Genomic DNA, 57,671 nt, shown 5'->3' on the forward strand with positions numbered 1-57,671 from the left:
ATATATCATAGAGACTCTGGACATGCCTTACCCATATTTCTTTCTGGCGGTTAATGGGGTGACCCTTCATGCCAGGCTCCGTGATGGTCCGGTTCATGTCCCATTTAATGAACTTAATCTCATGGTTACCAAGCAGTTCGGTCATAAAATGGATAATGTATTGCTTAACCTCAGGCTTGGAAATGTTTAGCAGCAGCTGATTGCGAAGCTCTGTACGTCCCCGGGTTTCAAAATGATATACCCAGTCTGGATGTGCTCTATAGAGATCACTATCCGGGTTGACCGACTCCGGCTCCACCCATATACCGAATTCCATCCCAAGTCCGTGAACCCGGTCAATCAGCTCCACAAGTCCGTTTGGAAATTTCTCCTGATTCACGTTCCAGTCGCCCAACCCCGCACGGTCGGAATGCCGCTGTCCAAACCAGCCGTCATCCACGACAAATAGCTCCACACCCATCCTGGCTGCCCGCTCGGCAAGCGCCATTTGGTCCTGTGAGTTCACATCGAAGTAGGTAGCTTCCCAGGAGTTGTACAGCACTTTCCCAATTTCACTGCGAGGCAGTATGTACTTGTATTGATATTGATGCAAGCGGTGGCTCATTCCACCAAAGCCCTCAGGGCTGAATCCGCCGACAAAGACAGGTGTCTCAAACGTCTCGCCCGCAGCCAGCAACCATTCATTGTCAAAATCATGGATGCCACCTGTGACCCGCACATGCGTGAATGGCGTCTTCTCAGCGACCATCTTCCAGTTACCGCTCCAGGCGAGAGCACCAAACCATACCCCGCCGCCACTTTCTGTCGAAAGACCATCATCAATGGCAAACCATGGGTTGGCATGGCCGTCTGTGAAACCTCTCCGCGATTCAAGCACCTTTTTCCCCTCTGTCAAAATGGTATTGCGCAGTTGGAATTCACCCGACCATTTCCCCGTAACATGCGTCAGACGGTAATCCTGGAGATATGGCAAAGTCCAGGCTGCGGATTGCATGCTTTCCAGCACAATATCCCCCTGTCCCCTATTGACGATATTGGCGTAACGCTCCACCAGGTCGAACTCCGGGATAACCCGATATACCAGCTGTGTTTCAAGTGCATATACCTGATCCTTCAACGTAATTATCAACGTCTGTCTGCCATCCTGTACTATGATCTCATGACGGTCATACCTTACCTGAAGATCGCGGACACCATCAGGCATACGCAGTTTCAGAGATGGCTCTGTATAAGATGCACCTCCCCAGAAGCTGTACTCCTCTACCTCTCTCTCCACTTCCGCGTCAAAAGAGCTATGGGATTGTAGTTGGAGCAACGGAGCGCTGTCCTCAATGTCAACGGGGTCACCCCAATACAGATGCTGGAGGTGGTCTCTCTCATTAATTCCGAAAATGTAGGACGATTTTTGCGTCTGTATTGCAAATATACGTAGCTGTTCATTATATTGAATCGTCAAGTTTATCATCCTTTCGAGTTCCTGTTACCCTCGTGCTGTGTGTTGTGAACATACTTATTATTGTAGGAAGCAGGAGTTACATTAGCCATATCGCATTCTTACAATCCATAGGGGATATCGTCTGTCATTTCAAAGGTATGAAAATAAGGCTGCGATGGAATTCGCAGCCTTAAAGCCTACTTCAAAATTAAGTTATAGATGACCTGAGCCGCTTCTGCACGGGATGCAATCCCTTTAGGCACAAACTGTCCCTGGCTTTGGCCTTGAACCAGTCCTAGTCGGGCTGCATCCTTTACCGAATCAGCTGCCCATGAAGAAACCTGATCCATATCGGTAAACAAGATATCTGTAGAACCAACAGGCACGTTCCCAACATTCAGTACATATGCCTTCATCAGCATCACCGTGATTTCCTCCCGGGTAATCTGCGAATCCGGCTGGAAGCTGACTGCGCTTCGTCCCTTCACAATACCGGCTTGGGTCGCAATCGAGATGGGTTCCGCGTACCAGGCATCTGTCGCAACATCTGAAAATTGTACTTCTCCTGGTACGGTCAGCCCCAGAGAATGAACGAGTATGGTGGTGAATTCAGCGCGGGTGACTGCACGTCCTGGCTCAAATTGATCCTCGTTTGTACCTTCGACATAGCCCTTTGCTGCCAACTCCTTGATTACAGAGTTGGCCCAATGACTGGCCGGAACATCGGTAAAAGTCCGATCTAGTTCCAGCACGGCATACTTGCTAAAGTGGCTCACTTTAGTCGTTAATACACCATTCGCATAATCGGATTTTAAAAATTCCAGTTCTCCATTTTCGTTAATATAATACATTCCTCCCTGTGAAGGGTCGAAGCCCTCAGCTGCTGCTAGGCTCAGCGTAATGGGGTGATCAAATACAGATAGTGTTTCGGTTGTACCTGATTTAGTTGTTGTGGAAAGACTGAATTCATAGATTTCTCCCTTAAGAGCAACGGTTGCCTGAGATGATGATTCCACAGAGGCAATGACCTCCCTGGCCTTGCTGCCAAGCGGAACCATTTTCAAGGAAATCGTACTATCTTCCCGTTGCCCAGCTGGTAGCTTGCTCAACAGTTGCTGGAACAAACTCGCGGGGATTTGCAGGGTTAGCTTGCCTGATTTCACTTCCAGTGGATGGTTGCCGAGCTGGCGTAAGACAGCCGTTGAAAGTTTTACTTCCTGAGTATCCGCTTTGATGTCTACGACGGCTTTCCCTGCCCCACTGTCCACTTTCAGCATATCGGCTGTGATGATCAGTGTTACTGTATCGTTCTCCTGAGCTGTGCTGTTGCCGGAGTTCCCACTAGTAGTATTATTGTTGCTGCCAGGATTGCTTGGATTACCTGGGTTTCCTGGGTTGCCTGGATTTTCAGGGATCGTTTTTTCGGTTAATTTAACCAACTTCGATTCAGCCGGCCCCAGCGAGATGGACCATGAACCTGTGGCTGACGAGGATTCACCTGTCCACAAGTCTTTTAAAGTATAGGTTTTGGAATCATTCAGTCCGGCGCGGCCCAAATCGATCGTTTTGTTTGCTGAACTGTTGCCGTTGTAATTAAATACAGCAAGGTAATAATCATTGCCTTCCTTCAGAACAAACGTATCTGCGGCGTTGGCGTTTGTATTCCCTTCAAGTGGTTTGAATACTTTCCCTTTCAGCGCCACCTGAAGAACATCCGTGTTATTGTACAATGCCGTCATGTACTCCTGTGCCTTCGGATCATTCACATCATCGGAATCCAGCATTACTGTACCGGCAATCACGCCGGAATTTACCCGGCTGTGGGCTTCCTCCAGGCTGGATGCTCTACTTAATGCCAAATGATCAGGGTCTGTATAGGAATAGATCGTTCCATTTTGCCAAAAGCCATAGGTCAATGAATTGAGCATATACTCCGTTTCATTGATTTTGCCGTAGGTGTCACAGGAGATCCGTCTGCTGTGAGCATATTGGCTCGGAAAGATCGGTGCGATGGACGCACTAATAAACATTTTCCCGTCCAATCGTTCTTCGACGTAATGCATTCCTTCATTGTATGCCTGGATCCCTGTCGTCACATTAGTATCATAATGTTGGCCTTCCAGCGAGCCATGGGTTAGGAAATCCAGTTTGATGAATGTGAAGCCAAGCGCTTTAAACTTATCCAGAAAATAATTCATGCGCATTTGACTCCCCGGATGTGTTACATCCAATGCATATGCTCCATCCAGTGTAGGCAGAGGTTTCCCTGCACTATCCTTGAGTACAATATCACCATACGTATATTGTCCATTGGTACCATCCACTTTTTGGCTCATATCGTTGCCCCAATATACAAATGGTCCCCAATAGATGCCCGCATGCTGACCATTGTCCTTAATGACGGATACGGCTTGGGCAAGCTCTGCATCACTCAGATTATCCCAGTAGGAATCCATATTAATGAATACGTTGCCGTTATTATTGAACTTCGCCAGGCTGTTCTTGAAATAATTGGATACATCCACTACGTTCTGATACGACAGCCCGCTGTCATAAGCTCCCCAACTATTCCATCCAACTGGAACACCTTGCGGCAATTCCGGATTCAAGGCTAGGGGAGGCGTGATGATCGCATTGGCTTTACCGTATTCTTCAAGTCCTGTACGATAATCACTGAAACCGCCTACCATAATCATAGGTGAGGATATTTCAGTACCGGTCAGGCTGCCATGTGGCTGAGTATCGCGGGTAACGTCACTGGCTGCACCACCATATACAGCAAATTCATTCAACCGATTAGCTGAGCCTTTCCAGTCAATACCTGTCTTCCAGGTGTCATGGGTTACTGAACCGATCACCAGACCATGACGAGACGGGTTATTAAATACCGTCGTCATTTCGTAGCTGGTATCCGCCCGGTTCATCGTTTGAGATTTGTAACGAATCCAGGCATCATTGTCAAAAGGCACGGTCAGTACTCGATTATCTGAGCTGACGCCGATATCTACACCGCTCGTATTTTTCACCGTTATGGGTGACATATAATTACTCTGGATCTCCGTATCACTGCTGGCTTCCAGACGGTTGAGGAAATACGAGTGATCTTCATAAAACCGGTAGATCTGCTTCAGGGTTGGTTTGCCCGTCGAAGTATGAACAAAAGTCAGCTCAATGCCTTTGCCGAATCCATCCTGAATCTCCACTGGTGCTCCACCGCTTGCATGACTCTCATACCCTTTGGTTTCAACAAGATTCTCATCAATTTTAATGCTGCTGAAAATCCCCCGCATCTTCTGTCCGTCTGCCCAGCTGTAACCGGCAAATCCGGTTTGGGTATTATAAGACACTTCGTATTGTCCGTTCGATACCAGAAGGCCATGGGTGTAATCAGTCACCGTAATATCCCCGTATCGTTGCGAGTCACCCGGTGTTCCCAGATCATCATCGCCTTCACCCGGTGTTTCGGGTTCTGTCTCTATCGCAGGCTCAACGATAATCCGGTCCAGATCGGGAGAATAGCCATTATTATCTGAAAAGGTGATCGTATTCTCGCCTTCAGTTAATGGGAGTGTAAGATCATACGTACCTACCGTATCCCAATCCGGGGTTTTGGGCAGGTCATGAAACTGCTCTTCCCCACCATTCGCATGGACATAGAAACTCCGTGGATCACCGGAAAAATAATCTACCTTAATGCGGTAATCACCTGTCATGGGGGCTATAATTTGATTGAACGTCAAGGAGCTCCCGCCATTCAGATAGCCGACCTTTTTGCCGCCGGAAGCATTCGGACTCTCTGTTACACGCGCTTCACCAGTCAGCGTATTGCCCGAATCTTCGGCTTCATAGCTAAGCGTATACGGGATGACTTCAATTCGGTCAAAATCGGGGGAGTACCAATCATGATCCGAGAACGTAATGGTATTAACTCCCTTATGGAGGGAAGCTTCTGCATCATACGTGCCTACCGTATTCCAGCTTGCCGTTTTGGGCAGATCAATCATCTCATCCGTGCCATTGTTTACCTGCATATATACAGGTCGCTGGTCACCGGAGATATAAGATATTCGGATCAAATATGTACCCTCTGCCGGTACAGTAACATTCGTAAATTGCAGTGAGCTGTTTTTGTTCAGATCCGTTACTTTTTTTCCGCCTGAACTGATACTGCTGTCCACCACCTTGGCATTGCCTTTCAAAATATTGTCGGCTGCTTCTGCCTCGATGATTGCACCATGCAGATTTTTCTTCCAATCATCTCCGCCACCTTCTCCAGGATGACCACTGTCCAAACCTCGGATCACGATCTTGTCGATGTCGGGAGAATACCAGTTGTTATCATCAATCAGGATGGTGTTGGTACCCGCGTTCAACGGAAGGGTCACATCAAACATTCCCACCGTATCCCAGTCAACTGTCTTGGGCGGTTCTTCATATTGCTTCTCCCCGCCATTCGCACTAATATTGAATGGCCGGGAATCACCTGAAATGTAGTAAACGGAAATCTTATAATTTCCTGTCTCACTTACAGTAACATTATTAAATTGCAAGGAACTGCCCTGATACATGCCTCCGACCTTCTTGCCGCCTGAAGCCGTCGGGCTATCAGAGATTGTCGCGTTACCAAGCAAAATATTCCCCTCGGCCTCAGCTTCATAGGTATTCATATCATCGGCGTGAGCTGTTCGGGCGAACTGGCCCCCGCCTATGACCAAACAAATAATGATAAAGAACACAAATCCTTTTTTCATAATTCGTCCCAACATATCATGCCTCCATTTTCTTTTGATTGAGTTAGATCTCCATATGCCTATCCTGTAGTGGTTCACAGCCATTTTCTGTAATCGCTTTCATAAAGAGCTGTTAAATCCCCTCTCTCCTCCTTTCTTTCCTATATGCCTAATTGTAAAAAGGAGGAGGGGGATGTTCCATACCACAATGTTACTATTCATACAGGAAAGCCTCTTTCATTTGCCATATCAATACCATCTTTACCTTTATGGTTATATACTTTTCCTGTATTCGTTGGGTGTTACGCCCTGTGTCTTCAGGAATAGAGAAATAAAATAGGATGTACTCTCATAGCCCACGTTCTGCGCGATATCGTGAATCTTGAGCGAGCCATCTGCCAGTAGTTCCTTGGCTTTATCCAGTCTGATGCGTGTCAGGTAATCATGAATAGTCATCCCTGTTTTGTCCTTAAAAATGGATCTCAAATAGTTCGGTGACAAATAGACCTGATCAGACAGGCTGTTGATGGTAATTGGCTGATTGTAATTCTGATCGATGAGGGTACGGACCTTATGAATCAATTTTGCATTTTTGTCCATAAACCGTTCACCCAGCATGCTCACAGCATCTTCCGCAGTACCGAGAATCAGATCTTCGATCTCATGCAGAGTCAGTGCATTATAGATGGAATGATATAGCTCAGCCCGCTTCGGAACAGGTTTATGGAGCTGCTCCAGCAGCTCATTCACGAGATCTATCGACCAGTCGCAGATGATTTTCTTCTTGACTCGCAGTGTTGCCAATCCCTCAATATACCCGTGCAGATTCTGTGCCGCCCATTCAAAATCCAGTCGGTTAATAGCCTCAAACCATCCCTTTTGTTCAAAAGGGGGCATATGCTCCGTATAAAACTGGTTCGAAAGTGACTCCGCATGAATAATCGTGCCTGTACCTTCATAGAAACGCTCGTTCAAAACGATACGCGTCTGTTCGTACAGACAGTGAATATGGGCTAACTCGGTCTCTTGTCCGCCTACAGCTGCCGTCACCGTGAAATCCAGTGCACTACGAATAGCCTCAGCCAAGTCTTCCCACGCATAGTGTCCCGGCTGCTGGGCTGCTTCCATAAATACACCAGTCTCTCCTTCCTTGTAATCCACAAAGATCGCTTTCATGTTCTTCGCCTTGAAGAAATGGTCGAGAAAAGCCACCAGCCGACCTGTACATTCCTCCAGACTTTGCTGTTCCTCTTCAGCCTCCTTGGGATCGATACTGAACAAGGCCATTGCATATCGGTCGGACTCCGGTTGTCGGGTTAGACGGCTGTAACTACAAGCAAGATCATTAGCACGAGCCTCATTTTTTTCGTAGGATAACTCCTTCAGGATATTGGCTTTGGCCGCCTCCATGGAACGGTTCTTCATTGCAACCTCTTCACAACGCTGTTTAACTTTACTGATAACGCTTTCAATTTCGTTCATATCCAAAGGTTTTAACATATACCCCACGGCCCCTACGTTGATAGCCGATTTTACATATTGAAATTCGTCGTGTCCGGTAAGAAACATCACCTGGATCGAGTCGTAGCTCTCATATATCTTTCTAGCCAGATCAATACCGTTCATTATCGGCATCTGAACATCGGTAAGAACGATATCCGGCTGGGTAGCCTCAATCTTCTCCAAGGCCTCCCTGCCGTTACTCGCTGTTCCCATGATATAGATCCCCATCTCTTCCCAACGGATATAATCCCTCATCATCTCAAGTCCCAGTTCTTCATCGTCTACCAAAAAAATACTGTACATCCATGTCCCCTCCCTTTGTCTCTTTCTGTCTCTATTATATGTTTTTCCCCCCGTGGGACCATGGCCCAGATCAATGAAAGTTATTTTCAAGTATAGATCGTTATTTTACCAACTCCAGCTGGCTATTGAAATAGTACCTTTCGCCTGCTTCGGCATGAAGGATCGTTCTTTGTTTCCCCCAACCAATGGTGAACGTTCCTGACGAGCAAGTGTGAATGTTCGCAGAGGTCAGCTTTCCATTCTCCCAGACGATGTCAACCTCAGCATTCCCTTTTGCCCGCAGACCGGAGATAGATCCTGTGCTCCATGCCTGTGGCAGCGCTGGGAGAAGGTGAATCTCGCCCGCATAACTTTGCAGCAGCATCTCCGCTAAGACAGCTGTACCGCCGAAATTTCCATCAATGACGAAAATATTACTCTCTGCTCCTGCAATTCCGGATTTGGAATAGGTGAACAGATTATCGAAGCACAAACCGCCGATCAAATGTGAGAGGTGTTTGTATGCCATCTCCCCATCGTGCAATCTGGCAAAACCCAGTCCAAACAAAGCAGCTGTAAATTCAACATCCTCCAGCTCTTCCTGGACCATGCGGTTCTCCAGCGTTACTTGTGCTGCGGCACTGAGTTCCGGTGTACGGTCAGGTGTAATCTGACTGTCCGGATACAGAGCATACATATGGGACAAATGCCGATGCTCCGGCTGCACCTCCTCATAATCCTCCAGCCACTCTTGTAACTGGCCTTTCTTGCCGATCTGTAGAGGTGGAAGCTTGCTAATTGCTTCATACAGCTTGCGTCCAAGTTCCTCGTCTTTGTTCAGAAGTTCAACTGAATGAAGACAAAACTCAAAGAGCCTGCACACCAGCATCTGGTCCATTGTCGTTCCCATGGACAGCTGTTGTGCCCCCTCTCTCGAATTACCAGGATAGAAATGATTTTCCGGCGAATTCGAAGGGCCCGTTACCAGCCAACCGTTCCGAGGATGCTCACACATATAGTCCAGATAGAAAGCCGCCGATTCTTTAAGTACGGGATAGGCCACATTCTCAAGGAAAACACGATCCTGACTGTACTCATAATGCTCAATCAGGTGTGTAGCCAGCCATAATCCGCCTGTAACATTCAATCCCCACGAGGTCTCCCATCCAGGTAACGTAAAACCCCATACATTGGAGAACACATGAGCGACCCATCCGTCGCATCCATATACGTTACGTGCCGTTTCTCTGCCCGCCAGTGCCAGATCTTCAATGTAGCGCAACAGCGGAAGATGGCTCTCTCCCAGATTCACAATCTCTGTGGGGTAATAATTCATCTGGGTATTCACGTCGAGGTGATAGTCACAGCTCCAGCCCATCCGGCACGCTTCACCATCATTCCAGATTCCCTGGAGATGGAGCGGCAGCGGAGAGTTCTTGCGAGAACCCGCAATGGTCAGATACCGTCCATATTGAAAAAATAATGCGAACAGCTGCGGATCTTCATTCTTGTCATTCTGTTCCAACAAACGAATGCGTTGGTCTGTAGAAAGACCGGCTTTCCCCTTGACCCCCAATTGAATATCAACTTTGTCATATTGCTCGCCATAATCGCGAATATGCTCCTCCCTCAGCAAGGCATACCCCTTGTCTAAAGCCTTCAACAGCGTAGACTCGCTTTCTGTTTCCCAATCCTGATCTGTACGGCGATAATCCGTACTGACAACAAAATAAATCCATGCCTCATCCGCTCCGGTCACGATCAATTGACCATCTCTACTTGCGATGGTTCCCCCGGATACAACCAACTTGACCAAACCCTTGGCCCATACGCCACAAGTCCCATCACTATGTACATTTTCCGTTGCCTGTCCTTGGAATTCAAGCGTATTGTCATCTAAAGCTACAACCTTGAATGATTTCGTGCCTGCCTGTAACCCAAGTGTAAAGGTTACCCCACCCGGAGCTTCGCTCCAGACTCTGGAGGCCACTAGATCATCGACATTGGAAGCGAAAACTTCACGTCGAATCATGCTGTCGTCATCCTTCCAGAACGCTCCGGCAAGCGCTTGAGTCAGATCCAACTCACGTTGGAAGCTTCCAGCTTCATCCGAACTCGAATTCTTCTTCTCCATATCAATAACAACTTCACATAATCCAAGATGGGTACCGAAATTACCCTTCTTTGGCTGCAAATGTTGTTTGGCAAGACGATCTCCTTCATCATAATCGCCGGAGAAGAAATAGCTACGCATCTCTTCCAGTGCGGCCTTGCCTCCTTCAGAAGGCTGTTCTTGTTCAATCCGACCCGACCAGAAGGTAACTTCGCTCATACTCCATACCTCTCGATGTGATGTAGCCATAACAACTGCCCCTATTCTTCCATTTCCCAGCGGCAGGCCTTGAGACCAATGTGCGGCAGGCGTTGAATACCACATAGTAAACTCATTCATATCATGTCCTCCGGTCCAAAATGATTATCTCTAGAAATAGACTCATTCCCAAAAATAGCAAACGCGCGATCTGTGAGATACATAAGCGCGCGTTTGACTTTGTTTTTATTCTAAAACTGAATCACGGCTTTGAATGGTCACTTCGCCTCAGATCAGTTTTCCTTCACAGTCAATCTGAAAATTTTGGATTCCGCCGGTTCCAGTGAGATAGTAAGCCCTCCAGACATTTCCCCTTGTGAGCCTTCCCACAGATCCTGCAAGCTGTATACAGCATTGGAATTTAGTCCGGCCCGCTCCAGCGAGATAGATTTAACCGCAGCTTGTTCAGCATCAAAGTTGAAGACGGCGAGATAGAGACTGTTCTCTTCCGGCGATTCCAAGACAAACACGTCAGATGACAGCTTCCCATAATCGCCTTCAACTGGACGGAAGGTTTTGCCCATACGAGCAACGCTCAAAATATCCTTGTTGCTAAGCCATTCTTTTGCTCGTTCGGCAGCTTCCTCTTTACGGAAGTCATCCCCGAGCAGGAGCACCGTACCGGCAATAACTGAAGCGGTCAGACGGCTGCGTCCTTCATGCCAACCGGTAGCTTCCTGGTTGAAGCTTTTGTACAACACCGAGTGGTCAGGATCATTGTAGCGATAGAGCGTATTGCTCATCCACCAGCCGTGTGTCAATGAGTTCAACATGTATTCCGTATCCGCAAGTGTACCGAAGACATCACAGGAGATACGGCGGCTGTGGGCAAAAGCATAAGGAAATAATGGGGCGATGGACAAGTTAATGAAAAACGGTCGTCCGATTACGTCTGGCGAGAGCTTATGCTGCAAATAAGACATGCCATAATGATAAGCCGCGATTCCTGTTGTAATATCCGGGTTGTGGTGCTGCCCTTCAAGCGCGCCATGCGCCAAGAAATCCAATTTGATATATGCGAAACCTTCCGAGATGAATTTGTCCGTGAACCAGTCAATCCTTTGCAGGTTTCCAGGATGTGTCGGGTCAATAGCCAGACCACCGTCTACATCCGGCAGGATCTCGCCCTCACCGTCACGCAGCAGGATATCAGCATAGGTATATTTGCCGTTCGTTCCTTCGACTGTCTGACCGAACTGATCAGGCCCTCCCCAGAAGGCAAATGGGGTCCAGTACGTGCCCGCTCTATGTCCGTTTTGCCGTACCTGGTCCAACGCACTCTTCATTTCTTCCGGTGTGAAATTGTCCCAGAACGCGTCAAAGTTAATATATAGAGTATCTTCATTCTGGAATCCAAGTGGTTGCACTTCTTTTTTTAGAAAATCACTGGTTGCTGTATACAGATCATAGTCCAGATCACTCATGGCCGCAGACCAACTGTTCCACCCGATCGGAACGCCGCCCTCCCAAGGTAATTGAGCCTCAATCCAGGTATTCGCCTGACCGTAGGCTTCAAGACCTTCACGGTAGTCTTCATAGAACCCGATGAATACCAGGGGAGATTCCACTCTTTTTCCCTTCACATAGCCATGAGGCTGGGAATCGCGAGTCAGTTCACTCACAGCACCACCGTACAGATCAAGTCCCTCTATCCGTCCGCTTTTTTCGCTTTGCATACGAATCCCTGTTTTCCATACTTTATGCGTAAGGGAACCCATCACAATTCCCCGGCGGCTATCGGGCGCGAACAAGGCTGTCGCTTCGTAGCTCTCCACATCAAGCGGCGGCTTGACCACCGTATATCTCACCCATTTATCGTTGTCAAACGGTACACGCAGAATGCTCGGTTCATCCTGGCCGGAATTTCCGCCGAGGGATATGGTTTTGGATTGGATGACAGCCATGCGATTCGCCTTAAGCTCTTCATCACTGACTATAGCGGTCTGCACCAGTACAAACGGTGAGGATTCATACATATAAAAATGCTGCTCCAGTTGCGGCAGCAACGAGGTTTTATGCAGCACGACCAAGCGGATACCTTTTCCAAAACCTTCTCGAACAATATCTTCCTGTGCCGTCAGCTCATGGTTCTGATAATGATCCGTGCTGTATTCCCGGCCCTGCCAGCGAAAAGCACTACGAATGCCCTTCACATGGGAAGAATGCTTGCCGATACAGGACACTTCGCCATTTTCAAGATTAATCTCCAGGCTCACGTGCCCATTTGTAACGCTTACAAGATTATCATTCTGTTGCTGCGCTTGTACGGCTGTATCGCTAGTTAGCATGATGTGCCTCCTTATTGTTGCATGATGTGCCCTGTGCGGAGCTGGTTATGTCTCTCCTGCCCAAGTCTGCCCTCATTATAAAGACCGAATAGAGCATTTTCCATGCAACAATCTTCCGATACATAACGCGATTTAACTCAACTTAACCTTGTAAGTACGTCCTGCAGATGTAGGGAAGCTTATGTGATCTAAATCGGTGCCCTCCGTTTCAATCACGTTGCCGTCAAGTGTTACCACAACTGGACCTTCACCTCTAAGAACGCAGTCCCGGCCCAGGTGTGAAGTGATATACGCTTCTGCAAGTTGTCCGTTGTCCCACCGTATACTAACCTCAAATCCGCCTCGGGCACGCAGACCGGAAACGCTGCCTTGCTGCCAAGCATCCGGCAGTGCGGGAAGCAGTTCCATATAAGGACGGTGAGATTGCAGCAGCATCTCGGCTATCCCGGCAGAGGCGGCGAAGTTGCCGTCGATCTGAAACGGAGGATGTGCTCCCAGAAGATTCGGATAAACCCCTCCATGGTTGTATTGTTCCGACGACCCATCTCTGACCAGGCGTAGCATGTTGGATAGCAGACGCAGGGAACGATTACCTTCCCTGAAACGACTCCAAAGCGCAACACGCCATCCAAGGCTCCAGCCTGTGCTTTCGTCTCCCCGTCGCTCAAGCGAGGTTCTGGCAGCGCCAAACAACTCTGGTGTCTCCTCGTCCGAAAGCTGTCGACCCGGATAAACCCCTACCAGATGTGAGGTATGCCGATGATAGATATCCTCATCCTCAAAGTCCTTCGACCACTCCTGCAATTGGCCGTATTTGCCGATTTGTAGCGGGAGAAGACGCTCACGGATGCTCACCAGTTCGTTCCTGAAATCCGGGTCTGTTCCAAGAATCTCCGAGGCTTCAATACAGTTGGTGAACAATTCCCAGATCAATGAGATATCCATGGTTGAACCCGGACTGACAGCTGCTACACCTTGCGCTGTTCTGAATTTATGCTCCGGCGATGTCGAAGGTGCAGTCACAAGACGACCGCTACCATCGTCAATCAGCCAGTCCAGTGCGAACAGGGTTGCCTCCTTCAACACAGGATAAGCGGAAGTACGCAAATACGTCTCGTCTCCACTAAAGGTATAATGCTCCCATAAATGCTGAGTCAGCCAAACACCTCCCATCGGCCAGAAGGCCCAGCTTGGATCACCGTCACCATAATTGCCCACCGGCGCCGTCTGTCCCCAGATATCCGTGTTATGATGCGCGGTCCAGCCACAAGTTCCATAATTGACCTGTGCTGTTTCAGCACCTTTTTTAGCCAGTTTGCTGATCAAGTCCAGTAAGGGCTCATGGCATTCGGCCAGATTGCATATTTCAGCAGGCCAATAGTTCATCTCCGTGTTGATGTTCAACGTATAATTGCTGCTCCAGGGAGGACGAGTTACTGCATTCCATATACCCTGAAGATTCGCGGCTTGTGTTCCCGGACGGGAGCTTGAGATCAGCAAGTAGCGCCCATAGTGAAAGAGCAGTTCCACAAGCCCCGGGTCCTCCGCTCCAAAGGTTGTAATCCGCTGTTCGGTCGACATCTCCTCCGGAGCAGGTGAATTCCCAAGCTGGAGCTTCACCCGATCAAACAACCTACGGTAATCTTCAATATGCGAGTCAAGCATGCTGTCATATGGCTTGGCTACCGCCTCATTCAGAAATGAACTTGCAGTGAAGGAAGCATCTTTTCCCTCGACTCCCGGAATGGCATCCATACCGTTAAAACTTGTAGCTGCGCTGAAATAAAAGGTTGCCGTTGTTGCACCCAATACATGAATTCCATTGGCATCCACCGTTACCTGTCCGTCCTCTGTCTTCACCGCTAGCTGTCCTTCAAAAACCATTGCCTTGTTATGTTCAGGGTCACCGTATCGAATCGGCTCATCGCTTGCAAAATAGCTCGGATCTACATGCTCCGGGGCTGTTCCTTCCAGAACAAAACGTTCTTCCCTAGCACGAGTCACATGCCGAAGCGGGCTATCCAGTGACGCATGTACATTCAGCGCACCTTCCACACTAGCAGCCAGCCGCAGCACAAGTACCTGATCCGGATGCGACGCAAACATTTCGCGGGTATAAATCACATGGCCAATCTGATATTCAAGGCTGTGCACTGCATTTTCTACATCCAGCGTCCGCTTGTAGGAATGATAGATATCCCCGTGTTCAAAACGCAGGAGTAAATCTCCGAAGGGCAGATACGATTGAGTGTACGGGCCCATCATCTCTCTAGTCAGCGTGTCTGCTTCCGTATAACGTTCCTCTTGTAACAGCGCACGGACCTTTGGCAGAGCATCCTTTGCCCCAGGATTGTTGCCGTCCTTCGGATAACCGGACCACAGGGTGTCCTCATTCAAGCTGATTTTCTCCTGCTCCACCCCACCAAAGATCATGCCGCCAAGACGGCCATTACCTATGGGAAGACCTTCCGTCCATACATTTGCAGGTTTGTCATATTGAAGTTTCATGTGCACTCTCCCTTAATTTTCTTATTTGCTAGCCAATTCTATTTGGAACATCCGTAAACGTGTTATCGACAAGGTTAACCTTGTTGCATGCGCTTACATAAACTGTTTCTTCGTAGCAGGATAACTTTCCTGTCTCTGTGGTAGACAATATTTTATTCGACTTGAAAACCAACCCACGGGTGGACTTGGCGTTCAGAATCTGGACATCACTGTAAGATGCGAAACGGTGTCCAGGTTATGTTCTCAACGACATCATGGCTGCCAATACTATCCGTTACCGGATGAGCAAGAGTCAGCAAAAGCTCACCAGCAGCCACTTTGTTGAAGGCGTAGGTCGTCAACGAACCGGAACGGACAGATTCGATCTCATCACCAGATAGATCATTCTCAAATTGGAAATGACACAATGTTTTTGCCCCGCGACACTTTTTGATTATCATCGTCTTTCTGCCCGGTAGTCGAATAAGGCCGCTGATCCTGTTGATCAGCGGCCTCCTTTGGTTTTATGGAACTATTGTTTCCCGTTAGTTTAAACGTGTTTGCAAGGCAAACATTCCTTTTAGCTTTAGGCTATCTATATATTTCCTCTTCTTTATATGCTTTCATTAATTTTGATTAGCAATTTCTTTAAGATTTGCTTCTCCTCGTCATTAAGGGTTTGAGCAATTTTATCCTCTACTTTTTGAAATGAGTTATTAAACTCTTCAATCAATTCAACCGCTTTTGGTAAAACATATATATTTTTTTGCCGTTCATTATTGACCGAGATTTTACGTTCGATGAACCCTTTTTGCTCTAGACCTTGAAGCATGCTTGTAACGCTTGCCCCACGCAGATGAAACCGATCAGCAATATCCTTTTGAATAATGTGATTATTTTGATTCGCATAAATATAATCGATTACTTTTCCTTGTTGAGAAGTTAATCCTAGCTCTTTTATACTCTCATCCGCTCTTTTCTTTAACTTAAGCCCGATAATCTGAAACAAATCCATATAAGGCGTATCTTTTCGGGAATGCATGACCATCCATCTCCCTCTCTAATTGTTAGGAGTCTAATTGTAAGTAACTAAACTATACAGCGATCCTAATATACTTGTCAAACAAATATTAGTTTGTTGACTGTTAGGTATCTAACAGTTATACTCCGAAGTGTTCAGTCAAAAACGCATTAGGAGGAATTAGGATGGAGAATGTAAAACAAAATGCTGGGTTAGAAGAAATTACGGCGATTACGAATGTACGAATCTTTGACGGATATCAAATTATTGATCCCAGACATATTATCATTAGTGGAGAGTCCATTATTTCAGTAGGCGGAGACATTCCAGTCGATGCAACAATTATCGATGGAGAAAATGCTACATTGATACCTGGTCTGATTGATGCACATGTCCATACCTCAATTGGCGGATTACGAGATGCCTTGAAATTCGGTGTTACAACAGAACTCGAAATGAACGGGGATTTTACTAAAAGAGGACGCGAAATTCAGCTGAAAAATGTGGATGACATCGCGGACGTCCGTTCTGCTGGTACAGCGATTACCGCTCCTGGTGGGCACCCCGATGAATTACTGCCAGATGGAGATGAAATACCTGAATTCGTATTAAAGGAACTAGAGAAGTTATCAGAGGCAGACCGGGAAGCCATGTTGGCCGCTTACGCTCACGATCACGACGAAATACCTCAAGTGACGACAGTTGAAGAAGCCATCAAACATGTGCATACCCAAGTGGAGAATGGATCGGACTATATTAAGATCATGATTGAAGAAGGAACGGTCATGGGGGCACCTGGCCTGCCTGTTCTAAGTGATGAGATTCTAAAAACAGCCGTTACTGAAGCCCATAAGTTCGATAAATTGGTCATCGCCCACGTCTTGACGGCTCTTTCATCGAAAGCAGCCATCGATTTTGGAGTGGACGGTTTGGGCCACTTGTTTATTGACAGACCCGAGTGGACGTCCGAATTGGTTAAATCCATAGCTGATTCTGGAGCTTTTGTTACACCGTGCTTGGTATTGAATTCATCAATTATTGGTGATCCGGCATCGGAACTCGCGAGTGATCCAAGAGTGCATTCCAAATTAAGTCCGGATTGGATCGATATTCTGAACTCAAGTTTCAATACATTCCCTCAAGGCAATATGGAGAACAGCTTTAAGAATGTGATGGATCTTCACCATGCCGGAGTTGATATTCTTGTAGGGACGGATGTAGCACCGGTTCCCGTTCCGAACCTTGGTGGACTTGCTCATGGGGCCAGTGTCCACCACGAAATGCAGCTGCTGGTGAAGGCCGGGTTCACTCCGATCGAAGCTCTTCAGTCTGCTACTGCCAAACCGGCACGTTGCTTTGGTCTACATGATCGCGGCCGGATTTCCGAAGGTGCGCGTGCTGATTTTATTCTCATAAACGGTGATCCGACCACTAATATTTCTGATACCTTGTCAATCCAATCTGTGTGGTTCAATGGTTCGCAACAACCAGGTTAAACCTAGTCAATTATGGCGTTGCTAATTGTGAAATTACCAAGAAGAGGGTCTTCAAAATGAAGTCCCTCTTCGACTTTATATCATTTCAGGAACGGCGCCCAACTGTGTGACTGAACCTTTTTTTTCGTGATTTTTCAATTTGCTTTGGTTTCTGTTTTTTGTTGTCATTCCCCACTTCATTTGTTGTGGTCTAATTAAACTAACGGGGAGGTTAACGATCAGATATATGCCTATCTGCAATAGGAACAAGTTCTTGTCCTTGGCATAAGCATCACACATTACTTCCTCATCACACTATATTCCGCACAATGCATCATAATCGGACTGCATCATTTCGTACCGTGTTAAGGGCAGTAGCACTCATGTAGGCTTACAGTTTATTCTCATTTCCATTAGGTAAAGGAAAATTAAAACCACGCGTTCGGTGAGCTGTATCTCGATTGTTGGAGACCATCTAACGATTGGAGATGAGTTCATAGCGGGTGGTTTTTGTTATGGTTTTCCTAAATGTAGTGAAGTTAAACATTCCTTATATTCACTCTGTTTACTTGGCAAGGAAGCCGTCGATTGACCTGTTCTTTGAAAGAAACTATACTATTCAGCAAAGAAGGTGAGTAGATTGAAACAAATAAGTAGTCGCTTTTCGATGGCTGTCCATATTCTTTCCATGATCTCGTTGGACCCCCTATATAGTACAGGTGATCGAATTGCGCGTAGCATCAATAGTAACCCTGTAGTCATTAGAAGGATTATGGCTCAGCTCAAAAAAGCAGGTTATATTGATACAAAACCAGGAGTTGCGGGGGCCTCTCTTCTGATATCTCCTGAAAGATTAACCCTACTGGATATCTTTCAAGCAGTCGAATCTGTGGATGGAGATCAGCTTTTCAAAATCCACAAGGATACTGACCCCAATTGTTCTGTAGGAATGAATATTGAATCCATCCTATTACCCCAATTCTCTAATGCACAGAAGGCTATGGAGGATGAACTCGCTTCTGTTACCCTAGCTCAAATTGTGGAGCAACTACGGATAAAGGCAAATACAAAATAAGCTGCTCCTCTAATGGAGTAGCTTATTATTTTGTATGTTTTGATTTTGCACCAATTCAGACAGAAGTTTCCTCAGGCTCAACATATTCAATAAAACTACCATCAGGATGTTGAACAAAAACGCTTGGACCAATAGGACCATGCTGATCTCTTACGATAAGGGTATTTTGTTTTGTTAATTCTGCCTTCAATTCGTCCATGGAATCGACATACACCACTGCTCGAAGTGATCTAGCGGGCTCCAAAGCCTCTGGACTTCCCGATACAATGACGTAAGGATATACTGTGGCTAAAGATAAGCCAGCCTCGGGAATATTCCACGTTCGATCCATAGTTCGATTAGCAAGAGATTCATAATATGCAACGGTTAACTCCAGTTGCTCGGTAAAAACGGGGATAAAATGATTTATAATTTTCATGCTTACCTCCAATTTCTATATTTTGAATATAACCACAACGGTTATAACTAAAATAGTTATATAAGAATATTTTGAACTTGTCAAGCTTTCAAAAAAGATCGACACGGTCAAAAACGTGGTCCGATAAAATAAAAAAGCCGCTAAAAAAGCGACTTCAATGAAAATATGTACTTTCTAATATATTGATGCACCAATTCGATAATCTCTTCGTGTTCCTGTACGCGAGTCGCTATTTGAAGAAACCCAAGTGCTTGAATGACCTGGGTTTCTCGAAACTCTGACGCGTGGTTGCGCTCATATTTCTATATGATCAAGATATTGTGGTTTGAGTTACTCGTCTCATGAACCTGATCGTAAAACATTCTTTGTTGGGAACGTACCCTCTCCACCCTAGAGAAGTTCAAAATGAAGTTGAGTCTCAGGTAAATCAGTAGTCCCTTTCGACTGATTTGCACCGTATCCCAATTCTAGAACCGCAGCAATACGCTCGTTATTCAGTACACCAAACACTTCAGTACGGCTCGAGTCGTACATCCAGTCATGCAATGTACAGCGCACACCCAGACTCTGCTCATATGCCAACAAGCGGAAATTTTGAATTAGGCAGCAGACAGCTGCAAAGTCCTCTTCCCGCTTATGTTGATCCGCCTCTGCATTCACCAAGACCAGAAGATACGCAGGGGCCTGCTCTTGCAATCCCTGCATGATGTCCCCATACGGGTTATCAACAAAGATAAATCGCCACGGCTCTCGGAGTCCATCATTTGGCGCCCATACGGCGTGATTGAGCAACTCAAGGATTAGCTCCTGCGATACCGGTTGATCCAAAAATTCACTCGGACCGCCCATGTCTCCTTCCAGATCTGACAATTTCATTTTTACATCCTCCTCTTCTAGGTAGACTGCCCTCGTAATACGGTCCACTTTTGCTCGGCTGGTGTTCTTTTCCGACTTCTTGGTGCTTTGTCGAAATATCCTATATGAAGAATGCCAACAAATCTTTCATCCTCACGCAGGCCAATTCCTTTGAAAAACCCTTCATGCTGGATCATGGACTCTGTATCCCATAACATTCCTAACCCATGTTCCCAACCCATCAGTTGGAAGCACTGCATCATCCCGCAGGCAGCAGCATAATTGCGGTCATTGGTGAGACGATCCGGTCCTACAGTCGACATAACAATGACGTGGGCAGGAATATCGGTAAATCTCTTTTTGAAAACATCCAGAAGTTTCCCGGGAATCAGTTTGCCAATCTTGCTCTGCGACATCTGTTCGAGCATGCAGTCCACCAACCGTTTGCGTGCTTCTGGAGTTCCGGCATATACCACACGCCACGATCCAGCCTCACCAAATGGTTGGAGCCGATTAGCCTTACGTAGCAATTCAACAACTAACTCCTGGTTCACCGGTGTAGAGTTACATTTACGAATGCTTCTGCGCGCCCTGATCAATTCCGCCAGACTCACATGTTCACTCTCCTTCGTTCGATCTGGATTCAATATTGATGCTACTGTCTTGAAGAAATTGATGGATTACTTTTAGCTCTGTTTCCGAATATTTGTCGAGCGTACGATAGAAGCGTTCAGCCTCATGTACATGCAGACGTTCATGCAGTTCAAAGATCTTTTTGCCTTGCGGTGACAACCGGAAATAACTCTCCTTCTTGTTGTCATTCATTTTTGTGCGTTTGACGAATCCTTCCTCCAGCAGTTTGTTGCCAATTTTGGTGATACTAGCTTTGGATAAATTCATCGCTTCGGCAATACCTGTGTTGTTAATAGGCTCATGCTTGCCTATGCAATCGATCATATGAACGGCGGTCAAATGCTGAGGGATTTTCTCGATGCTTTCTCGCTGGGCGATACTTAGGAAATTCTCAATTTCTGTATCCTTGTGGTTCTCATATACATGTAAAAGACGGATAAATTGGTCATGAAGCAACTGTTTTGTTCGATCTTTTGAAGTCATCTTATGATCGCTCCTTATTTACTTGTAAACAAAAATATTGTTTTAATAATAAAGTGTTTTTTTTAAAAATACTTATATTTTGTTTACTGGTTAACAATATATCATGAATGATACTGATTATCAACTGTATACTCTGACATTAGTACATCACTCTACAATCCAGGACAGAGAACTGTACTCTGTCGTCATGCTGACCATACTAAATCCATATGCTCAAGCTCTTGCAGACAAATGAACAATAAAAAACCGTTGATCATCTGAATCAGATCAACGGCTTTTTAATTATGGAAACATCTATTTTATTACTGTTCTTTATACACGCGTACATAATCCACTTGCATCGTCGCCGGGATATCAGATGCGTTCGGAGTGCGGCCACCGTCAAAGTTTCCGCCGATTGCCAGGTTCATAATGAGGTAGAACGGCTCATCGAAAGGTGCATTCGGATTATTCGGTGCAGCTGCGGAATACCACTGCTCGTTAGTGACTTTATAGTAAAACTTGCCGTCTACATACCATTTGATATTGTCCTCTTCCCAGACTACCGAGTATACATGATAATCATTGGCAAACGTTTGCCCTTCCGGGAAGTGATAATCGCCGCCCGAATATTGGTTGCCAGGCCATTGTCCACCAAAGTGTATGGTACCACTTACGGATCCGGGCAGACGGCCTCTCGCTTCCATAACATCAATTTCACCTGATGCAGCCCAAGTGCCGTATACGGAGTCTTGTGGAAGCATCCACAGTGCTGGCCATACACCGTCACCTGTAGGAAGCTTGGCACGAAAATCGACTCTGCCGTACTTCAAAGACAGTTTATCCTTGGTGTTGATCTTTCCTGAAGAATACTGTGCATACCGATTCGGATCTTGTGGGAAAGATTTGCTGTCGTTCATAGCTTTGATATTCAGCTTCCCGTCCTGTACATATACATTTTGGGTGCTGTTCGTGTAGTGCTGCAGCTCTGCATTACCCCATCCCCATGTAGCGGGATCGTTGTTGAGATAATATCCTGTTTCATAGTTCCATTTGCTTGTATCCAGCGTAGTTCCGTTAAACTCATCCTGCCAGATGAGGTTCATGCCCGCGATTGCCGGGTTGGTTGGCGTTCCGATGGAGATATCCTCTTGGTCAGATACATCCGGACGCGGAGCATTGGGATTGCCGATAAAGGTATAGTTGACGAAGTTGTTGCCAATACTTCCGCCCGCCTGACCGTTCAGTGGATAGCCGATACGAATCTGCATATTCTCTTGGATCGGCTGGAACCACAGGCCATAGACGTAATCGGCCCAGTATCCCCACTGATTCTTATCGGACATATTGTTGTACCCATTGCCGGAGTATGCAAATTTGCTCTGGCTGGAGTTACTCAAATCAACCCATTGTCCATTGATGTTAATTTGGTATACAAAATTACCCAGTTCCTTGGCGATTGGTGCCCCTCCATCAATTTTCGGTAGCGGGACCCCGATGGAACCATTAGCATCTGCTGTGAAGGTTGTTCCTTCGTATGGCGTAATGACATATGAATTTCGTGTAGGTTCATTAAACGTAATGGTATAAACAAGGTTAGCCGAAGAAGTCTTTGATTCCAATTTGACATTGATCGACTCCGTTACGTTAAACCAGTACCCACCACCGCCATCCGTGAATTGGCCAAAATTTTGATCGTAGATCCAACCGCTGGCTGCGTTATTGTCAATATCAATCCAGGTGCTGCTGTTTACAGGTTTGACATACACCTTCAAATCATCCGCAACGGCTTCATAAGTGACCGCAGGATTGTTGTTGAACGTTGGATATGTAAAGCCTGCACCGCCTGTGAAGCTTGCTGTGATCTGTGGACCTTGTGTTGCATTCATCGTTGTGATGGTTGTTTTGTTGATATTTTGGAATACCAGTTGATACTCCAGCTTCACACCATTTGCTTTGGAGTACAGTTGAATCTCGGTTGTTGCGGAGAGGGTGAACCAATAGCCATTGAAGCCGCCATCGCTCCAGTGCCCCCAGTTTTGGTTATAGATATAACCGCCTGCCTGGTCGATATCAATCCAGTTGTTTCCCACTTTTACATTAACGCCTACATCACTGTAAACATCATTCCATGTCGCGGAGCCTCCATTGAACTTAGGCATAACAAATCCGTAGCTGGCCTTGCCAACACCTGATTTTGAAATAACAGGCCCGTCTGCTGGTGAAAAGTACTCCATTGAGGTTACGGTAGTTCCCGCTGCCTGAACCTTTGACGCTGGCAGTATGCTAATACCAGCCAGCATCACAACCACAAGGAACATACCGAGTACCTTTTTCATAAATCGTTTCTCCGTAAAATGAGATGGTTTCATCATTGCCCTCCTTTAATAGAATAATAGATTCTCCCAATCCATGTGTATTAAGGTAATCGCTTACATGAGGGATATCTTTATTCTATCGAATAGGTTAAATTGCTGAAAAGGTACAATTGTTTTTGTGGTATCCCATTTTTTTGGCTTTTGATTCAATCTGCCCTCTGACGCGTCATCTGTCGGTACTCTGTGGGTTGGATCTGCATCACAAGTCGGAATGCGCGTGTAAAGCTTTTGTAGCTTTCATAGCCTACCATAGCAGCCACTTCAACAATTTTATAATCGGTTTCGGCGAGAAGACGCCGTGCTTTATCCAGACGCACATCTCGTAGGTACTCAGCAAAACCTTTCCCCATATTCTTCTTAAACAGATTTGAGAAATAAGCGTAATTAAGCGATACATGATTGGATACCATCGCGAGGTCCAGCGGTTTGTGGTAATTCTCATGAATATAACGAATGGCTTCATTTAGATCCTGCGAATGGCGATAGCTGCATTTATAGTCATAATAGAACTGATTCAGCCGAAGCAGCTGCTGTTGCAGTGCTTGTATATAATCACGCATCCCTTGATAATCAAAGAGATTACGCAATGATTCAAGGTCCAGCACTTCTTCCCCCATATAAGGGCGGATAACCCGTTCGTATTCCTCCATCATCTGAACGGTGGCGGCGCAGAGCTGTTGGGTATAGCGAATAGGATAGCGTTGCAGCACCTTTTTGTGAAATAGTGCAGAAATACCCTGAGTAATTATTCCACTGTTATCTGTTCCAACTGATTGGAAGAGTCCATACAAGTCTTCATAGGGAAGTTGCCACTGCTGCTCCATGTGCTCAATATGTGCTGGGAAGATACTGCACTGATCAGGAAACAAGTAACTGTGGCGATAGAGCTCAAGTACTTGGTTATAGCTGTCTGGTAGTTCTTTTAATCCCTGAATCGGATTAGTCATGGCCGTTATGGCATTGATATTTCCTTCCTTTAGCGCTGTAGGATAAACACTTGGATCTATGGACGCATCCACCGCAAGGATCAGGTATGGGCGATGTTGCAGGCAAATACAACCTTGTCTGCCAAACACACGATAAGCAATGGATTCCATACTATGGGTGCTGCTGGCTCCGGGCTGGTTAATGCCAACTTCTTCCCTCAGCAGGGCCAGGCGATAATTACGCCATAACGCATCATTTTGTTCCTCAATCTGAAGAATCCATGCGTCATCACTTAACGCACCTTGCATAAACATTCTTAATTCTTTACTCTCGGTCTCTTGGGCGAGACGGGATACATGCTGCATATTATGCGTAAGTGCCTGCCGTGTCTGAATCTCTTGCCATACATGCTCCAGGGAATTTTGCAGATCCTCTCGCTTCAAAGGTTTTAGCAAGTAGCCCTTTGCCCCAAGCCCGATCGCTTTTTGGGCATATGTAAAATCACTATAACCGCTGATAATGAGGTATTCCACATCCATGTATTCCTCTTTGCTTTGAGCCATGAGTGCCAACCCATCCATATCCGGCATCCTAATATCGGTAATAACGATGTGAATGCAATGCTGCCGCAATAGGCACAGCGCCTCCATCCCGCTCGCGGCACAATATATGTTGTTCAGTTCCAGAGGAAATTGATGCAGCATGGCCTGCAGGCCGTCACGAATGTGTTTTTGATCGTCCACAATCAGGATATTAATCATGCTCTACCACCCTCCAAGATTTACATTTTCCCAAGGCAAGCGTATCGTTACACAGGTATATGCACCTTGCACACTATCAATCCAAAGACCGCAATTCTTGCCATAATGAAGTTGCAACCGCTTATTCACGTTTTCCAAACCAAGTCCACTCCTGCTAGTAGCCATCGGCGTATCCGATTCGCTTCGCAGTACTGCCTGAAGACGGTGTAACATCTCAGGCTCTAACCCCTCTCCGTCATCTCTTATGTTAATGAATAGCAGACTGTCATTCTCCACAGAAAAGGTAATTTCTATAGATACGCTACCGCCTGAAGGTGTCCCGTGATGAACTACATTTTCAACGATGGGTTGCATACACATCTTGGGAATGGCGTAGCGAAGTATCTCCTGCGGAAGATCTGCCGTCATAACGATATTGCCGCCTTCCATGAAGTTGATAAATTCAATATAACTTTGGATATTGGCAAGCTCCTCACGAAAAGCAACGGTATCGCTACGCCACTGCATGCTGTAGCGCAACTGCGAGCCCAACGACACCAATGAATTGGCTATAGCAGGCTGCCTCTGTACCTCTGCCACCATCCGGATCGATTCCAGGGCGTTATATAAAAAATGGGAGTTAATCTGCGAATGCAGGGAGTGTAACTGTGCGTTTTTGGCAATTAACTGCTTATCCACGACCTGTGTCATTAGACGTTTGACCTCATGTAACATTTTATTGTAATTCACTGCCACCTCATCGATTTCATCTCCTCTTTCGTTCTCATCAAGGCCTGTATCAATTATTGCATCCAGCTCGCCTTTTCGTACCTGACGCATTGAAACTAGTACGCTGTCCAATCGCCGGAAAATACGCCGCGTTGTTTGGGATACGAGTAGCATAATCAGCAGCAATACACATAATGTAATCGTTACCACAAATGCATACCAACTGCGCGGTCCCTTCATCAATGCCTGATGTGAAGCAATATCGACCACATAAGTATTCAACGGGGCGATGTATCGATACAATACATAGTAACTCTGATCTCCCACCCTGACCTGAAGTGGGCTTTCCTGCGGCGATATATCCAGCTGGCGATGAATACTGCCAAGGATCTCCTCCAGCCCCAGCCCGTACTTCTCAGAAAACTCATGCTGGGGATTGTAAACATACTGGGGAGAATCGCTTGCGTTCATCAACACCGAAAAGAAGTCCCCCTTGTTCTCCTGTAGCAGGTCGCTGAAAAACATGGTGTGGGGAACGCGCACTTCCATAATGCTAGGGCGTTTTTGTTCCTGCCCTTGAAGGCGAACCAGACGATAGTAGGATAATGTGTGCTCACCATCCCTAAAAGAAAATAAGCGGTAAGCCGCACCACCTTCGTCCCGAAGCTTTACCCAATAATCCTGCGGCGAAAATTTCTTGTAATGATAGATTTCAGGCCAGATTTCATACAAGTTTGGGTTATCGACGTAAAAGCTAAGCTCACTGATCATCGCATTGCTTTGAATGATATTGAGCATTTGCTCATACTGGTTTTGCTTGAACTTTACCAGACGCAGTCCATCCACAATCATATTGGAATGAATAAAATCCACAAATGACTTTTGAGTGAGGGCTGTGTTGGAAGCGTTCTCAATCATGTCCATTCTTCTGCGCAATTGTTCATTCAGCCATGAAACGTGACTGTTGCCCGTTGCCATAGCGTCCTTATATAACTGGTTTTCTTGCATACGGATATACACAAAGGATATCAAAATAACAGGTATGGCAATCATCAGGCTAAATGCCAGAAAGAGCTTTTGGGATATACGGGCATTGCGATAAAGCTTCTTCAATCTCTTCAGCAGGTATTTCATTCTGATGTATTCACCACCTTTGTTATACCATATATTACTAGTTAGCTGATAGGTAACCATGTATTAGGGAATGGTTATCTGGCTATCTTGGCTTTTCGCAGTTCCAGTTCAGCCTGGCGATATTCCATCACCTGGTTAAAGCCGTAGTTCACACGACGTATTAGAAAGTTTTCGAAAATTTTGTCAAAGGCAGCTTCATCCTTCGCTGTAATCAGTTCTGGTAGCACCTCTTCCCAATTCTGAGAAATCCGTGACCAGGCTAACGCTATATCGGAATCCCCTACAGGATCGAGTCCCTTATAGATGCCGCTGTCCAGATCGGCGTGTTGGTTAGCGAACGCCTCCATTTGCTTAATGGATGGAGTATGCTCTGGTCTCCACGGGTTAACGAAAGCAGGGTTTCGCAGCATCCAGTAGGTATCCATAATGCCATATTCCTTTTCCAGCCGCTCCCGATCCGTGTCATGCAACTGGACCATTGCCGCCGTCAACCGGGGTTTGCCGTTCTCCATCGTCCAGGTTTCACCTTCTTTGCCCAAAAATAAATCCCTTTGGCCTTCTTCGCTGGCCAGATAGGTCAAAAAACGGATGGCACGTTCAGGGTTTTTCGTGGACCTGCTAATCATCGTAACCATCCAGCCATCCATGCTGCCGGGGAACAGTTTGGCGGATTCTCCCCTGCTGCTCCGGGGTCCATCTACAGCAATATAGTATGAATTCTGATTCGTAAGGACTTCCAATTTCGAATTGAGGTCCGATATGTCTGTCCATTCCCGAATCATCATAAAATATTGGGCATGGTTGGTTTTATCCTGCACCTGTGCACTGGAGTCGACCAGAAAATCAACATTAATCAGGCCCTGCTCGTAAGCGGTACGAAATGTTTTCAGCCACTCGATATAATCGGGATCTGTCATTCGGTCGTATACTTTACCGTTCTGCTCATGGGGGATTGCAAGCAGATTTTGCAAATATTCGGTCATCCCATAGGATGCATTCCCCTGTGCCCAAAATGGACTGATGAGCTGACCTTTATAAACCGAATATTGATTCTTCAGCAAGTGCAGTGCATCTAGAAAACCTTTCGGTGTGCTAAGGTCCGGTTTGCCCATCGATTCATACAGATCTTTACGTACGAGAAAGGTTTGGTTCGCTCCCGTCAAGCCGGTTGAACGCATCTGTTCGGGACTGTATGCATCATTAGGAATGACATAGGTATGCCCGTCTTCCTGCCGATACCACTGTAGAGCACCATCACCTGCTACCTTGTAAAAGTAAGGATCATACTGGTTGGCGAGCTCATCCAGGGCATAGATGAGATTACTCTCCCTCAGTTTGTTAACCGCACTCTCCCAGGAGCCGATGGTTATCAAATCCGGCAGACTACCGGTCGTCAACATCTGTGATAACATCTCGCTTGGTTCACCGGTAGGTACTTCAAATTCGATATTAACCCCTGTTTTTTGGGTGACATATTTGGAAGTCAGGCTCTCACCCCAAGTGTGCCCGTACCATTTGGCTCCAACGAACCACGTTAGATTCACGGGGGTGGTATCCAGCTTCCATGAGGGTCCTTCCATATTCAGATTAAGGCTTTGTATCTGCTCCGTGAAGTTAGCCTGTGTCGAAGCATGCCCATCTTTCGCTTGCTCTGACTCAGAACAAGCAGCCAAACCTGACATCAGACACATCATCAACACGGCTACAATAACAGGACTTCGAAACATGAACACCTAAGTGCCTCCTTTCTATACTGGCCATCCTTAATCCCATCTGCACCAGCATTCATAAGAGTAGTGGTACAACCGATTTTACTACCCTTGGATTAAAATGGAAATGGTTTCGTGGTCGATTCTCAGATCATCCGCAACATTCCCCCTAACGAAACATAACTTGTAATGAATCAATCGAAGGGAGGCCAATTCGTGTATCTAATCTGGATACTTATTGTCGGTGGGCTGATTGGCTGGTTAAGTGGAAATCTGATTGGACGGGACGTGCCGGGAGGCGTACTCGGAAATATCATTGCTGGTTTTATTGGATCATGGTTAGGATATGAACTGTTGGGTCCGAGGGGGCCGGTAGTGGGTGGATTTCATATCATACCCGCGATCGTCGGGTCAGTCATTGCTCTCTTGATTTTCTATGCGCTGGCACGCGGTGGAGCGTTCCGAAGACGTTAACAGGCGGAGAAGTAAACCTGTTGTAAAGTGGATAATCCTGATCAGAGATGCTACGACATCAGCGACTTTCATCAAAAAGGCCCGAACCGATAATCTTAGAATGATTAACGATTCGGGCCAAGCTTCTTACATATCATAATCTTTAATTATAACCACAGCAAACTCCTTCTTATACCAGCCAACATCAATAATAATATTCCTTCCTTCATTGTATCTAACTTGAAAAATATCTTCTTGATCCAAGAATTCCGTTCCATTGTAAGCAATAATTCCTGGTGAGAAATCTATGTCATCAAACATTAATTATGCTCCCCTCACGTTTGCTAGCGTATAGAATTTAAGCGCAGAAGTCGTGTTCATGATTACGGCCTCTTCTTTGGATTTCAATTGTTCGATTAATGAAGAAATCATCCGGATCGGTCTGAGTAAATTAGTCGTGAGAAAGGTTTTCCGTTCCTGAAGAGAATCATATGCGCTGCATATAGTCGGATTTTCTGGAAAAGATCCAGACGGCAATCAGCATCACACAAGCTACCAATATACCCGACTCACCCGTCCATAGGAAGGCATTTTCTCCTTTTGTTAAATCGTCAAATGAATCTTGAATAATGGCATTCCAAGAAGCGTGAAGCAGAATTGCGGGCCAAATGCTGCCTGTACTCAATCGAAGGTGACTAATTATGAAGTTAAAAGAACTGATGGTAATAAGGAACAGTACAATGGACAAGGCGAGTGACGGTCCCGAATAATAGTTCCCTAGCAGAATGGCAGGAATATGCCATGTTCCCCAGATTAAACCGCTTGTTAGAATGGGTTTAGGCACTCTCGCTTTGATGAGTCTGGTGAGCATGTATCCCCTCCATCCCAACTCTTCTCCCGCACTGCTGATTACACCGATGGCCGTGCCTACGAACATTTGGTAGATAATCGATAGGACAAGGCTGACAATGAAGACATCGCCTGACTTCACATAGTCCACCAACCCCGTAACCCAGGCGAATCCGTAAGCACATAAACCAATGACAACCGGTAATAACAACACAAATGGGATGGTCTTTAAGGTTCGCTTTCCTCCGATTCGCAGTGAAATATCCGAGAAACCTTCATGCAGTACTATACGAGCAAATATGGAGGATAGGCCAGGTGCCCACATGAGCAGCAGACCAAACACGGGTGATACATTTAACGCCAGAACATAGCTGATAACCGTTAATGGAATCAGCATAGCGAAAAAAACGAATAATCCTTTCCTTGATGATTGAATCGTGCTTCCGTCTTCGGAGTTCTTTTTTCTGTCTTTTATCATAGATGTACTCAATTCATTCCACTCCTTATTATGTATTCCGATTAGGAGTATAACAGTGTGGGAGAATTCGCGAAACAAACCTGAGCCTAGCACCCAATCGAGACTTTAGGCTAGTTAGAATAAGACTGGGGACGGATATATGGTCACTGATAAAAAGATCTGAACTAAACGTATATGTATCTATTCGGCAAATGGGAGTGCACGACAACGTAGGTTAATATCCCCTTTCGCTCTCCCTAAAAAGCAAGTAAATAGCTCAGTTAAGTCATTCCGCTGTTTGTGATGGGCTTGATGTCAGTATAATAAAAAATTTTCTCCTTTAAGATATTTCCTAAAATAGTTCTGAATAACTGATGGGAAATTTTCCGCTAAGGATGATTGTTCATTTGAATTTAGAGAGTGGAATGCAAAAGTCCTAATTATTGACCAAATAAAAAATGCTTCTAATAATTCGAAATAATTCTCTTGTAGTTGATTTACTTTGCTATACGATGAAATAAATACTTTCCTATTCTCAGATGAAAGGTGCATAAATGTTTCAGCCATATCAAATAAATAAAAGCCATAGCCACAATTTGAAAAATCTATAGGTCGAGGAATATCCTCATAAAAAACATAGTTACTCTCATGAAGATCAGAATGAATAATTCCCCAATTACTTGGCAAACGTTTATGACTTTGTATCACATTTGCTATTTTATGGGCTGACTCTTCCACATAAACAAACACTTCACTTGAGATAAGCTCTAAATTTATTAACTGTTTTAATTGATTAAGTGATGAATATAAATGATCAGAATTGTATATTGGTCTATTAAAGCCTTCAGGTGGAATCCACTGCATAGAATGTTTATGTAGAGCCGCCATTAAGAGAGCCAAATTTTCAGTTTCATTACTTGTTGGCTCTCTTTTAAGCACACTTCCATGAATCCAATGATGAATAGTCACCATGAATGTATTTTCGCTAAGATCAGTTGATATTTCAGTTACCAGATCACCTTGAACATTTCTGACAGGGGCAGGTACGACGAGATTTGTATCTTTAACCAAAGCTTCAAGCCAAATAAGCTCTGATGCGACATTCCCTTTTGAGTGAATGGAAATCGTTGAGATATGGATTTTGATAAGATACTTTTGATTATCATCGTTGGTCTGAACTTGAAATGTAACATTATCACTCATTCCGAGATACACAAGTTTTTTCCAAATGATTGGGTATTGATGTAAAGCTTCTTTCGCTACCTTCGCATAATCTTCCTCAGAAAACATAGTATCCACTCCAGTTAATGTGATTTTTACTTCACAATTCTACCAAGCAGACTTTATTTTCTGGTGATAAAAGTTGATTATAACTAAACTTTACTGCTCAGTAATCGAATAAAGCCGCTGATCCTGTTGATCGGCGGCTTTATTTGGTTTTATGAAACTATTGTTTCCCGTGCGTTAATGAACTGCCTTCCTAATTAAACCCACCTCGAGAATGGATAATTTGTCCGGTGATCCATTGGGAATCGTCGCTTGCCAGAAAAGCAATCAAACGGGATACATCTTCAGGAAGACCGATCCTCCCCATCGGAAATCCCGGTAGCAAGGCTTTTTTCACTTCTTCTGACATCCAACCCGTATCGGTAGGACCGGGATCAACCGCATTCACAGTAATGTGAAAAGGAGCTAGTTCAGCAGATAGACATTCGGTAAAGGTGGAGACGGCGCCTTTCGTTGCGGCATAAGCGAGATTGCCAGGCATCGGCCCCTTACCCTGACCGGACGTAAGGTTGATGATCAGGCCGCCGTTAAGGGCCTGATGGCCGGCCAGTTCAACCTCCAGCATACGTGCAAATTCGGCCGATAGCATGAACGTACCTCGAATGTTCATGGCACAGTGCGCATCGATCAGTGATGCAGTCAATTGACGGAAATCAGCTGATACGCTGTACGTAGCGTTGTTGACGAGAATGGTCGGCAGCCCGACAGCCGACCGGCACGCATCAAGCACTCGCGCTGGAGAACTGGGATCGGTAAGATCGACCTCCATATGCGCTGCCTTAATGCCATAAGAGCGAAGTTCTTCAGCGAAGAGATCCGGCCAGTTCTTGTCGGCATCTCCCGGATTTTCTGTCTTATCGTAATCGTACAGATGGGTATAGAACACATTAGCGCCTTCGTGTGCCAACGTGCGGCAGACGGCAGTTCCGATCCCTCCAGGGCGGCTTGTGCCTGTCACGATAGCGGTTTTTCCATGTAGTTTGGTCATTTTATTTCCTCCGTTTAATAAGGGAGGGAGAAATCCATTTTTCATTGGAGATGGAATTATCCTAGGTATAACAAAAACGGATACATCAAGTATCCGCGCCCGGGTTTGATCAAACGGTTCCTCGCGTCCCTTGAATGATTGCAGATCGGCATCACAAACGAGGCGTGTGGTAATAACCAAAACACCAAGTCGAGCGATCCAGTTTAGATCATCATTACAAGGAAGTCCACATTGTCCAGCGAGTCCCCTTTCCTACATCTCCAGTTCAAATATTACGAGTTAGACCCAATTACTGTCAAGATAAATACATGGTAGGTGCCAAATATCGCAATTCTTATTGAACTAACCTGCCCGTTAGCTTAATGGAACAGATCAAATATTCTAATCGATATCGATACCATTTTCCCATTCTTTTCAACAATGGAATTAAGTTCTTGCCTTCAGAAAGTCAATTGTGCTCTTAGCTCGTTGCATAAGTTCTGTCATGATAATATTTGATTATTGTTGGATGTGACTCCATCCGCTTACATCACATTGTCCATAATCATTATCACCCACAGTAACTAACGTACCATCAGATTTCAGTCCGATTGTATGGGCACAGCCCGCCGAAACAGCTCTAATGTCGTGCCAGCCTCTTACATCGCATTGGTGATATTTATTGGAACCCACAGCAACCATCGTACCGTCAGACTTAAGACCAACGGTATGATAACTCCCCGCTGCAACTGCGACAATATCGCGCCAACCGCTTACGTCGCATTCACCTTCATTATTTCTCCCCGTAGCCACTACTGTGCCATCCGATCTAAGCCCAACAGTATGAAGATATCCGGCCGAAACAGCCAACATGTCGCCCCAGTCGTTTACGCTACATTGGTTATATTTATTGTTACCAACTGCTGTTACCGTTCCGTCTATTTTTAGACCGATTGTATGCCAGTCACCCGTCGTGACCGATACAATATCATGCCAGCTGCTTACGTTGCATTCCCCTTCATTATTTCGCCCCACCGCAACCACGGTGCCATCTGATTTAACCCCAACAGTCCGGCACCAACCTGCCGAAACGGTTACTATATCGCGCCATTCGCTTACATTGCATTGATCATGCTTATTCCAACCTGTAGCTATTACAGTACCATCAGATTTAAGACCAACGGTATGAGCATTACCAGTGTTTGTAGCCATATGGACATTACCAGCACCAACTGCGACGATATGGGACCAATCGCTTACCTCACATTGACCGTATTTATTATCACCCACGGCTATTACTGTTCCGTCAGATTTAAGAGCAACAGTATGACGACGACCTGCCGCTATGGTACAGTTACGAAACCGTTTCGTCTCAAACACCGCTTCCTTCCGTGAATTGTAGTCCATATCTTTCCTCCCCTCCACAAATTAAAATCCTCCGTTGTTCAACGGTAAGTCATAACGTTTAGCGTTCATATCTTTCACAGAAAACAATCTCAGGAGGACACCAATATATTACTCTTATTCAACGTTGTATTGTAATAATCCTGGCTGTCAAGCTAACGGAACCACGCCGTGCTAATCCAGGTATGTTGATACCACCCGTCTGAAAGATTCATCCTTGTTTCAGTCGCAATAATATGGATAAATGTGTCTATCCGCATATATCTACTTCGTGATTTCTCTCATTTTATATGGTTTATTATGCCAATCTCAAAATTTGAGACAAAAAATACCGACCCTTCAATTTCAAAGGTCGGTTTACCCAAATCGGGAGAAGAAAACAATGGTTATAGCTGTATTATATCCACCCTATGCCGTTATATACCGTATTCTGCTCTAACTCTATGTTTATCTTGGCATATCAGTAATATCAACGCTCATATGTTCAGTGAGCATTAAGGTCACATCCACTTTCACTTTGCTCCACAATAATGTCATTTTGTGAAGGTAACCTCTTACCGAATAATTTACTGTTAAACTCAGCTCGGATCTCTCCTCTTCAATGATTTTTATATGATGTTCCTTTAAACTTTGTTTTGATTTGTACATCTCTAAAGCAATTTTCTTTTGTGTACCGTCCAGGTAATCAATATACACCGATTTCATCTTAAAGTTTGAAGCGTATATTTTATGTTTATCTACCTCCAGAGCACCTAAAAGATACGGCATCTCTACCAGCCTCTTCACAAGTGCAAGTTCCTCAGAAGTTTGTCTCACCGTACACACCTCCTCCTTCTTCAAACTTTACAGTGACCAATTGATCAAAATCGACCCATTCAAATCCATTATCCATTTCAATTTTTATTTTTTTTCCAAAGGCACTGACTGAAGTGACGATCCCGTGTATATACCGATTGCCTGACTCATGAAATACTTCAAAGGTGGCTTGCAACGTATAGTTGAGGGACATATCTATATGCTGAGCAATAATTTCCCACTCATCTTCATGAATCAGTGGTTTCGCTTGAACATGAATTTGAGTACGATGCTGTATAATTCGTTCTTTATGTTGTGGAAGCATCATGCGGCTCGATTCCCATAATCCATTGGCCTCCAGTTTTTTGCTCATTTGTAATGCCCCCCAATTTTAGATGCTCTATCAATCGCTTGACCCGCAGCCGTAATGGAGCTCGCTCGAAGAATGGCAATGTCGCCATATCGATCCTTAATGTTGTCCATCACCTGATCAATGGCTCGTTTCTGCTCTTGATCATCAAAGAAAGATAGTTGATATGTATCCGCGTTGGATAATTGAGACAGGGATACGCCTACACGGCGCACAGGTTGCCCATCCCAATGTTGATGGAATATGCGTTTGGCTATCTTGCACACATCAACGGTTATGTTTGAAGGATCAGACAGTTTAACCTGCCTGTGAAAACCCGTTGGGTGATCAAAATCTGCTCCCGATACACTCACAGATATGACACTACCCATCAACCCCTTTTTACGGGCTCTTCTGCACACTTCTGTACAGATATCGAGAATAACCACTTCGATCTCCCATGCTTCGGTGAAATCTCTAGGCAGGGTCATTCCGTTTCCGATATCCTTTTGTGTACTGTGTGTGTTGACGGTTACCGGCGAATTGTCGAGTCCATTGGCGACTCTCCAGATGACTTCTCCATTAACACCCCACTTGCTTCTTAATTTAGAAAGAGGCGTATTCGCTAGGTCTTTAATGGTTCGGATACCCATCTTCCACAGATGTTTTTCCATTCTTGATCCAATTCCCCACATATCGCGGATAGGCTTATCTCCAATGTGAAGATGCAACTCTTCTTTCTTTAAGTGAAAAATGCCACCCTCCGCTTTTTTAGCAATCATATCGCAGCACAATTTACTGATAATTTTGTTTTCACCAATGCCCGCTCTGGCGTAAACCCCTGTTTCATTATAGATTTTGTCTTGAATTTGTTTGGCTAAATCGATTGGATCATTACCAAATAGATGCATAGACCCTGTAAAATCAGCGAATAATTCGTCTATACTGTATGGCTCAACCAGATCGGTGAATTCCTCAATAATGGACATGATTTGGGTGGATACTTCGATGTATTCTTGCATGTGAGGTTTTACAATGATCAGTTCAGGGCACTTCTGAAGAGACTGCCAGAGTGGTTCTGCGGTAGATACCCCCTTAGCTTTGGCTAATGGACAAGCGGCAAGAATAATGCCAGAACGTCTTGCTGGATCGCCTGCAACGGCGAGAGGTCTATTTTTGTATTGGGGCATTTTTGCCTTTTCGACTGAAGCATAAAAACTCTGCATATCAATGAGCATGATGGTTCGCTGCTTAGTCCACACTGAAATCACTCCTGTACATTTAAGAACGTATGTTTGTATATATTATAAACCGAACACGTGTTCTTTATGCAAGAGGTAAATATTTATATTTGGCATAGGACCAAGTGAAGGATTCAGATCATACTAGGTTACGCCCGCAAAAAAAAGTCGCTAAATTAGCGACTTCAACGGGAACATTCTTATCCTTTATGAAATTTCCAGATGCAATAGCGGGAACGGATTACCAGAACCATCGAATTCGGAGCGTCCGATCTGTACAAACCCAGCAGATTTGTTAACTATAATACGGCGACAATCGGCCTCATATCGAACCGTAGCCATAAGATCGATAGCGGATTGAACATCGGTAATTAATTTTTCATCACTCGTAACGTAAGCAATAGATACTCCATTTTCGTTTATTTTTCTAATATTCATGTCTTCTTTTCCCTCATTCCTTATATTGAAGAACCCAATATCTTGATCCAGGTTCACCTTCTTCTACGATAGCCCTCCAGCCTTGCTTTTTATAAAATGTGAGTGCTTTATGATTATCAGAGACACATTTTAATGTGACAGGCGTTCCCAGTTCGGCCACGGATTGCTGGAGTAACTGCTTTCCCACCCCTTTGCCGGCAGCACTCGGGTGCACAAACAAATTATGAATAAAGCGGTCGGGTACATATAGTGACGCAAATCCAAGTACTTGATCGTTTTCCTCTGCCAAAAGAATCTGTTCTTCCGATGTATCCCGGTCAAAATCTTCTAGGCTCATCTCATCGGCATTGGCCCAGTGAAAGCTCTCCCGCCGGGAATCCAAATAAATATGTCTCAATTGTGGATAGTCTGCAATACGGGCTTCTCTAATGATCATCCGATGATCAATCCCCCATTCCTCTGTTTCATCAATGTCGTTGTTACCTGGAGCCGACCTTTACCATTTGTTTGGCCTGCACACGACCTGCCTGTAACAAGTCATCACTGAACTTCGCATCACTAACTGCCCGTGCCAGTGCAACGGTACCTACCATACTGCTTACTAACGCATAACCTTCAGCGGTATTCATCCCAGCCATAGTTGTAATAAACGCGATAAAACGTTGCAACTCCTGCGTGTAAGCTTGTCGAATATCCTCCGATAGTTGGGAAATCTCTCCCGATAAAGCTGGTAAGATACAACCGACTTCCGTCTGATCTCGATGCAGGGAGCTTAAATAAAAATCAATGACGGCTTCAATCGACGTCTGATCTTCGTTTTTGTTTTTGTCTGCAATTCTCTGCAGCATTTCAATGGTGTCACTAATGGCGAAATGACAGGTCTCCATCACAAGCTGATCTTTATTTTCAAAATGGGAGTAAAATCCCCCATGTGTCAGTCCAGCACCTTTCATAATATGTGGAAGACTAATATTCCGCACGCCGTGGGTTCGGAATGCTTTGGCCGCGCTGGTAATAATATGGTTCCGAACTTTGAGTTTGTGCCCTTTCGGATAAGGCATCCTGCTTCCTCCCCTTTGTAAAGGTCTGTATTTAATGTTTTTTAAAATATTATAGTTATCATATTATTTAATGTCAATTCATACTATCAGCATCTTCAGCAACGGGAGAGCGACTACAAATGGAGTATTGACTCCTTTAAAATATGATGACTATAATATATTACGATCATCATATTTTAAATTTGGAGGTACCAATCATGAATTCATTAGAAGTCGTAGATACTCTGGTCATTGGATCAGGACCTGGCGGTTATGTGGCTGCTTTACGTTCGTCACAACTAGGCATGAAAACAGCCATTGTAGAGCGCCAACAGATCGGAGGTGTCTGTACGCATGTAGGCTGTATTCCTTCCAAAGCGCTCATTGCTGAAGCGGAGCGTCTTCATTTACGCAGACAATGGGGAGCTGTTGACGGTGCTTCTTCTTTTCAGGAGGCTCAGGTGTTCAAGCAAGCTGTGGTGGATAAGCAGTCTGGAGGGGTTCGGTTTTTACTTAAAACGGAGGGTGTGACTGTTATCGAAGGAGAAGCAAGCTTGATTGATGCACATACCGCTGAAATATATCACACTGAACAGAATGTGCGTAGAATAGGCTTCAAGCATCTCATCCTGGCAACTGGTTCCCGTCCGATTGAAATAAGCTCTCTTCCTTACGGCGGACGGATTCTCTCTTCCACTGAGGCGCTATCGCTGCCCGACATTCCGGAGCGTCTCGTTGTGGTTGGCGGCGGTTATATTGGCGTGGAACTGGGTCAGATGTTTGCGAGATTTGGAACTGAAGTTACGATGCTGGAGGGGGGTGAACAGATTTTGCCCGGATTCGAAGCAGAGCTTGTTGCACCTGTCGTTCGTCAACTGAAAAAGGACGGGATAACCATCTTAACCGAAGCTAAGGTTACAGGGGCAGACCAATATACGAGTCACATCGATCTCCACTATATGCGTCAGAATGAACACTATGTTGTTCAAGCTGAATATGCATTAATTACGGTGGGCAGGAAACCGAACACAGATGGAACCTTGGGTCTTGAACATATAGGTCTGTCCCCTACTCCACAAGGCTTGATCGAGATTGACCAACAGTGCAGAACATCCATCCCGCATATCTATGCCATTGGAGATATTGTTCAAGGCCCTGCTTTGGCTCATAAAGCTTCCTATGAAGCAAAAATTGCAGCAGAAGCTATCGCGGGCAAACCCTCTGTCATCGACTACAAAGCTATTCCGCTCGTTGTGTTTTCTCACCCGGAGATTGCGAGCGTTGGTCTTAGCGAAACGGCGTGTAAGCAAAAATCAATTCCTGTTGTCGTTGGCAAATCTGTATTCTCTATTAACGGCCGTGCACTGGCTCTGAAGGAAACCGAAGGATATGTCAAAATTGTTGCTCACGCTGAGTCTGGCCTTGTATTGGGTGCACAGATTGTCGGGGTTGAAGCATCTACTCTTATATCTGAGCTTTCCCTTGCGATTGAAATGGGAGCAACAGTAGAAGATATAACCATGACCATTCATCCGCATCCAACGCTAGGCGAAATCATCATGGAGGCCGCAGAACAGGCCCATCAGAGAATGGAACAAAGGAAACCGGATGTTGTTTGATTACGCTTGGAAAATTGTATATCAACCAACTCATATCATAAAGAGAGTAATAAGATAGGGAGAGATCATCTTGAAGTCTAAATGGAGTTTGTATATCGTCATAACTTTGATCATTATTTTGGCAGGCGGTTTGTTGATCGCGAAAGGTACAGACGCCGTGAGTCAGGCTGAAAGTAAAAAGCAGGGAATATTGAATACTGAACCTAACACTGAAGGATTTTATGTTGATCTGTATATTCCGGAATCGCAGATTAACCAGATTCAGGCAGATCAAAAGGTAAACGTTCGTTTTCCATATCTGGAGAATCTTCTTGTAAAGGAAGGTGTGGTTACGTCGATCGCCCCCTCTCCTCAATTCGCCAATCTGCGTATGACGCGGGAAAAAGGCCAAGCAGATCTAAGTATGTTTCTGATCCGGATCTCTATTCCAACAAGTACAGATTTGCTTCCGGGAATGACTGCGGAGGTGCAGCTTGATGAAATCACTGGCTGATGAATGGAAGCACATACGCGGGAGTAAGTGGATCATTATTATTTTTGCTGCCCCTCTAATTGCCGCTGTATTTTTTGGACTTATGTTCTCCCAAAATCAGTTGAGCGAAACACCGGTTGTGGTTGTGGATGAGGATCACTCTTCCTATTCAAGGCAACTCATTGAAGAAATCAATGCTTCTCAATATATGAAAGTCACGAATGTGTTTCCCAATCGCCTCTCTCCGGATACGCTGCTGGCGAACGAGAAGGCAGTGGCAGTCATTTTCTTGCCGGACGGATTAGAGCAACGTAAAGACAAGGGACTGCCCTCAAGTATCGGGATATGGATGGACAATACGATGCCTTCTAGCCTCAGTGGTATCCGTCCTGCAATTCAAGAAATAATAACAACCGAAAATATGACGCTTGCTGTATCACGTCTTACTCAAACCGGCATGGACATCGAATCAGCAAAAGCTCTGGTGTCCCCGCTATCTCAAGTGCAGCGCATGTTATATAATCCGAATTCAAGTTATATCGGTACCATGGTGATTGGATTTGTAAATATCATCATACTGATGCTCACGACGGGTGCGGCTGGCGCGATCGCTCCCCGCCTTCGGCAAGAGGGTAAGCTTTTGTCTGCTGGGACTTCTCCCTTCCTGCTATGGATTCGGGCCTTGCCTTATGTAATATTAAGCACCTGCTCTTCCCTGCTCAGTTATGGGATGTTAAAACAAGTGGGAAATATGCGATTCGAAGCGGCACCGTATATCTTTATCGTTCCTTTATTGCTGTATTCGATGGCATTATGTTTGCTCGCGATGTTGCTTGGTTATTCTGTTCGAAATGTGTCTAGGGTTGGTGCCAGGATGAGCTTGATCCTATATCCATCATTCCTATTAACAGGTATTCAACTGACGCCGCTTGCATTTCCAACATTTTTTCAAGTTACGGCATGGGCTATGCCTATGAATTGGCTGAATCGTATGATTCGTGGAATGGCCTTTAGACACGGTGAGTTGACTTTTTATAGCGTAGAGCTAGGAGCTTGTATACTGATTATTGGTTTGGCTTCATTAGGTATAGGATTATTCCTGCGAAGAGAATCACAGGTGCCAACGTCAACACTTGAAGCAAAAGCAGTTTAGAATGGACAATCGCCGTAAGCCTGTGAGAATGATAGGCTGCGGCGATTTATGCTAGAATCATAACCAGAGAAATGATGCCACCTTCACCTGCAAGCGAACATTACACAGAAAAAGTGAGGTTTATGATATGAAGAAATCAAACGAAGTATATTGCTTTTCCGAGCGTCTTGTTATTCGAAAGTTCGATTTGCAGGATGTACATTCGTTCTATCAATACCGGGCTAATCCAGATGTTTCCCGTTTTCAATCCTGGGAAAACTATACGCTCCAAGAAGCTGAAACATTTATCAGCAAACAAATAGTACATTCCCCTAACCAGCCAGGGACCTGGTTCCAATACGCAATTGCCCTAACGGAGTCGGATCAACTAATCGGCGATTGTGCCATTCATACACGTGCAGATGAACCTCAGATTGTCGAGCTCGGATTCACTCTTGCACCTGAGTTTCAAGGCAAAGGATACATGAATGAGGCACTTTGTGCCCTGATGGACTATGTATTTGGCGCTCTAAATAAACATAAGATGATTGCTTTTGCCAATGTAAGTAACACAAAATCGATTCAAGTGCTAGAGCGATTGGGCATGAGACGTGAAGGACACCTGCTCGAAAATTACATGTCCAAAGGCTTCTGGATAGATGAGTTTCAATATGCAATGCTGCAATCGGAGTGGTTGAACAAACAACAATAAAGCTAGAGATGATCGTTCTTTTTCTACAGGAGGAAATGATATGTTGAAGGAAAAGTATGCCACAGAGAACGGCTCTATTTTTCGAAAGCTGGCACTCGGTCTAGTTTTGATGTTTATGCTGATCGTACTGATCTTCTGGTGGATCTATCGATTAAATGTGGAAGATATTCAACGAGAGTTGGAAAAGAATAAATTGAGCGAAGTGCGATTCATGTCATCCCAGCTATCGAATCAATTTGAACAGGTATTAATGAATACGCTAACATTATCAGAGGATCAATCCGTCAGAGGTTATACATATGTTCTTCATTACGGAAATGATTTTGCTAAATACAAGGCCAAGCTGGAGCTCATTGAGAAGCTGGCTTTGAACAGTGCTTCCACCTCATGGAACAATACCATTATTTTATATTATCCGGATCAAAAGGACACGGTATCTTCTGATCCCCAGTTTTCGTTCCGATCATTCTCCATGTCCAAAGATCCGCTCGATCAATGGATACTACATATGAACAAGGATGGCACAGGTTATTATTCACATCTCACCAAGGGACATCGAGGGCCGATGTATATCGAGATCAGGATCTCATTAGACGTATTGCAGAAAATGATGTCTGATTAACAGGAATTGGAAATTCTCCAATCCGATCCAAGAAGACTTGGCAAACCCGAGCCAGGGCTTGTAATCCTGAAAAGCAATGACCAATCCGCCCATCGGTATGTACGCAAATATGAACGTCAAGATAACTGCTGGCAATAACATCAGATCCAGTGCCAGCGTTCGCCTGGAGCCTTTATTGCGTCTGGTACGCCGGGGACTCGGACGAATCACATCGACTTGGGTGGGTGTGTTGGCTTTTGCATTACTCATTCGTGTGCTCCCCCTCTTCTCTATTGGTTTCAGAGACATCAGCCAAGATTCTGTATGATCTCTGTAGGTTCAAGTATAGATTGGCTCCATCCAAGTCAACATGATAAAACCATAGCTTCGATAACAAATTGTTAATTATGACTTGTCGTTTACACGAAAAGAACCCCCATACCTATGGATGGTTCTCTCCACAAGTACGAGGGTTCTGACTTTACAGTGATAACTAACGAGGAATTAATGTTTGTCTTTTCCTACAAAAGAGAGAATGCCATACTGGGACGTGTTTCTCCAACTTTCATTCGTTGTATCATTCCACTTCGCTACGTTTTGCTTGCCCTCGCCCTGGTTATCATTAATTTGAAGATCGAAACCGATCACATCTCCTGCTTTGGGCGTCAGGGACTGCAACTTGATTCTGGCTTCGACCAGATATCCTTTTTTGGTTTTCTTCACTGCACTTGCTAACCGTCCAGGCGAGGCGCTGCCTGCGAAGGTCCCCACGTTGTCTGCGCTGACTCTGAATTGGGCGTCATCATATTGAAAATACGGTGTTCGCTGGTGATTTTCGTCCAGGAAAATCTCAACCGAGTCCTGATCCCATGGGTTAATACTATCCGTAATGATGTTTGGGTCTGTAACGTCGATCAGCAGATACAGATACTCACCTGACCACATCGCACGAGCCACAGCCTCAGCGCCTGCATCATCATTCAACCGTTTTACTTCAAAAGGAACGGCCTTATTCCACACAGCTTCTTTATTTCCGTCAATCTGAATATGAGCTTGCACAGCTTCTACAGATTTTGGCATAGGGTCAAGTTGAATCACTCCGTATTTGCTGGTATCTTTCTCTTGGGATTGTGTCCGGTCATTCCAATACAGTGCTTGATTCGGTTGCTCTCCACCTGCACTGCCGTCCGTCACACGGATATCGAAGCCGATTTCGGAGCCGGAATCCACCTTTACACGACTCCAAGGAATGGACAATTCTACCTGATACCCGCCTTTCGTTTCTCTTACACGAGATGAACGCACGTCCTTACCCTGATATTTGCCCGTACGTGTAATCACAATATGTCGGTCATCTTCTTCGTAGGAGGAGGTCTTGCCATTATTAAAATCAACAAAGATGTCTACGCGGTCATTCCCATCGACTTTTGCATCTTGTACATCGACTAGAAGATAGAGGTTTTTTGGGTCCCATAAGGTACGGAAGCTGGCTGTACCGGATGATTCTCCCTTCAATGGTGTAGATACGGCTTTATTCCATAGTGGGTCATGAAGCGTTTTTTTGTTATCGGGTTTACCCGAAAGCGAGATGGCTCTCTGTGTCAAAACGGGTAAGCTGGCCTCATCTACAAGTCCCCAGTAAGCTTTTTTGGCTTTCAGTTCTGAATCAAACAACATCGCCTGGTTGTTGTAAGACTTCTCATCCTGAAGTCCCCATAGGGTTACGGAAGAGATCTGATCTTTATGTTTTTGATACAGATCCATTAATTCCTTGTAGCGATAAGCCTGTTGTACAGCAACTTCAACGGGCATCTCTTCACCAAACGGGATTCCGCTATCCACATCCAGTTCCGTGATCTGAATATCCAGTCCAAGTCCAGCGAACAGGTTGATGGTTTTCTCAATTTCTTCTACGGGCGGGGAAGCCAGATTATAGTGGGACTGCAAGCCCACACCATCGATCAGTCCCTTTTCTTTCAGTCGTTTGACCAACTGATACATATGCTCTCTTTTCTCAGGGACTTCTGTGAAGTATTCGTTATAATATAGTTTGGCATCCGGATCGGCTGCACGAGCGAATTCATAGGTTTTTTCTATATAATCCGGTCCGATGAGTTCATAAAAAGGGCTTTTACGTAAACCACTGGCATCACCATTACTATCGGCAATCGCCTCATTTACCACATCCCAGGCATCAATTTTCCCTTTATATCGGGTCATGACGGTTTCAACGTAATCCTTAATCCGGGCAAGTAATAACTCCCGGCTTGCAGGCTTGCCCTGAGCATCTTTCAGCATCCATTCTGCAGCATCAATATGCCACAGCAGCGCATGACCGCGTACACCCATATGATGTTCCTCGGCGAACTTCACATATTGATCGGCAGCCTCGAATTCATATACTCCTTCGGAGGGCGACATGTATCTCGGTTTCATTTCATAGGTTGCAGTCAGGCTGTTAAAGTGTTTCGACAGCAGTTGTCCATATGCGCCATCCAGCTGCCAGCGATATGCCGCTGCACCAATGGGAAAATCATCTTTGTACAAATCTTTCAGAGATAAAATATCTTCTTCAATCTTCGGTTGCTCGGATGGAACAAAGGATACATCATCCACATAGAACGATAACGTATCTACGCTATCCTCAGAGATGTAAGGCGTTTCAATGAATAGTTTCAGCTCAGCAGGGTCATCGCTGTACTGGAATGTTCCAGTGACCTTATGCCAAGTATTCCATTGCGCTTTAGCGATCTCCACGCTGCCGATCGAATTCCAGCTTTCGGCATTCGTTTTTTTATACGCGGTGAACTGCAACGTTTGATCGGTAGCTGGCTCTTGTGTAAGCTTGACATATGCTGTAATTACATATAATTGATTACGCTGAAGCAGCTCTTTCATTGAGAACATGGGTCCATGATAGGAGCGTTCACGGTTGGCAACCAACATGCTTGACTTCCCTTCATGTGCTTCCTTTTGTGTTACTGTGAGGTTTTCCGTACCAATCCGCGCAGTCCATCCCTGAAGTGTACCATCTTCAAAATTGGTGCTGAACTGTCCTGCTTCGGTACCCGGGACTCCATTGTCTGCGTGTGAAACATTTGCAAATGGAAGGGTGGTTAAAACGAGAAGTAAAACTAAAAAACCAATATTCCATTGACGTAATTGTTTCATGTGATCCTCCTTTTCGTCAGTTATCCAATTTCTAGATGATTTAACAAACATCCAGATAAATGGATTATATTTCTTTTGTTATCGCTTACATATAACAAAAATCGAATAATGATAACAAAATGTTATCATCTGCTATGTAGAGCGTCATAAATTATGCTGCATCAGGGATATCTCCTCCAGCTTCAAGAACTACGGGTGATCCAACGAAGAGCCTTTTGGGTTTTGCACGAGGTTAGCCAGCTTGGTTGTAAATTCTTCGACCATGTTAGAAAGCGGTTCATCTGTTCGTGTGATTCTTCCTAAGATGGCTTTCTCAGAGCTGAATTGTTGCAAAGGAACTGTTACTAATTGTTCACGATAGGTGGAAGACAACGCATTTAATATAAAATCTGGAGCAATCGTTATAGCATTGCCGTAAACAATCATTTGGCACAATGCATCCATATTATTCGTGATCAAGGCGATACGGTTGGTAAGATTAGCGGACATTAATGTGAGAGCGATATTTTCAATATGTTCATCTTTGTATAGGACAAATACTTCGTTGTGCAAGTCTTCAGGCGAGATTGTTTTGAAAAAGCGTAATGACGAACGGTTGTTCATGATCAACACTGCGTTGCCTTCAACGATAGGAACCCATTCGAACAAGTTGTCGCGTTGGCTTTTATTATATGAGAGTAATCCCATGTGCGCATAACCCTCTTGAACATGTTTCATCACCGTTAGTGTATCTCCTTCGATCATCTGAACTTTGAGTGTTGGATATGTATTCATCAGTTCCAACATGGTCTGCACCACTTGAGGAACAAAACCAGGAATGGTGGAGATCGTGATGTACTCTAAGGATTCGTCCTTGAAACTGAGCAATGCACTCTGCATGTGTTCAATATTTTTGAGGACGGCTGCCGCATGCTGCAGAATAAGCTCTCCTTCTGCTGTTGGTACGACTCCTTTTTTGGTACGGTAAAAAATAACGGTATCCATCTCTTCTTCCAATTGTTTAATGGACTGACTGATCGTTGGCACCGTAAGATGATGCACGCTCGCCGCCTTCGTGAATGAACCCCACTGTGCAGCAGATAATAAATATTGCAACTGTGAAATATTCATTTCATCCCTCTTATCCTTAAAATAATATTTATGATACTAAATTATATTTAAATATATTTTATCATTGTATTCAAGTATTCTTTATATAGGAGGTCGATATGATGCGGAGTATACGAAGTTTCTTAGTCGAATTGTTGCTGAGAATGACCAAAAAGAAGCTTGATGTGAATGAGTTTATGGAGGAACGCGGAAAGAGTAACAGCATGCCCTATGAAATACCTGCCAAACTTAAGCAGAAGTATAATATTACCAAAGAAGACAGTCTCCCGGTAGACACGTATATATTGAAATCCAAATCTCGTTCGGGCGAACGAGTTGTTCTGTATTTGCCTGGTGGAGGATATGTTGAACAACCACTAACATGGCACTGGCATTTTTTACACAACTTAACGGAGCAACTACATTGCACGGTGTATGCGCCAATCTACCCGAAAGCACCGAATTATCAGTATATGGATGCAATTGAGAGTGTTCTTAGGGTATATGAGCATGTATTAAAAATAACTGAACCGGAAAATATCGTCATTATGGGCGATTCTGCTGGCGGTGGTCTTTCATTGGCTTTTGCGCAATATTTATTAGAACAAGGATTGCCACAGCCCAAGGACATTATTCTGCTGTCTCCATGGCTTGATATTACATTAAGCAACCCTGAAGTAATCGCCATGATCGATAAAGAGCCGATGTTGAACTGGAACATGCTGGTTGAGTCTGGGAAAAGGTATGCAGGCGAAACCCCACGCTCACACTACTTGCTCAGTCCGATTCATGGGGAAATTAAAAATTTGGGTAAAATTTCACTGTTTATAGGAACACATGAATTATTCCTTCCGGATGCCCGAAAATTTAAAGAAAAAGCTATCCGGCAATCGGTTGATATCAACTATTTCGAGTATCCCAAAATGAATCATGTCTTCCCCGTTTTTCCTATACCCGAAGCCAAAAAGGCACTGAAACAGATTGTGGATATTATCAGAAGTGTAGATAAGTAGGAGCGATCGCGTTAGAAGTGAAGTGTAGATATCAAAAAATCAGCGCAAGAAAAGAGCAAGCCATCTTTTGGATGACTTGCTCTTTTTCTTCATTGTAGGTACCCTCATCAGGACATTGCCGAAGAGGAGTCTTCAAGTTATTAGTACTGGTTCGATTGTCCGCCATCAATAGGAATGACAGCACCATTAATAAATTCAGATTCGCCAGATAGCAGGAAGGCAACAAGACGGCCTACTTCTTCAGGTTTACCAAAGCGTCTTTTAGGGTTTACGCTAACAAATTCTTTGCCAGCTTCTTCCCATCCTTCTTCGCCACCAATTTGTTTAAGGGAACCGACGACCATTGCAGTCATAATCGCCCCTGGAGCGATAGCATTGATGCTCAGGTTATATTGTCCGTACTCGATTGCTGCGTTTTTCGTCATACCCGATACAGCGTGTTTGCTTGCGACATACGCCGCCTGATTCAGAACTCCGCGAATTCCGCCAACCGATGCGACATTGACAATCGAACCGGATTGTTGCTCTTTCATCACTGGAAGAACGTATTTCATGCCATAAAAGACACCTTTAAGGTTAATGTCAATGACTTTGTCAAACACTTTGCTGTTATATTCAGCTGTAGGGGCCTGAGTACCTTCGATCCCCGCATTGTTGTAGAAACCATCGATGCGGCCGAACTTCTGAACCGTATCATCGACATATTTTTGAACAGCTTGCTCATCAGATACATCAGCAGTAAGCAGAAGAACTTCTGTCTCAGGTGCAACTTCGAGAATCAATTTCTTAGTCTCTTCAAGTGCAGGTTGATTAAGGTCAACGAGAGAAAGCTTGGCACCATCTTTTGCGATTTCAAGTGCCGCTGCTTGTCCAAGACCTGAGCCTGCCCCAGTAATTAAAACAACCTTTGATCCAAACCGTTTACTCATGATCAATACTCCTTTATTAGTAAATTAACGAAACGTTTTATAACCTTATATTCACCCAAGTAAGCAAAAATAAACACTATGTGGTACCTTATAGCTTATCTTGGCTAGTGATCTGATTAGAGTTGCTTGAATAAAAATTGTTTAGTACCTTGCTTCGTTGACAAAAAGAATTGCAATTGTTAGCATAACCTGAGGTTACAGAGACAGGAGGTTATCCCTATTCAACCCCGAGAACGCCAAGAGAATGAGCGTAGCGAGCTGCGAGAAAAACGTCGTTTAAGCATCATTGAGGCTGCCATTTCTATTTTCACACAGCAAGGATTCGAAAAGGCCACCATGCAGGAAATTGCCAAGGCTGCGAGCCTTGGCGTAGCTACTGTTTTCCGCTATTTTCCCAAGAAAGAACATTTGATTGTTGCCGTTGCTTCATATATTGTTCAGTCCGAAGTGATTATCTTTGAAAAGATTGTGCATGGAGAAGGAACCTGTTACGAGAAATTAAACGAAATATTCGATGCCCTGATCTTCTTTCAGCAAGCAGAGCATCAACAAAACTCCAAGTTGATTGAAGCCTTTGAATGTTACGTGGCGCTTTCGAAAGAGCCTGTAGAGCATATGGAATTGTATCAAACCGAATATAATAAAATCATTGGACTTTTTACCGAATTGGCAGCGTTGGGAGAACAAGATCATTCTGTCCGTGCCGGTTCAAATTCCGTCAACATTCTACTTACAATGATGAATGTATTCGGAACATTTTCCAAGAAAATGTCCATGCTAGAAGGTATCGATGCATTCAACACTCGTGTAGACCCATCCGAGCAATTCAACTTACTTAAATCTCTTTTTCTAGAGTCTTTGAAACCATGACTTCAATTCATATGAACGCTGCAAACTGATTCATAACATCCAACGGAGAAGGCGCTGCAGTTTTGGGCAGCCCTCATCCTCTACTTTTTACTTCTCGTACGTTTTTCTCCTTAATAGTTTGATCAAAACCACTGGTAGCTTGATGATTTTTTCTCATAACCGATTCGCCTTCTACATCGATGTTAGGCAACAAGCGATCAAGCCATGCAGGGATATACCAGGCACTTTTTCCAAGAAGGGTCATTATAGCCGGCACAAGTGTCATACGCACGATGAAAGCATCGACAAGTATGCCAAATGCCAGGGCTAATCCCATGGATTTGATAATGGTATCTTCGGCAAAAATAAAGCTGGCGAACACGGCAATCATAATTAAGCCTGCAGCAGTAACGACGGGTCCACTATGGATTATCCCGCTTTTTACCGATTGACGTGCATCTCCAGTCTGAGTGAAGTCTTCACGCATCCGGCTGACAAGGAACACCTCGTAGTCCATGGCAAGTCCAAACAGAATTCCAGTGACGAGAATGGGAAGGAAACTAAGCACCGGCCCAGGCTCAGGGATACCGAACATATTGGCCAGATAACCATCTTGAATGACCCAGACAATAAAGCCGAGTGTTGAACCCAATGTAAACAGAAAACCAAGTACAGCCTTGATCGGTACAAGCAAAGATCGGAAAACGAGCATAAGCAGTACAAAAGCAAGACCAACAATCAATAAAGCGAACTTAGGTAATGCCTGTTGCAATTTCTCGGAAATATCAATGTTAACCGCAGTTCCACCCGTAACCATAATCTCGACCTGTTTATTGTTTTGTTGTTCGGCTTTTTCACGTATAGTCTCCACAAGTTCAGTCGTTCGAATATCGTGCGGGCCTGTCTTGGGTAACACTGTAATGATGGCTGCATTTCCCGATGGACTCGGTATTGCGGGTGTTGCACTAGAGACATTCGGCAGATCGTTGATGTAAGCTGTCGCTTGAGCGATTGCTGCTTGAGGATCGTCACTATGATTAGCTTTGGCGACAATCACGAGTGGGCCATTGAACCCTTCACCGAATCCCTCAGCCATGAGATCATATCCACGACGCTCTGTCGTTTCAGTCGATTTCAGGCCATTGTCGGGCAAGCCAAGTTGCATATGCAGAAAAGGCAAGGTACACATCGTTAAGACGGCAATACATAGAATGGCAGTAAGCCAAGGCTTTCTTGTGACAACTCGACTCCATGCGTTTTCGCTTGTTTTCTCTTTTTTGCTCCCGGACCATTTTCTCAGCCAACGATTTTCGCGGGATGGACTAATACGGTCTCCTGCTGCAGCCAATATGGCAGGTACGAGAATGATCGCAATGAGGACAGCTACAAATACGCTAATAGCAGCCGCAAGTCCCATCATCGTAATGAAGGGAATTTGTACGACGGATAACCCCACTAGCGCGATAATTACAGTCAGTCCTGCAAATACAACTGAGCCTCCTGCTGTTGCGTTAGCCTGAGCGATCGCTGTTTCTCTGTCATATCCTTCTGCCAACTGCTGACGGTATCGTGACATGATAAATAGTGCATAATCAATACCGACTGCTAAGGCAAGCATGACTGCTAACGTAATGGAGAATGATGACATTGATACGAAATTAGAACCAATAATTACAGTCATCAGTCCAATTCCGAGACCTATAACCGCTGTAAGTATGGGTAGTCCTGCTGCTAGAAACGAAGTAAACGTAAATGCTAGAATCATGAAGGCAATCAGGATACCAATGACTTCAGATATGCCCCCAACTTCTATTTCAGAAAAGGCAACACTGCCTCCTATCTCTGTTTGAATCCCTTCCTTACCGAGCCACTCTGCAATGTTCAACACATGCTCTTTCGAGTGCTCATCCACTTCACTGGCAGGTTTAGAATACGTAATGTCCGCATAACCAATCTTTTTATCCGCACTTAGAGTCATTGACTCAAATGGGCTAGCTACAGATTTGACTGATAAATCCGTCTTTACATCTTTCAGGGCTTGCCGAATGTAATTTTTGTTTGCCTCGGAAGTCAATGAATCATTTTTCGCTTTGAAAATGAGCCTGATCTGACCACCGTCATCTGATGATGGAAACTCTGAGTTTAGTACTTTCGCTGCCTGATCCGACTTCGTTCCTGGTATAGTCATTTCACCCGTAAACGAAGTACCCATACCAAGTCCTAAAGATGCAAGTACAATAAGAAGTGTTAGTCCCATTGTAATGACCATTTTCCGTTTTCTCGTTGACCAAACTCCGAGACGATATAACCATTTTGCCATAACTTATTTCTTCCCCTTTCACTTCCACAAAAATCCAAGAGCTATCTAAGGAAATGCTCTGTACCCTCATGTTAACGAAATAAAACCAAAAAAAAATCGTACGAAAGGGCAAGCCTTTCATGTACGATGGGGCATTGAAGGGATAGGTCATAACGGCATATCATTTTTTATCTTTGATTACGAAAGGGTGCCTTACAAGATTATAGGATTACAAATGTAAGATCCCCTTCTCGACAGCTACTGCAACAGCTTCTGATCGCGAATTCACTCCAAGTTTGTTGTAAATGTTGGTGAGGTATGCTTTTACTGTTCTCTCGGCAATACCCATATCAAAAGCAATATCTCTGCTGCGCAAACCACGAGCCACCGCTTGTAAAACGAGTAACTCTCTCTCACTAATCAGGGTTGACTCCTTGTCAATTAATAGTTGTGGCTGTGTTTTGGGTTCTTGAGCAGACTTCGTATGAAACGCAAAGACTCTTGACGTTATTTCAGGTTGAAGCAGTGTTTCTCCACGAATGGCAGAATCCAACGTTCGAAATAATTGTTCTCGGCTCGTATCCTTGAGCAAGTACCCTTTGGCTCCAAGGGAAAGCCCCTCGATCATCAAGTCATCTTCGTTGTATGTCGTTAGAATAATGACGGGTATACGAATGTGTTGCTCGTTCATACGTTTCAAGGTATCCAAACCACTGAGTCCCCCGGGCATATTCAAATCCAGGAGAATGACATCAGGCTGTTTGTCTAACATAATTCGGATAGCTTCTTCTCCTTCCTCAGCCTCTCCTACAATTAGATAGTTTTCACTGGTCTCCAATATTAATTTAAGTCCTTCACGCACCACCCAATGATCATCGACGATGAGTATGTTATATTTCATTCAGATTTCTCCTTTTTCAAGTGGAACACGAAACAAAATAGTCGTTCCTTGTTTTCCGCTTTCAATCTCAATGTTGCCACCTATCAACCTGGCCCGTTCATTCATCCCGATCAAGCCATAGTGCCCGGATTGTTTTCCGATTCGGTCTACGCTAAAGCCCCTTCCGTTATCTCGTATAATAAGATGGAAATCTTCTTTCTCCATGGTCATGTGAATGGTTACGCTCGTTGCCTGAGCATGCCTGGCTATGTTCATTAGCGATTCACTTAAAATGTGCAATACGTGTTCCATTCCTACTTTGGATATGAAACTCGGAGCATTCCCGTCCAAAACGACTTTAATTCCGGTCGCCTGCTGGAAACGTAGCGTCTGTTCCTGAATTGCCTCTCCAAAGGTAATAGCCGGTGTGGCCTTGGTTCGAAGGTCATCAATGGCTTTGCGTGCATCAGCCAATGTTTGGCGTGCTTGTCCCATTGAACTGCGGATAATCTCGTGGGCGCGCGGAAAACTCCCTCGATTCATGTGCTCATCGACGGCCTCAAGCTGCATTATAATACCGGCGAGTCCTTGAGCCAATGTATCATGCAGATCTCTAGCCATACGTTGTCGCTCGCTTGTTAGCGTCAATTCCTCTACTTTTTGATGAGCCTTCTCCAGCTCATGCAGAAACGTTAATGTTCTAACACGGGCATTGACCTGACGATAGAAAAGCACCGCATAGGATACCACGACAACGATCATCATTAACAGTAATAGAATTAACAAGGCAACATCCGTACCAGATCGGGTAAACAGGGTTACCGTGCAGAATAATAAATATAATACAAACGCAACTAGCACGATTTTTGCCGTTTCATAATAAATGGCAAAGGTTTGTCCAATCAACACCGGAATTAAACCGATCAACACAGCAGGCATTCCATCTGGCATTAACATGGCACTGCCGTAAATTAACCCTGCTTGAAGAAGTATATAGAGCAATTTGGATCGTTGTATAATTTTGTTTACTTCCCAGTACAACATGGTATGAATTAACATTGCAGTTACAAAGAAAATGCTGGGTACTAATATAGGGGCTGACATCGTTTGCAGGATCAAAGTAGCGATGGCAACAAGCCAAAGCCAGATGATTATGGGAATACGTGAAGACGCAATCGGGTCCGTTTCTTCATTTATTCCGGACGGATTTGCCTTCTTCCGTACTATTTTCATGGGATCACCTCTTGTATAAGTCATTATAGTCCAAATCACGACCAAAAAGATGTACGATCGTGCATGCCCTTTCGTACATCCCTTTTTGTAATGAAAATCGTCCACAAGTTAGACTTATGGACGATAACTTTGAAGAATTATGTGAAACTTGCCAAAAGGGTTCTCCCTCCGGACAGTTCCTATATTTATAGCATTTCAGAAGGTGAACTTGAACCAATGATTAGAGTGTGATGCCACCATCTGCGAGGATGATTGATCCGGTCATGTAACTGGAATAATCAGATGCAAGAAACGCAACGATCTGGGCGAGTTCTTCAGGCTCTGCATAACGCCCGATCCGCATATTCGGAAACTCTTCAGGCACGTAACCGCTCTCCTGCAGCGATTGGGGAACCGCAGCCGTTAATGTTGTAGCTACCCCGCCTGGACAGATGGCATTGATACGAATACCTTTGCGTACATATTCAAGGGCTGCCGCTTTGGTCAAACCTGCAACGGCATGCTTGCTAGCGGTGTATGCAGCCAGACTGTGTTCAGCACGAATAGCCGTAGTGGACGCCGTATTAATGATATGCCCGTATCCCTGTTTATCCATAACCTGCAAGGCATATTTCATGCCTAAAAAGATCCCTTTCACATTCACATCCATAATCCGTGTAAATTCTTCCTCGGAGATATCCTGGAAACGTTGGAATTTCTGGAGTATGCCCGCGTTATTGAATGCCACGTCAATTTTTCCATAGGCTTCTACTGCTTTTTGAATATAGTTTTGAACATCGCTCTCTTTGGATACGTCAGCCTGTACAAAAGTAGCTTCGCCGCCATTTTCGCGAATCAGTGCTAACGTTTCTTCCCCTGTCTGCTCATTGAAATCAACGAGTACAAGCTTCGCTCCGCGAGATCCCATCATCACCGCGCTGGCTCTTCCGATTCCACTGCCAGCTCCCGTAACAACGATCACTTTACCTTCCAGAGAAATACCTTCTTTATTTCCTGTCGGTGCACCAATTTCTTGCTTCTGGACTGTTGTTCCAAACGCAATGGCTGCAAGTTCCTGCTTCAAAATCTGAAGAGTAGGCAAAGGAATATCTACCTGAGGCAATGCAGCTAGTTGATCCAAGGTAAAGTTAGTGGCCATCTTGAACGTTGGTTCCTTCACGAATTCGGGCAAATGCTTCTCCAGTACAGCAAACGATTCTGCGTTGTTCAACAATTCGCCAATTCGGATATTCTCGTCATAACTCATTAGGTTCATCTCTCCAATATATTAGTATACGACCGGAAAAGCTTTGAGTTCCCGGATGATCATTCCTGGCCTCCACTCCAGCAGTTCCGCATCCGTATTTAACCGGATCTCCGGCAGCCGTTGAAGTAAAGCGTTGATCGCAATCTCGCCTTCAAGTCTCGCAAGTGGAGCGCCAAGACAATAATGAACTCCTTTACCAAAAGCAATGTGGTCATTGACTTTGCGAGTAATGTCAAACGTATCGGGGTTTTCATATCGACTGGAATCCCGATTCGCAGAGGATAAAGCGACCAGCATCATGTCTCCTTGGCGAATTTGTATTCCTTGAAAATCAACATTTTCCGCAGCCCAGCGAACATTGCTAATTTCTGCCGGCCCGTTAAATCGCAGCACTTCCTCAACCGCCGCTTGAATCAGATCCGGTTGATCCATAAGTAGTTGCTTTTGCTAGGGATGTTCCAGCAACGCCAACATGCCGTTCCCAATCAGATTCACTGTTGTTTCATGCCCTGCTATGATGAGTACGAACACAAGTGCATATAATTCCTGCTCTGTTAGTTTGTCACCTTCTTCCTCTATGCCGATGAGATCGCTGATGAGGTCCTGTTGAATATGATTGCGCCGCTGCGTGATCAGTTCTTGTAAGTAATTCACAAAAGCCTTCATCACTTCATCGCTCTCCTGGTTCATCTGCGGATTGCTGACACTCTCCATAATGGTATTGGACCAGGCTCTGAATTTGTCTTGGTCCTTCAGCGGAACACCTAACATTTCACAAATAACGATAATGGGCAGCGGGAAAGCATAGTCCTCGATCAAATCAAACTCCCGAGTGTTTCCGGCCTGAATCTTGTCCAGCAATTCATCGCTTATTTCCACAATTCGTCCACGCAGTCTCTCAATCATGCGGGGAGTGAATGCCTTCTGAATCAAGCGCCGCAGTCGACGATGATCTTCTGGACCAACACTGATCAGATTCCGTGAAATAATCGCCTGATGCGGAGGAAGGGACTCCTCCGTTTCATCGTTCCTGTTATCGAGAACCCCGGTTACAAAGCGACTATCCTGCAAAATGTTGACGGCATCCTCATATCGGGTAACCATCCACGCAGCATGCCCACTTGGCAGTAATAGTCGATGGACAGGCTCTTCGGTACGCAGCTTTTCGTAGACTGGGAAAGGCTGCTGAATGAAAGAATGATCCATGAAATCTACTTTGGACTTGGAACGACCTTGATTTTCATTGGTAAACATCACATCACCCCTTAAAATGATAGTATTGATATCACTACAATATAAAGACTATCATATTTAACGATTCACTTTCAAATAGGTTCATTTAATTCCAGTAATACGCGATAACTTGCATCTTCCTAAGGATTTAAGCGTTCTTCCAGTTCTTTTACAATTTGAGGATACTTCTCATCCAAATCGTACTTGCGCAAGCAGAGATACGTAAGAACGAATATCACCAAAGGAAGATATACCGTCAGAACCAGGATGCTGGTAATCGCTGAATCCGCCTGTGTTATTAACGCTCCATCGTAATTGCCCATGGCAAGAATCCAGCCGATCATCGCGGTAGCCAGGCCCATACCAATTTTAACGCCAAAGCTGTTTGCGCTATTGACCATCCCAACTAATCGTTTACCTGTCTTCCATTCACCGTATTCCACGGTGTTGTTCACCAACACCCCGCCTACAGCCATCATTGGAATGGTTGCCAGTGTCGCGATACCGCCAAGTACTATAGCTGCAATAAAGTTATATGGCATGAAGCAACGAATCAGTGATGAAACGATCCCAAGAATCATGCCTATTCGTGCAGTTCTGGTAAGTCCAAATTTCTTGATCATGGGTCCCACCATAACAAATCCCAAAAAAACCGGGACTAATCCAACTGCCCCCATGATTCCGATCAGGTTTTCATTCCCGAGAATATACTTGGTGTAATAGATTCCTGTTGAACCGTTAAGCGTATACAGCATGTTGATCAATAACTGAGCAAACAGCATGATGACCCAGTATTTGTTCTGGAATAGGAGCTTGATGCTTTCCCAGAAGGGAATGTTATCGCTTTCAACAATACTTATGCCAGTATTATTTTCTTTGGATGCTAAGAAGGTCAGGATCAAGGAAATGAAAGATACAATACCCAGAACAACCGCAACGATAATCCAAGCTTTTTGATCCCCACCAAGCATATTGGTTAATGGAATTAATGCGATAGCGATAATCATTCCGATAATATATCCAAAGATGGTTCGGGTAAGGCCCATTTTACCGCGTTCTTCTACACTTCTGGTACGGATCGCCATCAAGCTTCCGAAAGGGATCGCAATTCCCGTATACACAATGGCTGAAGCAAACGCTACTGTAGCTAAAGCATAGAAGGTTTTTACCGTTGATGATGCCTCGGCGGGCACTGTGAACAGTAATATGATAGATGCCAGGGTGGGTAGAGCCATCCATAGAATCCAAGGTCTGGCCTTTC

General features: G+C 44.8%; 46 protein-coding genes and 1 pseudogene (2 of these 47 cut by a window edge). 10 read left to right on the top strand and 37 right to left on the bottom strand.

From position 1 onward, the window contains the following. The 8 genes from AB4111_RS00245 to AB4111_RS00280 all read right to left on the bottom strand — a co-directional run. Nucleotides 1-1,465, bottom strand: the 5' portion of a protein-coding gene (locus AB4111_RS00245; protein WP_442029428.1) for an alpha-galactosidase. It extends 656 nt beyond the left edge of the window; 1,465 of the gene's 2,121 nt are visible here — the first part of the coding sequence; the start codon lies at nt 1,463-1,465; its stop codon lies beyond the left edge, outside the window. 167 nt (nt 1,466-1,632) lie between these two features. Next, nucleotides 1,633-6,201, bottom strand: a complete 4,569-nt coding sequence (locus tag AB4111_RS00250; protein WP_442029430.1) for an S-layer homology domain-containing protein — start codon at nt 6,199-6,201, stop codon at nt 1,633-1,635. 237 nt (nt 6,202-6,438) lie between these two features. Then, nucleotides 6,439-7,971, bottom strand: coding sequence for a response regulator transcription factor (locus AB4111_RS00255; protein ID WP_442029432.1), 1,533 nt, complete (start codon nt 7,969-7,971; stop codon nt 6,439-6,441). Nucleotides 7,972-8,071: 100 nt separating this feature from the next. Further along, nucleotides 8,072-10,402, bottom strand: a complete 2,331-nt coding sequence (locus tag AB4111_RS00260) for a glycoside hydrolase family 95 protein (RefSeq protein WP_442029434.1) — start codon at nt 10,400-10,402, stop codon at nt 8,072-8,074. A 152-nt stretch (nt 10,403-10,554) separates the two neighbouring features. Beyond that, nucleotides 10,555-12,609, bottom strand: coding sequence for an alpha-galactosidase (locus AB4111_RS00265; RefSeq protein ID WP_442029436.1), 2,055 nt, complete (start codon nt 12,607-12,609; stop codon nt 10,555-10,557). Between the two features lie 132 nt (nt 12,610-12,741). Further along, the gene (locus tag AB4111_RS00270; RefSeq protein ID WP_442029438.1) at nt 12,742-15,117 is read right to left on the bottom strand and encodes a glycoside hydrolase family 95 protein; all 2,376 of its coding nucleotides are present in this window, start codon (nt 15,115-15,117) and stop codon (nt 12,742-12,744) included. 206 nt (nt 15,118-15,323) lie between these two features. Further along, a complete protein-coding gene (locus tag AB4111_RS00275; RefSeq protein ID WP_442029440.1) occupies nt 15,324-15,557 on the bottom strand; it encodes a hypothetical protein in 234 nt (77 codons plus the stop codon). Nucleotides 15,558-15,709: 152 nt separating this feature from the next. Next, on the bottom strand, nt 15,710-16,138 hold the full coding sequence (locus AB4111_RS00280; RefSeq protein ID WP_442029442.1) for a MarR family winged helix-turn-helix transcriptional regulator: 429 nt from the start codon (nt 16,136-16,138) through the stop codon (nt 15,710-15,712). A gap of 164 nt (nt 16,139-16,302) precedes the next feature. Here AB4111_RS00280 and AB4111_RS00285 point away from each other — a divergent pair, with 164 nt between their 5' ends. Continuing rightward, nucleotides 16,303-17,613, top strand: a complete 1,311-nt coding sequence (locus AB4111_RS00285; RefSeq protein WP_442029444.1) for an amidohydrolase family protein — start codon at nt 16,303-16,305, stop codon at nt 17,611-17,613. A gap of 610 nt (nt 17,614-18,223) precedes the next feature. Continuing rightward, on the top strand, nt 18,224-18,667 hold the full coding sequence (locus AB4111_RS00290) for an Rrf2 family transcriptional regulator (protein WP_442029446.1): 444 nt from the start codon (nt 18,224-18,226) through the stop codon (nt 18,665-18,667). Nucleotides 18,668-18,722: 55 nt separating this feature from the next. Here AB4111_RS00290 and AB4111_RS00295 read toward each other — a convergent pair whose 3' ends face one another. The 8 genes from AB4111_RS00295 to AB4111_RS00330 all read right to left on the bottom strand — a co-directional run bounded on the left by AB4111_RS00295 (nt 18,723) and on the right by AB4111_RS00330 (nt 28,670). Further along, on the bottom strand, nt 18,723-19,085 hold the full coding sequence (locus AB4111_RS00295) for a VOC family protein (protein WP_442029448.1): 363 nt from the start codon (nt 19,083-19,085) through the stop codon (nt 18,723-18,725). A gap of 390 nt (nt 19,086-19,475) precedes the next feature. Next, nucleotides 19,476-19,961, bottom strand: coding sequence for a nitroreductase family protein (locus AB4111_RS00300; protein WP_442029450.1), 486 nt, complete (start codon nt 19,959-19,961; stop codon nt 19,476-19,478). A gap of 17 nt (nt 19,962-19,978) precedes the next feature. Continuing rightward, a complete protein-coding gene (locus AB4111_RS00305; protein WP_442029452.1) occupies nt 19,979-20,554 on the bottom strand; it encodes a nitroreductase family protein in 576 nt (191 codons plus the stop codon). Nucleotides 20,555-20,558: 4 nt separating this feature from the next. Further along, a complete protein-coding gene (locus tag AB4111_RS00310) occupies nt 20,559-21,056 on the bottom strand; it encodes a MarR family transcriptional regulator (protein ID WP_442029454.1) in 498 nt (165 codons plus the stop codon). A gap of 302 nt (nt 21,057-21,358) precedes the next feature. Further along, a complete protein-coding gene (locus AB4111_RS00315; RefSeq protein WP_442031542.1) occupies nt 21,359-23,407 on the bottom strand; it encodes a glycoside hydrolase family 16 protein in 2,049 nt (682 codons plus the stop codon). 152 nt (nt 23,408-23,559) lie between these two features. Continuing rightward, complete coding sequence (locus AB4111_RS00320; protein WP_442029456.1) at nt 23,560-25,101, bottom strand: response regulator transcription factor; 1,542 nt, start codon at nt 25,099-25,101, stop codon at nt 23,560-23,562. 3 nt (nt 25,102-25,104) lie between these two features. After that, a complete protein-coding gene (locus tag AB4111_RS00325) occupies nt 25,105-26,943 on the bottom strand; it encodes a sensor histidine kinase (protein ID WP_442029458.1) in 1,839 nt (612 codons plus the stop codon). A 74-nt stretch (nt 26,944-27,017) separates the two neighbouring features. Continuing rightward, the gene (locus tag AB4111_RS00330) at nt 27,018-28,670 is read right to left on the bottom strand and encodes an extracellular solute-binding protein (protein ID WP_442029460.1); all 1,653 of its coding nucleotides are present in this window, start codon (nt 28,668-28,670) and stop codon (nt 27,018-27,020) included. Between the two features lie 198 nt (nt 28,671-28,868). Between AB4111_RS00330 and AB4111_RS00335 the strand changes: the two genes are divergently transcribed. Further along, nucleotides 28,869-29,126 (top strand): GlsB/YeaQ/YmgE family stress response membrane protein, encoded by a 258-nt coding sequence (locus AB4111_RS00335; protein ID WP_090897897.1) that lies wholly within the window; start codon nt 28,869-28,871, stop codon nt 29,124-29,126. A gap of 126 nt (nt 29,127-29,252) precedes the next feature. On the opposite strand, the gene AB4111_RS00340 is transcribed toward AB4111_RS00335, so the two are convergent. The 11 genes from AB4111_RS00340 to AB4111_RS00390 all read right to left on the bottom strand — a co-directional run bounded on the left by AB4111_RS00340 (nt 29,253) and on the right by AB4111_RS00390 (nt 37,953). Next, entirely contained in the window at nt 29,253-29,426 is a 174-nt protein-coding gene (locus AB4111_RS00340; protein ID WP_442029463.1) for a hypothetical protein, read from the bottom strand. 166 nt (nt 29,427-29,592) lie between these two features. Further along, nucleotides 29,593-30,444 (bottom strand): CPBP family glutamic-type intramembrane protease, encoded by an 852-nt coding sequence (locus AB4111_RS00345; RefSeq protein ID WP_442029464.1) that lies wholly within the window; start codon nt 30,442-30,444, stop codon nt 29,593-29,595. 282 nt (nt 30,445-30,726) lie between these two features. After that, nucleotides 30,727-31,701 carry a phosphotransferase enzyme family protein gene (locus tag AB4111_RS00350; protein WP_442029466.1) on the bottom strand — a complete coding sequence of 325 codons (975 nt, stop codon included), beginning with the start codon at nt 31,699-31,701 and terminating at the stop codon, nt 30,727-30,729. 190 nt (nt 31,702-31,891) lie between these two features. Continuing rightward, a complete protein-coding gene (locus AB4111_RS00355) occupies nt 31,892-32,686 on the bottom strand; it encodes an SDR family oxidoreductase (RefSeq protein WP_442029468.1) in 795 nt (264 codons plus the stop codon). Between the two features lie 498 nt (nt 32,687-33,184). Continuing rightward, a complete protein-coding gene (locus AB4111_RS00360; RefSeq protein ID WP_442029470.1) occupies nt 33,185-34,072 on the bottom strand; it encodes an RCC1 domain-containing protein in 888 nt (295 codons plus the stop codon). Between the two features lie 444 nt (nt 34,073-34,516). After that, entirely contained in the window at nt 34,517-34,885 is a 369-nt protein-coding gene (locus tag AB4111_RS00365; RefSeq protein ID WP_253436372.1) for a hypothetical protein, read from the bottom strand. Further along, on the bottom strand, nt 34,869-35,237 hold the full coding sequence (locus AB4111_RS00370; protein WP_339255430.1) for a YolD-like family protein: 369 nt from the start codon (nt 35,235-35,237) through the stop codon (nt 34,869-34,871). The genes AB4111_RS00365 and AB4111_RS00370 overlap by 17 nt, the downstream gene beginning before the upstream one ends. Beyond that, a complete protein-coding gene (locus AB4111_RS00375) occupies nt 35,234-36,451 on the bottom strand; it encodes a DNA polymerase IV (protein WP_442031543.1) in 1,218 nt (405 codons plus the stop codon). The genes AB4111_RS00370 and AB4111_RS00375 overlap by 4 nt, the downstream gene beginning before the upstream one ends. 210 nt (nt 36,452-36,661) lie before the next feature. Continuing rightward, complete coding sequence (locus tag AB4111_RS00380) at nt 36,662-36,892, bottom strand: DUF4180 domain-containing protein (protein WP_442029473.1); 231 nt, start codon at nt 36,890-36,892, stop codon at nt 36,662-36,664. Nucleotides 36,893-36,905: 13 nt separating this feature from the next. Continuing rightward, nucleotides 36,906-37,328: a GNAT family N-acetyltransferase gene (locus AB4111_RS00385; RefSeq protein ID WP_442029475.1), complete on the bottom strand. Its 423-nt coding sequence runs from the start codon at nt 37,326-37,328 to the stop codon at nt 36,906-36,908. 43 nt (nt 37,329-37,371) lie between these two features. Next, the gene (locus AB4111_RS00390) at nt 37,372-37,953 is read right to left on the bottom strand and encodes a TetR/AcrR family transcriptional regulator (protein ID WP_442029477.1); all 582 of its coding nucleotides are present in this window, start codon (nt 37,951-37,953) and stop codon (nt 37,372-37,374) included. 197 nt (nt 37,954-38,150) lie between these two features. On the opposite strand from AB4111_RS00390, the gene lpdA reads away from it, so the two are divergent. The 5 genes from lpdA (at nt 38,151) to AB4111_RS00415 (ending at nt 42,489) form a co-directional block, all read left to right on the top strand. Beyond that, entirely contained in the window at nt 38,151-39,551 is a 1,401-nt protein-coding gene (gene lpdA, locus AB4111_RS00395; protein WP_442029479.1) for a dihydrolipoyl dehydrogenase, read from the top strand. A 70-nt stretch (nt 39,552-39,621) separates the two neighbouring features. Then, on the top strand, nt 39,622-40,044 hold the full coding sequence (locus AB4111_RS00400) for a hypothetical protein (RefSeq protein WP_442029481.1): 423 nt from the start codon (nt 39,622-39,624) through the stop codon (nt 40,042-40,044). Further along, a complete protein-coding gene (locus AB4111_RS00405; protein WP_442029483.1) occupies nt 40,028-41,176 on the top strand; it encodes an ABC transporter permease in 1,149 nt (382 codons plus the stop codon). The genes AB4111_RS00400 and AB4111_RS00405 overlap by 17 nt, the downstream gene beginning before the upstream one ends. A gap of 127 nt (nt 41,177-41,303) precedes the next feature. Continuing rightward, complete coding sequence (locus AB4111_RS00410) at nt 41,304-41,867, top strand: GNAT family N-acetyltransferase (RefSeq protein ID WP_442029485.1); 564 nt, start codon at nt 41,304-41,306, stop codon at nt 41,865-41,867. A 40-nt stretch (nt 41,868-41,907) separates the two neighbouring features. Continuing rightward, nucleotides 41,908-42,489 carry a hypothetical protein gene (locus tag AB4111_RS00415; RefSeq protein WP_442029487.1) on the top strand — a complete coding sequence of 194 codons (582 nt, stop codon included), beginning with the start codon at nt 41,908-41,910 and terminating at the stop codon, nt 42,487-42,489. On the opposite strand, the gene AB4111_RS00420 is transcribed toward AB4111_RS00415, so the two are convergent. From AB4111_RS00420 to AB4111_RS00430, 3 genes are all read right to left on the bottom strand, one after another. Continuing rightward, complete coding sequence (locus tag AB4111_RS00420; RefSeq protein ID WP_442029489.1) at nt 42,457-42,738, bottom strand: hypothetical protein; 282 nt, start codon at nt 42,736-42,738, stop codon at nt 42,457-42,459. The genes AB4111_RS00415 and AB4111_RS00420 overlap by 33 nt on opposite strands. 234 nt (nt 42,739-42,972) lie before the next feature. Further along, nucleotides 42,973-45,639 carry an endo-1,4-beta-xylanase gene (locus AB4111_RS00425; RefSeq protein WP_442029491.1) on the bottom strand — a complete coding sequence of 889 codons (2,667 nt, stop codon included), beginning with the start codon at nt 45,637-45,639 and terminating at the stop codon, nt 42,973-42,975. Between the two features lie 189 nt (nt 45,640-45,828). After that, complete coding sequence (locus tag AB4111_RS00430) at nt 45,829-46,749, bottom strand: LysR family transcriptional regulator (protein WP_442029493.1); 921 nt, start codon at nt 46,747-46,749, stop codon at nt 45,829-45,831. A gap of 98 nt (nt 46,750-46,847) precedes the next feature. On the opposite strand from AB4111_RS00430, the gene AB4111_RS00435 reads away from it, so the two are divergent. Continuing rightward, nucleotides 46,848-47,741 (top strand): alpha/beta hydrolase fold domain-containing protein, encoded by an 894-nt coding sequence (locus AB4111_RS00435; RefSeq protein ID WP_442029495.1) that lies wholly within the window; start codon nt 46,848-46,850, stop codon nt 47,739-47,741. A 140-nt stretch (nt 47,742-47,881) separates the two neighbouring features. On the opposite strand, the gene AB4111_RS00440 is transcribed toward AB4111_RS00435, so the two are convergent. Continuing rightward, nucleotides 47,882-48,670 carry a glucose 1-dehydrogenase gene (locus AB4111_RS00440; RefSeq protein WP_442029497.1) on the bottom strand — a complete coding sequence of 263 codons (789 nt, stop codon included), beginning with the start codon at nt 48,668-48,670 and terminating at the stop codon, nt 47,882-47,884. Between the two features lie 285 nt (nt 48,671-48,955). Here AB4111_RS00440 and AB4111_RS00445 point away from each other — a divergent pair, with 285 nt between their 5' ends. After that, the gene (locus AB4111_RS00445; RefSeq protein ID WP_442031544.1) at nt 48,956-49,540 is read left to right on the top strand and encodes a TetR/AcrR family transcriptional regulator; all 585 of its coding nucleotides are present in this window, start codon (nt 48,956-48,958) and stop codon (nt 49,538-49,540) included. Nucleotides 49,541-49,613: 73 nt separating this feature from the next. On the opposite strand, the gene AB4111_RS00450 is transcribed toward AB4111_RS00445, so the two are convergent. The 6 genes and pseudogenes from AB4111_RS00450 to AB4111_RS00475 all read right to left on the bottom strand — a co-directional run. Beyond that, nucleotides 49,614-51,839, bottom strand: a complete 2,226-nt coding sequence (locus AB4111_RS00450; RefSeq protein ID WP_442029499.1) for an MMPL family transporter — start codon at nt 51,837-51,839, stop codon at nt 49,614-49,616. A 208-nt stretch (nt 51,840-52,047) separates the two neighbouring features. Further along, nucleotides 52,048-52,719 (bottom strand): response regulator, encoded by a 672-nt coding sequence (locus tag AB4111_RS00455; protein WP_253436325.1) that lies wholly within the window; start codon nt 52,717-52,719, stop codon nt 52,048-52,050. Further along, nucleotides 52,720-53,931, bottom strand: coding sequence for a sensor histidine kinase (locus AB4111_RS00460; protein ID WP_442029501.1), 1,212 nt, complete (start codon nt 53,929-53,931; stop codon nt 52,720-52,722). A gap of 220 nt (nt 53,932-54,151) precedes the next feature. Then, nucleotides 54,152-54,910, bottom strand: coding sequence for an SDR family NAD(P)-dependent oxidoreductase (locus AB4111_RS00465; protein WP_442031545.1), 759 nt, complete (start codon nt 54,908-54,910; stop codon nt 54,152-54,154). A 288-nt stretch (nt 54,911-55,198) separates the two neighbouring features. Further along, nucleotides 55,199-56,431, bottom strand: a pseudogene (locus AB4111_RS00470) (cytochrome P450 family protein). A 119-nt stretch (nt 56,432-56,550) separates the two neighbouring features. Beyond that, nucleotides 56,551-57,671, bottom strand: partial view of an MFS transporter gene (locus AB4111_RS00475; protein ID WP_442029503.1) — the 3' portion only. 307 nt of this gene lie beyond the right edge of the window; only the last 1,121 of its 1,428 coding nucleotides appear in the window; its start codon lies off the right edge, out of view; the stop codon is at nt 56,551-56,553.

The sequence above is a fragment of the Paenibacillus sp. 2KB_22 genome (assembly GCF_052115745.1).
GTDB lineage: Bacteria > Bacillota > Bacilli > Paenibacillales > Paenibacillaceae > Paenibacillus.

What these genes read in the sequence shown, in the direction of transcription:
- AB4111_RS00250 (WP_442029430.1), bottom strand. Translation starts at nt 6,201, where the DNA reads ATGTTGGGACGAATTATGAAAAAAGGATTTGTGTTCTTTATCATTATT.
- AB4111_RS00255 (WP_442029432.1), bottom strand. Translation starts at nt 7,971, where the DNA reads ATGTACAGTATTTTTTTGGTAGACGATGAAGAACTGGGACTTGAGATG.
- AB4111_RS00260 (WP_442029434.1), bottom strand. Translation starts at nt 10,402, where the DNA reads ATGAATGAGTTTACTATGTGGTATTCAACGCCTGCCGCACATTGGTCT.
- AB4111_RS00265 (WP_442029436.1), bottom strand. Translation starts at nt 12,609, where the DNA reads ATGCTAACTAGCGATACAGCCGTACAAGCGCAGCAACAGAATGATAAT.
- AB4111_RS00270 (WP_442029438.1), bottom strand. Translation starts at nt 15,117, where the DNA reads ATGAAACTTCAATATGACAAACCTGCAAATGTATGGACGGAAGGTCTT.
- AB4111_RS00275 (WP_442029440.1), bottom strand. Translation starts at nt 15,557, where the DNA reads ATGATAATCAAAAAGTGTCGCGGGGCAAAAACATTGTGTCATTTCCAA.
- AB4111_RS00280 (WP_442029442.1), bottom strand. Translation starts at nt 16,138, where the DNA reads ATGCATTCCCGAAAAGATACGCCTTATATGGATTTGTTTCAGATTATC.
- AB4111_RS00285 (WP_442029444.1), top strand. Translation starts at nt 16,303, where the DNA reads ATGGAGAATGTAAAACAAAATGCTGGGTTAGAAGAAATTACGGCGATT.
- AB4111_RS00295 (WP_442029448.1), bottom strand. Translation starts at nt 19,085, where the DNA reads ATGAAAATTATAAATCATTTTATCCCCGTTTTTACCGAGCAACTGGAG.
- AB4111_RS00300 (WP_442029450.1), bottom strand. Translation starts at nt 19,961, where the DNA reads ATGAAATTGTCAGATCTGGAAGGAGACATGGGCGGTCCGAGTGAATTT.
- AB4111_RS00310 (WP_442029454.1), bottom strand. Translation starts at nt 21,056, where the DNA reads ATGACTTCAAAAGATCGAACAAAACAGTTGCTTCATGACCAATTTATC.
- AB4111_RS00315 (WP_442031542.1), bottom strand. Translation starts at nt 23,407, where the DNA reads ATGAAACCATCTCATTTTACGGAGAAACGATTTATGAAAAAGGTACTC.
- AB4111_RS00320 (WP_442029456.1), bottom strand. Translation starts at nt 25,101, where the DNA reads ATGATTAATATCCTGATTGTGGACGATCAAAAACACATTCGTGACGGC.
- AB4111_RS00325 (WP_442029458.1), bottom strand. Translation starts at nt 26,943, where the DNA reads ATGAAATACCTGCTGAAGAGATTGAAGAAGCTTTATCGCAATGCCCGT.
- AB4111_RS00330 (WP_442029460.1), bottom strand. Translation starts at nt 28,670, where the DNA reads ATGTTTCGAAGTCCTGTTATTGTAGCCGTGTTGATGATGTGTCTGATG.
- AB4111_RS00340 (WP_442029463.1), bottom strand. Translation starts at nt 29,426, where the DNA reads ATGTTTGATGACATAGATTTCTCACCAGGAATTATTGCTTACAATGGA.
- AB4111_RS00350 (WP_442029466.1), bottom strand. Translation starts at nt 31,701, where the DNA reads ATGTTTTCTGAGGAAGATTATGCGAAGGTAGCGAAAGAAGCTTTACAT.
- AB4111_RS00355 (WP_442029468.1), bottom strand. Translation starts at nt 32,686, where the DNA reads ATGACCAAACTACATGGAAAAACCGCTATCGTGACAGGCACAAGCCGC.
- AB4111_RS00360 (WP_442029470.1), bottom strand. Translation starts at nt 34,072, where the DNA reads ATGGACTACAATTCACGGAAGGAAGCGGTGTTTGAGACGAAACGGTTT.
- AB4111_RS00370 (WP_339255430.1), bottom strand. Translation starts at nt 35,237, where the DNA reads ATGAGCAAAAAACTGGAGGCCAATGGATTATGGGAATCGAGCCGCATG.
- AB4111_RS00375 (WP_442031543.1), bottom strand. Translation starts at nt 36,451, where the DNA reads ATGCTCATTGATATGCAGAGTTTTTATGCTTCAGTCGAAAAGGCAAAA.
- AB4111_RS00380 (WP_442029473.1), bottom strand. Translation starts at nt 36,892, where the DNA reads ATGAATATTAGAAAAATAAACGAAAATGGAGTATCTATTGCTTACGTT.
- AB4111_RS00385 (WP_442029475.1), bottom strand. Translation starts at nt 37,328, where the DNA reads ATGATCATTAGAGAAGCCCGTATTGCAGACTATCCACAATTGAGACAT.
- AB4111_RS00390 (WP_442029477.1), bottom strand. Translation starts at nt 37,953, where the DNA reads ATGCCTTATCCGAAAGGGCACAAACTCAAAGTTCGGAACCATATTATT.
- lpdA (WP_442029479.1), top strand. Translation starts at nt 38,151, where the DNA reads ATGAATTCATTAGAAGTCGTAGATACTCTGGTCATTGGATCAGGACCT.
- AB4111_RS00405 (WP_442029483.1), top strand. Translation starts at nt 40,028, where the DNA reads ATGAAATCACTGGCTGATGAATGGAAGCACATACGCGGGAGTAAGTGG.
- AB4111_RS00410 (WP_442029485.1), top strand. Translation starts at nt 41,304, where the DNA reads ATGAAGAAATCAAACGAAGTATATTGCTTTTCCGAGCGTCTTGTTATT.
- AB4111_RS00415 (WP_442029487.1), top strand. Translation starts at nt 41,908, where the DNA reads ATGTTGAAGGAAAAGTATGCCACAGAGAACGGCTCTATTTTTCGAAAG.
- AB4111_RS00420 (WP_442029489.1), bottom strand. Translation starts at nt 42,738, where the DNA reads ATGAGTAATGCAAAAGCCAACACACCCACCCAAGTCGATGTGATTCGT.
- AB4111_RS00425 (WP_442029491.1), bottom strand. Translation starts at nt 45,639, where the DNA reads ATGAAACAATTACGTCAATGGAATATTGGTTTTTTAGTTTTACTTCTC.
- AB4111_RS00430 (WP_442029493.1), bottom strand. Translation starts at nt 46,749, where the DNA reads ATGAATATTTCACAGTTGCAATATTTATTATCTGCTGCACAGTGGGGT.
- AB4111_RS00435 (WP_442029495.1), top strand. Translation starts at nt 46,848, where the DNA reads ATGATGCGGAGTATACGAAGTTTCTTAGTCGAATTGTTGCTGAGAATG.
- AB4111_RS00440 (WP_442029497.1), bottom strand. Translation starts at nt 48,670, where the DNA reads ATGAGTAAACGGTTTGGATCAAAGGTTGTTTTAATTACTGGGGCAGGC.
- AB4111_RS00450 (WP_442029499.1), bottom strand. Translation starts at nt 51,839, where the DNA reads ATGGCAAAATGGTTATATCGTCTCGGAGTTTGGTCAACGAGAAAACGG.
- AB4111_RS00455 (WP_253436325.1), bottom strand. Translation starts at nt 52,719, where the DNA reads ATGAAATATAACATACTCATCGTCGATGATCATTGGGTGGTGCGTGAA.
- AB4111_RS00460 (WP_442029501.1), bottom strand. Translation starts at nt 53,931, where the DNA reads ATGAAAATAGTACGGAAGAAGGCAAATCCGTCCGGAATAAATGAAGAA.